The following is a 46006-nucleotide window of genomic DNA, read 5'->3' as shown; positions in this document are numbered from 1 at the left end:
GGGGGGGGGGGGCCGCCCCCGGGGGGGGGGGGGGGGGGGGCCGGCCCGCCGCACACGGACATACGGCCCCGGAGGAGCGTGGTGGGCGCAGGAGGGACCGCAGTGCGCGGCGGGCCGCGCCCCACCCCCACGCCCCACTCCCGACGTCGTGGTGGCTGCGGGCAGCGCTGTGCCGACGTAGCTGCGGGCAGTCGTGCCCCCCTAGTGCTCAACGCCTGGGAGGTACCCCCAGGCGGCACGGGTGGGCGCTGGGGCACCCCCTCCGGGGGAGGCACCCCGCACGCGCGGTGAGCGCTCCCGCCTGACGGCCACCCCCACCGGGGTTCAGTGCTGGAGGGACTCGGCCGGCTCGGGTACGTGGCTCGCGACCACGCGGCCCGGCCGCGCCGGGACCGCGCGCCGGTGGTCCACCGCGTACGCGACCGCCGCCACCCCCAGGCCGAGCACCGCCAGCGCGGCCCCCGCCAGCGCCGGCGACGTCGTTCCGAAGCCCGCGGCCAAGGACAGCCCGCCGATCCACGCACCGCCCGCGTTGGCCAGGTTGAAGGCCGCCTGGTTGGCGGAGGAGGCCAGCGAGGGGGCCGCCGACGCCTTCTCCATGACCATCAGCTGCAGCGGCGAGCCGGTGACGAAGGCGGCCATGCCGAGGACGGTCACCGCCAGGGCCGCGCTCCACTCGGACCGCATCAGCAGCGGGAAGAGCACGAGCACCGCCGCCAGTGAGGACAGGCCGCCGAACAGGGTGCGGCGCAGCGAGTGGTCGGCCAGGCGGCCGCCGAGCAGGTTGCCGGCCGTGGCGCCCACGCCGAACAGGGCCAGGAGGAGGGTCACGCTGGACTCGGCGTACCCGGCGGAGTCCGTGAGCATCGGGGTGACGTAGCTGTAGGCGGCGAAGAGGGCGCCGAAGCCCGCCACCGTCGTCAGCAGGGCCAGCCAGACCGGGAGCGGGCGCAGCGCGGCCAGTTCGCCGCGCAGCCCGGTGGCCGGGGCGTGGCCGGCCGAGGGGGTGTGGCGGCGGGGGAGGAGGAGGGCCAGCGAGGCGATGGCCGCGACGCCGATGGCGCTGACCGCCAGGAAGGTCGCCCGCCATCCCAGGTGCTGGCCCATGAGCGTGGCCACCGGGACGCCGGCGACGTTGGCGACGGTCAGGCCGAGGAACATCAGGGACACCGAGCGTGCCTTGCGCTCCGGCGGCACCATGCCCGTGGCGACCACCGCGCCGACGCCGAAGAAGGCGCCGTGCGGGAGGCCGCTCAGGAAGCGGGCGGCCAGGAGGGAGTCGTAGCCGGGGGCGAGCGCGGACAGCGCGTTGCCGGCGACGAACAGGGCCATCAGGCCGATCAGGACCTGCCGGCGGGACAGCCGTGCGGTGAGCGCGGCCAGCAGCGGGGCGCCGATGACGACGCCCAGCGCGTACGCCGAGACCAGGTGTCCGGCGGTGGGGATCGAGATGTGCAGGTCGTCCGCCACGTCGGGCAGGAGGCCCATCATCACGAACTCGGTCGTGCCGATTCCGAACGCGCCGATGGCCAGGGCGAGCAACGCCAGGGGCATGAAGGGCCTTTCGAGGGTGGGTTCCGTACAGCGTGGGACATATTATGTTCAGCTGCGGAACAAATCCTCTCCGGCCCAGTGTTCCGGCAGGTCAAGAACCGGCTGTCGATGTGGCGACCTTCACACGTGCCGCGATCGGGAGGTGGTCGCTGTCCGTGCGCGGGAGGGACCAGGAGCTCACCGGCTCCACGCCCCTGACCATGATCTGGTCGATCCGCGCCATCGGGAACGACGCCGGCCAGCTGAAGCCGAAGCCGTCGCCCGCCGCGCCCTGGGTGGAGCGCATCTGGGAGGTGACGGCGTTGAGCGAGCGGTCGTTCATGGTGCCGTTGAGGTCGCCGAGCAGGATCACCTTCGGCTGCCGCTCGGCGGCGATCGCCTGGCCGAGCGCGTCCGCGCTCTGGTCGCGCTGGGCGGCGGTGAACCCGGCGTTCATCTTCACCCGCACCGAGGGCATGTGGGCGACGTACACCGCGACCGGCCCCTCGGGCGTGGCCACCGTGGCGCGCATGGCCCGCGTCCAGCCCAGCCTGATGTCCACCGGCCGCACCCCGCTGAGCGGGTACTTGCTCCACAGCCCCACCGTGCCCTGCACCGCGTGGTACTTGTACGTCGAGGCCAGCGCGCTCTCGTACACCGGGACCGCCGACGCCTTCAGCTCCTCCAGGGCGAGCACGTCCGCACCGGCGGAGGCCACCTCGCGGGCGGTGCCGGACGGGTCGGGGTTGTCGGCGTTGACGTTGTGCGTGGCCACCGTCAGGTCGCCGCCGCTGCCGGTCTTGGTGGTGAGCAGGCCGCCGAACAGGTTGAGCCAGACGATCGCGGGCAGCACCACCGCGATCAGCGCCGTCGCCGACCTGCGCACCAGGGCCAGGACGAACAGCACGGGGATCAGCAGCCCGAACCACGGCAGGAACGTCTCGGTGAGGCTGCCGAGGTTGCCGATGCGGTTGGGGATGCGCGAGTGCACCGCCATCACCAGGGCGAGCACCACCGCGACGGCCGCGAGCACGATGCCCCGGCGCCAGATCCGCCGGTCGCCGCGCCAGCCGCCGAAGACGCGGTTCGCCAGGCGCCGAAGCCGGTCCCACCGGGGCTCGGGCCCCGAGCCGCCGCTGTCCGTCTCCGTCATGTACGCCTGCTGCGCCATACCGTCGCCTCACTGCCTGCCGTGCACACCGTTCCCCCCGTGGGTTACGACCCTAGGGGATGAACGGCTCCGTTCCGCCGTCCTGTGACGGCCGTACGGGCTCGAGGACGAACAAGTCGGCGGCCGGAGTTCCGGTTACGGCGCCGGAAGCGGGCTCTGTGACGAAACGCGCACATTAGGGACGGGAACTGACGGGTCGTAGCCCTTCCAGCACCGTGTCCACGATCTGCTCCGACAGACCCTCCGGCAGGTCGGCGTCCGGGCGCATCACGCTGCGCACCAGCATGGGGCCGACGAAGATGTCGTTGAGCAGGTCGACGTCGATGTCCGCGCGCAGCTCGCCGTCGGCCTGCCCGCGGCGCAGGATCTCGCGCTGGAGCCTGCGGCGCGGCTCGACGACGGTGGCGTGGTAGGCGCACCAGATCTTCGGGCTGCTCTTCATCTGGGCGTAGACGTTGTGCAGGATCGCCGACGAGCGGCTCACCAGGCCGCGCCGGCGCAGCTGCTCCAGGAGGGCCACGAGGTCGTCGCGCATGGAGGTGCCGGGCAGTTCGGGGTCGGCGGGCTCGGCGGCGCGCACGACGTCGACGAAGAGCTCCTCCTTGCCGCTCCAGCGGCGGTAGATGGTGGCCTTGCCGACGCCGGCGGTGCGGGCGATGCGCTCGATGGAGAGCTCGGCGAGCGGAACGCCGTCCTCCAGGAGCTTCATCACGCCCTCGACGATGGCGCGTTCCACCGCCTCGCTGCGGGGGCGCCCGCGCGCGGGGGCCTCGGGGGCGGGGGCGGCCTGGCTGTGGGCAAGGCTCACTTGAGACGTCCTTTCGTCGTACCGGGAGATTGTCCTACCCGGTGGCCGCCGGCGCGTGCGCACCTTTGGCCCTCGGCCCCCGTTGACTGTCCGCCGCCCCCGTCGGCCCTGCGGCACTAGTCCACCGCGGCCACCAGCTCCGGCTCCTCCTTGTCCTTCTGCAGCGTCGCCGCCTTGCCCGGCAGGAAGACGGCCACCACGACCGCGCCGATCAGCGCGACCACGGTCCCGCACAGCGCGGTGACGTGCATGGCGTGCAGGAAGGCGTCGTTGGCCGGGTCCACCAGGGCCTGGCCGCGCGGGCCGAGCTTCGCGGCGACACCGAGGGTGGCCTCGATGGACTCGCCGGCCGTCTCCCGCAGGCCGGGCGGGAGCAGCCCGAGCTTGCCCTCGATGCCGTCACGGTACGCCGTCGACAGCACCGAGCCGAGCACGGCGATGCCGAGCGCGCCGCCCACCTGGCGGAAGGTGTTGCTCAGCGCGGACGCCGAGCCGGCCTTCTCCCGGGGCAGGGCCTGCATGATGACCACGCTGGTCGGCGTCATGATGTGCGCCATGCCGGTGCCCATGAGGAAGAAGACGACCTCCAGCAGCCAGATCGGCGTGTCCGCCTCGAAGCCGGCGAAGGCGGCCAGCGTCGCCGCGATGACGATCAGGCCGGCCGTGGTGGTGGCCTTGTTGCCGAAGCGGTCGACGACCAGCCGGGCGCGCGGCGCGAAGATCATCTGTGCGGCGGCCAGCGGCAGCATCAGCAGGCCGGACTCCAGCGGCGAGTAGCCGCGCACGCTCTGCGTGTAGAAGACACCGAAGAACGTGACGCCCATCAGCGCGAAGAACACCAGCGCGATGGCGCTCATGGCGGCCGAGAAGACCTTGTTCTTGAAGTAGGTGACGTCCAGGGACGGGTGGTCGCTGCGCTTCTCGAAGACGATGAAGGCGGCGAGGACGACGAGACCGGCGACGATGGTGGACAGCACCTTGGCGTCGGTGAAGTCGGCCAGCTCGCCGCCCTTGATGATGCCGTAGACGAGCAGGACCAGGCCGACGACGGACAGGACCACGCCGATGGGGTCGAGGCGGCCCGGGCTGGGGTCGCGGGAGTCGGGCACCAGCCACACCATGAGGGCGAGCGCGATGATCACGATCGGCACGTTGATGAGGAAGACCGAGCCCCACCAGAAGTGGTCGAGCAGCGCGCCGCCGGTGATCGGGCCGATGGCGATGGCGAGGCCGACGCCGCCGGCCCAGATGCCGATGGCCTTGGGCTGCTCCTCGCGTTCGAAGACGTTCATCAGCACCGCGAGAGTGGCGGGCATCACGAAGGCGGCACCCAGGGCCATCAGGGCGCGGAAGGCGATGAGCTGGCCCGGGGAGCCGGACTCGGCGGCCAGGGCCGAACCGATGCCGAACACCAGCAGTCCGCCGAGCAGGACCTTCTTGCGGCCGAGGCGGTCGCCGATCAGGCCGGCGGTGAACAGCAGGCCCGCGAAGACCAGGGTGTAGGCGTTGATGGCCCACTCGATCTCGCTCTGGGTGGCGCCCAGGCCGGTCGGAGCCGGGGTCGCGATCGTCTTGATGGCGACGTTGAGGATCGAGTTGTCGAGCACCACGATCAGCAGGCTGAGCATCAGAACGCCGAGGATCGCCCAGCGGCGGCGGTGCACCGCTTCCGGTATCCGGGAGGCGGGAACGGCAGGAGTAGTCATGGCGTCGAGCCTAGGGCACTTCCGATACGAGACCGTCTCGTATCGGAAAATACTTTACTCAGATCTTACGACCGACGCCCTTGCGAGGGACCTGGACGACCCGTTCCGAGATCTTGCGCACACGCGGGCCCTCTGGCCCGGCACGGCACGAGGTGCCACCATGGAGGAGAGTCCGGGGACGCCGTCAGGGCGCCTCGAGATGACCGAAGGAGCCGTTGCCATGACGCAGCTTTCGGCTGCCCAGACTGTTCAGAACAGCCCCTCCGACGGCAGCAAGGCGCTGTACGGGGGCAAGGGCACCCGCCGCATCACCGTCCGCGACATCGCCGTCGCCAAGGAACGCGGCGAGAAGTGGCCCATGCTCACCGCCTACGACGCGATGACCGCCTCCGTCTTCGACGAGGCCGGCATCCCGGTGATGCTGGTCGGCGACTCGGCGGGCAACTGCCACCTCGGGTACGACACGACCGTGCCCGTCACCCTCGACGAGATGACCATGCTCTCCGCCGCGGTGGTCCGCGGCACCAGGCGGGCCCTGATCGTCGGCGACCTCCCCTTCGGTTCCTACCAGGAGGGCCCGGTGCAGGCGCTGCGCTCGGCCACCCGGCTGGTGAAGGAGGCGGGCGTCGGCGCCGTCAAGCTGGAGGGCGGCGAGCGCTCGCACGAGCAGATCCGGCTGCTGGTCGAGTCCGGCATCCCGGTCATGGCCCACATCGGCCTGACCCCCCAGTCCGTCAACGCCATGGGCTACCGCGTCCAGGGCCGCGGCGAGGAGGCCGCCCAGCAGCTGCTGCGCGACGCCAAGTCCGTGCAGGACGCGGGCGCCTTCGCCGTCGTGCTGGAGCTGGTCCCGGCGGAGCTGGCGGCCGAGGTGACGCGGGTGCTGCACATCCCGACGGTCGGCATCGGCGCCGGACCGGAGACCGACGCACAGGTCCTGGTGTGGACCGACATGCTCGGGCTGACCGGCGGCCGCGTGCCGAAGTTCGTCAAGAAGTACGCCGACCTGCGCGAGGTCATGGGCAACGCGGCCAGGGCCTTCGCCGAGGACGTCGTCGGCGGGGCGTTCCCGCTGGAGGAGCACTCCGTCCACTAGACCACGGCGTCCACCGGACCACGCCGTCCACTGGACCACCGCGGTAACACCAGGAGGAGCCCTGGCCGATCTTCCCCCGTCGGCCGGGGCTCCTCCCTGCTTGCCGCTACGCCTTCTCGCGCCAGCCGTTCGTGATCGGCAGGCGCCGGTCCTTGCCGAAGCCCTTGGCGGAGATCTTGGTGCCCGGCGGGTACTGGCGGCGCTTGTACTCGGCCGTGTCGACCATGCGCAGCGTCTTCGCGACCAGCTCGCCGTCGTAGCCGGCCGCGACGATCTCGTCGGCGCCCTTGTCGTGGTCGACGTAGAGGTCGAGGATCGCGTCCAGCACCGGGTAGTCCGGCAGCGAGTCCGTGTCCACCTGACCCGGGCGCAGCTCCGCGCTCGGCGGCTTGGTGATCGAGTTCTCCGGGATCGGCGGCGTCTCGCCCCGTTCGGCCGCCACCTGGTTGCGCCACTGCGACAGCCGGAAGACCGACGTCTTGTACAGGTCCTTGATCGGGCCGTACGCGCCCACCGAGTCGCCGTACAGCGTGGAGTAGCCCACCGCCAGCTCCGACTTGTTGCCGGGGGCGAGGACGATGTGGCCCTCCTGGTTGGAGACCGCCATCAGCAGCGTGCCGCGCAGCCGGGACTGGAGGTTCTCCTCCGCCAGGCCCGTCAGGCCCAGGGAGTCCATGTACGCCCCGAACATCGGCGCGATCGGAACGGTGCGGAAGTTCAGCCCGGTGCGCCGCGCCAGCTCCGCCGCGTCGTCCTTGGAGTGCTCCGAGGAGTACTTCGACGGCATCGAGATGCCGTACACGTTCTCCGCGCCCACCGCGTCGCAGGCGATCGCGGCGACGAGGGCGGAGTCGATGCCGCCGGACAGACCGATCAGCACGGACCGGAAGCCGTTCTTGCGCACGTACGCCCGCAGGCCCACGACCAGCGCCGTGTACACCTCCTCGTCGTCGTCGAGCCGGTCGGCGTAGCCGCCGGTGTGCTCCGGCTCATACGGCGCCAGCGGCTCCTCGGACAGCACGACCCGGTCGACGCGCAGCCCGTCGTCCACCACGTCCTCGGGCGCGTCCGGCGCCGCGGCCGGCAGGTCCAGGTCGAGGACCACACAGTTCTCGGTGAACTGCGGCGCCCGCGCGATCACCTCTCCGTCCGGGGCGACGACGATCGAGTCGCCGTCGAACACCAGCTCGTCCTGGCCGCCGGTCATGGCGAGGTAGGCGGTGGTGCAGCCGGCCTCCTGGGCCCGCTTGCGGACCAGTTCGAGGCGGGTGTCGTCCTTCTCGCGCTCGTAGGGGGAGGCGTTGACGGACAGCAGCAGCCCCGCGCGCGCGGTGCGCGCGGCCGGGACGCGGCCGCCCTCCTGCCACAGGTCCTCGCAGATCGCGAGCGCGACGTCGACGCCGTGCAGGCGCAGCACCGGCATGGTGTCGCCGGGCACGAAGTAGCGGAACTCGTCGAAGACCCCGTAGTTCGGCAGGTGGTGCTTGGCGAAGTTCAGCACCACCTCGCCGCGGTGCAGCACCGCCGCCGCGTTCTGCGGCGCGCCGGCCGGCATGCCGTACTTCGGCTGGGCGGTCTCGCAGCGGTCCAGGTAGCCGACGAGCACCGGCAGCTCCCCTAGACCCTCCTCGGCGAGCCGGGTGGCCAGGGCGTGCAGCGCGGCGCGGGACGCCTCCACGAAGGACGACCTGAGCGCCAGGTCCTCGACGGGATACCCGGTCAGCGCCATCTCCGGGAACGCCACGAGATGCGCTCCCCGCTCGGCGGAGTGCCGGGTCCAGCGGACGATCGCCTCGCTGTTTCCGGCGAGGTCACCGACGCGCGAGTCGATCTGGTTCAGGGCGAGGCGAAGTCGAGGCACGCGCCCAGTGTAATCGTCAGAGCGACACGATGGGGTGGCACGGAGTGTGGGCCGCCCCACGCGGTGTGTCCCTCACGCGGTGCGGGCCGCCGCACGCCCTCGCGGGCGGCATGATGCCCCTATGGAACCCAGGGGACCGGAACCCAGGCGACGGTCATGACCTTCATCGGGATCGGCGGTGTGGTCCACCATGTGGTCGTCGACGGCAGCGGGCCGCCGTGCGTCCTCAGCCCCGGGCTCGGGATGTGCTGGTTCGACTGGGATCCCGTGGTGCCGCTGCTCGCCGCGGACCGCACCGTCGTCCGCTTCGACCGCCCCGGGCTCGGCCTGAGCGGGCACACGCGCCGCTGGCCGACGCTCGCCGGGGAGGCGCGGCGCATCGCGGCCGTCCTCGACGCGCTCCGCCTCGAAGGGCCCGTCACGCTGGTGGGGCACTCGCTCGCCGGCTTCCACGCGGAGGCCTTCGCCCGGCTGTTCCCCGGGCGGTCCGCGGGGCTCGTGCTGGTCGACTCCAGCGTGGAGGAGCACCCCCGCCCGCGCCGGGCGCGCGCGGTCCGCGACACCGCCACGCGCGCGTACGCCACGCTCGTGAGCGCCGCCGGACTGCCCCGTGTGGCCGGCCCGCCGCTGCGCCGGGCGGCCGTCCGGGCGGGCCGGGTGGGCGGGCAGGACCCCGCACCGTACGACGCGGTCCGGCGCGCCTACTCCACCGGCCGCTGGCTGCACGCGGCGCTCGCCGAGAACGCCACCTACACCGACCAGGCCGTCGCACTCGCCGCGCTGCGCCGGCGCCGCCCCCTGCCGCCCGGCCTGCCCGTCACCGTGCTCGCCGCGGACGACCCGCGGCGTCCGGCACACCGGCGGGCGCTCTGGCTGGCGAGACAGCGCGCCCTCGCCACCCTCCTGAACGGCACCCTGCGCATCAGCTCCCCCTCCGGCCACCTCCTCATGCTCGACCACCCGCGGGACGTGGCCGAAGCCGTCCTGCACACGCATGCGTGCCCGTCCCTCGCGGAGGAGGAACGGGCGCGCGGGCGCTGAAGGCGTGGCCGTGGCCGTGGCCCTTGGGCGTGGTGCGGGTGGTCCGGGTCGTGGTCGTGTCCGGGGCCGCCGGGGCGTGGTGGGTGCCGTCCCCGTGCACGCAGGCGAGCCCGCCCCTCGCGGAGGAGGAACGGGCGCGCTTGTGGCCGGGTGTCAGTGGCGGCGGTAGGAGTTGACGTAGCCGTTGGCGGGGGAACCCACGCCGGTGACGTCGTCGTAGCCCTTGACGGCCTTGAGCGAGCTGTCCTTGCCGAGGCTGCGGACGGAGACGCTCAGACCACCGGTGGCGTCGTAGCCGTTGACGTAGTCGACGCGCGCGACGGCCAGTTCCTTGCCGGTCGGCTGGTCCACCACGTCGTGGTACAGCTTCGAGCCGTACTTCGAGTAGATGGTCGGGTTGGCGAAGCCGATCGCCTTGCCGCCGCGGGCCTCCTGGGCGAGGGCCTGCACGGCCGCGATGACCGGCGCGGCCAGCGAGGTGCCGCCGATGCGGTACTCGCTGTACTGCTCCGACCCGTCCGGGAAGGTCTGCGTCTGGCCGACGAGGAACCCGGTGTTGGGGTCGGCGATCGCCGCGATGTCCGGGACGACGCGGTTGCCCTCGGCGTTGTTGGCCGTGGCCAGCGCCTTCGGGACGACGCCCTTCTGGTAGTACGGCTGCGGCACGGTCCGGCTGGTGCCGCCGCCCGCACCGGAGGTGTACGCGCCCGGGAAGTTCGTCCAGCTCTTGCCGTCCGCGGACAGCAGGGCCTTCTCGGTGCCCCAGCCGGTCTCCCACTGGTACGTGTTGTCCTTGCCGACCGCGAGCGAGGTGCCCCCGACCGCGGTCACCCACGCCGAGTTGGCCGGGGTGTCGACCTGCTTCGTGCCGGTGTTGGCGACCTCGTCGCCGTTGTCACCGGAGGAGAAGTAGAAGCCGATGCCCTCCACCGCGCCGAACTGGAACACCTGGTCGTAGGCGGCGGCCAGGTCCGGCGTCTGGTTGGCCTCGATGTCGCCCCAGGAGTTGGAGACGATGTCGGCCAGGTGGTTGTCGACGATCTTGCTGAGCGAGTCCAGCAGGTCGTCGTCGTAGCAGGAGGCGGCGCCCACGTACGTGACGCTGGCGTTGGGCGCGACCGCGTGCACGGCCTCGACGTCGAGGGTCTCCTCGCCGTACCAGCCCGCGGCCCCGCACTCCTTGGTCTTGGTGTACTTCTTCGGCAGCACCTGGGTCAGCTGGCCCGTCTTCCAGGCCACGTCACCGTGCTTCTTCGCGTAGCTCGCCGCGTCGAAGGCGATGGTCGGCGAGGCGTACGCGTCGGTGATCGCGACCCGGACGCCCTTGCCGGTGTAGGTGCCGGCGCCGTAGGCGGCCCGCAGCTGCTTGCCCGTGTAGCCCTGGACCGCGTACGGGACCTGCTGGCCGTAGGCGGAGGGCAGGGTGCTCGCGGTGTTCGAGCCGTAGTACGAGGAGAACGGCCCGGCGTTCTTGAACACCGCGTCCGGCGGCGGCAGCTGGTCCTTGTGGTTCGCCTTGTGCGGGGCGTTGTCCAGGCCGGTGACGGTCAGGACGGCGCCCTTCAGGCCCTCCGGAACCGACGCCGTCCGGGCCGGCGCACGGTAGGTCTTCGAGCCCTTGGCGAAGTTGTGCAGCTGGGTGCCGAACGCCTTCTCGGCGGCGGCGACGTCACCGGAGACCGCGATGTAGTGCGGGGTGACGGAGGTGACCTTCAGGCCCGCCGACTTCACCCACGACTTCACGGCGGCCACCTGGGCCTTGGTCGCGCCGAAGCGCGCCTGCGTCTGCTTGGCGCTCAGGTACTTGCCGTACATGGGCGAGGACGGGTCGGCGACCGCCTTGGCGTACGCGGCGAGGCCGGAGGCGTCCCGGCCGGCCAGGTACACCCGGGCGTTCACCTGGGCGCTGTTCGCGGTGGCGCCCTTGTCCGCCTTGGCCGTCGCCCACGCGGGCCTGGTGCCCGCGAGCGCGCCTCGGCCCGAGTGGTCCGCGGCGTGCGCCGCGGGTATGCCGAGCGCGAGCGCACCGGCGAGCATCGGCAGAGTCGCCGCCATGCTCACTCCGGCGCGCACGGTAGCGCGGTTGGATCTCATAGAACCCCCTGCGATGCGGATCGCATCTAACGCAATGAGTGGTTGGTCCTCGTGCGATCCGCGCGGGGGCCGCGGCGGTTCGGCCCACGCCCGTGAATGGATCACACGATCGAGGGCCACTCTTCCTGATGAACCGTGCATGCCAGGGGAATGGGCAAGCCAAGAGAAAGCCAAGGAACCGTCAGGTGCGGGGAGTTACGGCCGAATTGTGAGCTTTGCTCCCCGGATTCCGGTGGGCGGGTGTCGCGTTCCGGTGGATCCGGGAGCCCCGGTGCGCCCGCGTCAGGAACCGGGCGCGGCGCCGCGCTTCTCGAGCATGTCGGCCATGAGCCGGATCTCGGAGCGCTGCGCGTCCACCATGCCCTGCGCCAGCCTCTTCTCCACGCCCACCGTGCAGCGGGCGACACAGCCCTCGGCCATGTGGACGCCGCCCTTGTGATGGGCCGTCATCAACTGGAGGTAGAAGACCTCGGCCTGCCTTCCGCTCAGTTCGCCCAGCTTCTTCAGCTGCGTGTTGGTCGCCATGCCCGGCATCAGCGCGCCGTCCTTGCCGGCGGCCATGTCCCCCATGCCCATCCAGGTCATCGGCGGTTCCGCCGACACCTTCGGCAGCCCCCACAGGTCGAGCCAGCCCAGCAGCATGCCCCGCTGGTTGGCCTGCGTCTGGGCGATGTCGTAGGCGAGACGGCGCACTTCGGGGTCGGTCGTACGGTCGCGCACGATGAACGACATCTCGACGGCCTGCTGGTGGTGGACCGCCATGTCCCGGGCGAAACCGGCGTCCGCGGAGTCGGCGGAGGGGGTGGCCGGCCGGTTCGTGCCGGAGCCCGCGCTGTCCTCGGCGACCGCGTAGGTGATCGCCCCGGCCGCGACCAGCGCGGTGGCGGCGGCGCCCGCGATCCAGCCGACGTACTTGCTCACTTCATCGCCCCGCTGGTGCACGAGGCACCCGGCTCGGGCGTCTGCGAGCCCTGCACATAGGTCGCGAAGAACTTGTCCACGGCCGGGTCCGAGGCGCTGCGCACGGTGAGCTGGTGGCCCCATGCCGAGAGCATCAGCGGAGCCTGCTGGTTCTCGTACGGACTCATCAGCGTGTACGGCGTCTTCTTCACCTTGGCCGCGAGCGCCGCCACGTCCGACTCGGCCGCCTTGCCGGTGTACGTCACCCAGACCGCGCCGTGCTCCAGCGAGTGCACGGCGTTCTCGTCCTTGACGGGCTCGGTGTAGACGTCGCCGTTGCAGTTCAGCCAGACCGGGTTGTGGTCGCCGCCCACGGGCGGGTGCATCGGGTACGAGACGGGCGTGTTGACGTGGTTGCGGGACAGCTCGCCCGTCCAGGTCCGCACCCCGTCCTTGCCCGTCACGAAGTGGCCCGCACCGTCCTTGCCGATCTTGCCGCCCGCCTTGCCGTCCTGGGCCGCCTTGGCCTCGGCGGCCGCGTCGGTCGACTTGTCGTCGCCGGAGCGGGACTGCACGAAGACCACGCCGCCGACGACGAGGCCCGCGACGGCCACCACGCTCGCCGCGATCGCCAGGATCCGCGTCCGGCGCGCCCGGGCCTGCTCGGCGCGGCGCAACTCCTGCACATGTGCCTTGCGCCCGTCGGCGCTGGTCTTGCCGGTGCTGGCGGAGCCCATGGGCGTAAGTCCTTCGGGTCGGGGGACGGCCAGGTGTGGTGAACGTGCTGATGGTAGTGGGGCCGGTGGGGCCAGGGGAGACAGCGAAAAAGTTGAAGCGTAGATTCCGATTACCCTACGCTGGCCGTATGCGGCTGCTGCGCTCCACCGACATGGCGCTGCGCGTTCTGATGCGGCTCGCCGTCGCCGGCGAGTCGACCCCCACGACCCGGGAGGTCGCTGCGGACATGAACGTGCCGTACACGCATGCCGCGAAGGTCGTCGCCGAACTCCAGCACCGCGGGCTGCTCGAGACCCGCCGCGGCCGGGGCGGCGGACTCAGCCTCACCGAGGCCGGCCGCGACGCCTCGGTCGGCGCGATCGTGCGGGACCTGGAGGGCGAGGGCGACGTCGCCGACTGCGAGGGCACCGCGCCCTGCCCGCTGAACTCCGACTGCCGCCTGCGCGGCGCCCTGCGCCGGGCCCAGGAGGCGTTCTACGCCGCGCTCGACCCGCTCACGGTCGCCGACATGGTCGCGGATCCCACGGGCCCGCTGCTGCTGGGGCTGCCGAGCACCCGGCGGACCTCCTGAGCGCTCCGGCGCCCCGGCCGGGAACAGGGAACACGCAAGGAAACGCGCAGGGAAACGCGCCAGGGAACCCGCAGGGGCCGGCCGGGACGGTGCACCGCCCCGGCCGGCCCCTGAGCCTTCCGCTTTCGCTTTCGGTCAGGCCGCGGCCTGGACCAGCCACAGGTCGGGGCCGAAGACCTCGTAGTGGATGTCGGCCGGGGCCACGCCCTTGGCGATGAGCTGCTCGCGCACCGCCCGCATGAACGGCAGCGGACCGCACAGGTACGCCTGCGTGCCGGGCGCCACCTCGACGTCGGCGAGGTCCACCAGGCCGGGCCGGCCGTAGCCCGCCGCGTCCTCGTCGTACTGCTCGTAGAAGAAGGCCGTCTCCGCCTGGGGCAGCTTGGCCGCGTACGCCGCGTGGTCGGTGCGCAGCGCGTGCGAGGCGGGGGAGCGGTCGGCGTGCACCACGGTCACCGGGGCGCTGTGGCCGGCCAGGGCGAGCTGCTCCAGCATGGCGATCATCGGAGTGACGCCGATGCCCGCGGAGGCGAGCAGCAGCGGCGCGTCGGTGTCCTCCAGGACGAGGTCGCCGTACGGGGCGGACAGCTGCAGGACGTCGCCCTCGCGCACGTGGGCGTGCAGGTGGTTGGAGACCTCGCCGTCGGGGGCCGTGGCGTCGCCGGCGACCCGCTTGACCGCGAACTGCCGCTCCGCCGAGCCGGGGGCCGCGGTCAGGCTGTACTGGCGTATCTGCCGGGCGCCGTCGGCGAGCGTGACGCCGACCGAGACGTACTGGCCGGCGCGGTAGCCGGGGACCGGGCCGTCGTCGACCGGGCGCAGCTTGAAGGTGGCCACGTCGGCGGTCTCCTCGACCCGCTCGACGACCTTCCACTCGCGCCAGCCGGTCTGCTCGCTCTGCGTGTACAGCCGCTTCTCGATCGCGATCAGGGCGTTGGCCATCAGCCAGTAGACCTCGGTCCAGGCGGCGGCGACCTCCTCGGTGACCGCGTCGCCGAGGACCTCGGCGATGGCGCCGAACAGGTGCTCGTGGACGATCGGGTACTGCTCCGGGACGATGCCCAGCGAGGCGTGCTTGTGGGCGATGCGGTGGAGCATCACGTCCGGACGCCGGTCGGGGTTGTTCACCAGGTACGTGGCGAAGGCGGCGATGGAGCCGGCCAGGGCCTGCTTCTGGGCGCCGGAGGCCTGGTTGCCGCGGTTGAACAGGTCGCGCAGGAGCTCGGGGTGGGCCTCGAACAGCTTGGCGTAGAAGCGCTCGGTGATCTCGCCGATGGCCGCGCCGACGGCGGGGAGGGTGGCGCGGACGGTGGCTGCGGACTGTTCGGACAGCATCGTGGAACTCCTCGAAGGCTCGATCGCTCGTCTGATCGAAACGCTAAGGAAACTTGCATTTCAGATGCAAATTAAACGGGCGTGGTTTCGCTCACGTTTCCTCCACGTCTCGCTCAGCCGGGCCGGGCCTCGGCCGTTACGGAAGCGCTGCTCAGGGGGCAAGATGGGCGCAGGGCAGTACACCCGCCGTGCACCCGCCGTACGCGAGACGTTCGAACCGGCGACAGCCGGACGATCAAGCCGCGCAACGCGTGTGAAACGGTGATGTGGTGTGATGCCCTGGGTGCCCGACCGCCTCCCGTGACGACGTACGGACACAGGCGGCCTGACCAGCAAGGATGGGGAAGCGGAAGATGGACAAGCAGCAGGAGTTCGTGCTCCGGACGTTGGAGGAGCGCGACATCCGGTTCGTACGCCTGTGGTTCACGGACGTGCTGGGCTTCCTGAAGTCCGTGGCCGTGGCACCCGCCGAGCTGGAGCAGGCCTTCGACGAGGGCATCGGCTTCGACGGCTCCGCCATCGAGGGCTTCGCCCGGGTCTACGAGTCCGACATGATCGCCAAGCCCGACCCGTCCACGTTCCAGATCCTGCCCTGGCGCGCAGAGGCCCCCGGCACCGCCCGCATGTTCTGCGACATCCTGATGCCGGACGGCTCCCCGTCCTTCGCGGACCCCCGCTACGTCCTCAAGCGCGCCCTGGCGCGCACCTCCGACCTGGGCTTCACCTTCTACACACACCCGGAGATCGAGTTCTTCCTGCTGAAGGACCGCCCGGTCGACGGCACCCGTCCCACGCCCGCCGACAACTCCGGCTACTTCGACCACACCCCGCAGAACATCGGCATGGACTTCCGCCGCCAGGCGATCACGATGCTGGAGTCGATGGGCATCTCGGTGGAGTTCTCCCACCACGAGGGCGCGCCGGGGCAGCAGGAGATCGACCTGCGCTACGCCGACGCCCTGTCCACGGCGGACAACATCATGACGTTCCGCCTGGTCATGAAGCAGGTGGCGCTGGAGCAGGGCCTCCAGGCGACCTTCATGCCGAAGCCGTTCTCGGAGTTTCCCGGCTCCGGCATGCACTCGCACCTGTCCCTCTTCGAGGGCGACCGCAACGCGTTCTACGAGTCCGGCGCCGAGTACCAGCTCTCCAAGGTCGGCCGCTCCTTCATCGCGGGCCTGCTGCGGCACGCCGCCGAGATCTCCGCGGTCACCAACCAGTGGGTCAACTCCTACAAGCGCATCTGGGGCGGCTCCGAGCGCACCGCGGGCGCCGGCGGCGAGGCCCCCAGCTACATCTGCTGGGGCCACAACAACCGCTCGGCCCTGGTCCGCGTCCCGATGTACAAGCCCGGCAAGACGGGCTCGGCCCGGGTCGAGGTCCGCTCGCTCGACTCCGGCGCCAACCCCTACCTGGCCTACGCCGTCCTGCTCGCCGCCGGCCTGAAGGGCATCGAGGAGGGCTACGAGCTCCCGCCCGGCGCCGAGGACGACGTCTGGGCCCTGTCCAACGCCGAGCGCCGCGCGATGGGCATCGAACCCCTCCCGCAGAACCTCGGCGAGGCCCTGTACCTCATGGAGAACAGCGACCTGGTCGCCGAGACCCTCGGCGAACACGTCTTCGACTTCTTCCTGCGCAACAAGAAGCAGGAGTGGGAGGAGTACCGCTCCGAGGTCACGGCGTACGAGCTGCGGAAGCATCTGCCGGTGCTGTAGGGGCAGGTCAGGGCGGGTTTCCCGCTGGTACGGCGGGTGGGGCCGACGGTCGCGGACCGTCAGCCCCGGCGCGTGCGGCGGCACAGGTCCTGGCGTGTGGCTCCCCTTGGCGGCGGGCACGGTCCCCTGCCATGATCAAGCGTGTTCAACGTTTCGAAGGTCACGAGGTGGACGGAAATCCTCCACGACCTGATGGGCCTGGCGGCGGGCGGAATGCTGTTGGCGCTGGGACTCAAGGCCCACCGCGAGGGAGGATCCGTCGGCTGGGCCGTTGCGGGAGCGGCGTCGCTGATCCTGAGTAGCCTCTGGGTGGCCCGGCGCCGGCTCGCTCGGCGCAGGAAGGCGACTCCACTGCCGTGACGTCGAGCGGTGCCAGGGTGACTGCGTCGTCGAGCAGCCTCTCGCCAGGCCGCGGCCCGGACTCAGCCGCCCACAAAGGCGACGAACTCGACCCACGCACCGGAGGCGACGGCGAGGCGGGGGCCCTGGGAGCTCTTGGAGTCGCGGATGTGGATGGTGGTGGGGGTTATGGCGACCTCCACGCAGTCGTTGCCGTCACCGCTGCTGCTGTAGCTGCTCTTGAACCATGCGAAGGCCGAGGTGTTCCGGTCGAGTGAGGAGCGGATCATGACTCTGACTCTCCAAGCAATCGCTCGATGAAGGCCCGCGACTCCCGGGGCGTGAGGGCCTGGGCCCGGATCATGCCATAGCGCAGCTCCAGGATCCTGAGCTGCTTCGGATCGGTCACAGGTCGTCCGTTGAACGCCCCGTCGGAGCGTCCCACGGCGCTTCCGTCGGGGAACTTCAGCACCTCGATCAACCCGCCGGTGCCGACGTGGTCCTCGCAGCCGGTCGGCATCACCAGGATCGACACATTGCGCAACGCCCCGGGCTTCAGCAGGCGTTCGAGCTGTTGACGCCACACCATTGTGCCCCCGACCGGCCGCCGCAGCGTCGCCTCCTCCCGAACGAAGCTGAGCGTCGGCGCCGGTGACCGCTCGAAGATCGCGCGCCGCGCCATCCGCGCGGCCGCCATGCGCTCGGTCTCGTCCTCGGTGTGGGCGGGCAGCCAGACATCGAACAGGGCGCGCATGTGCGGCTCGGTCTGGAGCAAGCCATGGATGTTATGGGTGCTGTAGAGCCCGATCTCGACAGCGCTGGCCTCCATCCGCGCCAGATCCCGCACCCTCTTCGGATACCGGACCTTCTTCACGTCCTCCTTCGTCGCGGAGACGAGACCGCCCGCGCCCAGCACCTGATCCGCCGTGTCCAGATAGTCGAGCCGCGGGATCCGCTTGCCACTCTCGATCTTGTAGACCATGTCCTCGCCGTACCCGACCGCCTTCCCGAACTCGGCGGCCCGCATTCCCGCCGCCTCGCGCCGCAGTTTCAACTGCCGTCCCACCGTGGCGACCACGGCGATGCCCCACTCGTCGTCCGGGTCCACCTCCCACCCGGGCTCGTCCGTATCCTCCGCCTTGCTGCCGAGCCGGACCGCCTCACCGTCCACCGGCATCCGCACCCTCCCGTCACACACGTCGTATCGCGACACATCGCACCGTAGAAGGGATCGTGGTGCTTCGTGACCGGTACGGGCAAGGTCCACTCGTAGGGGTGGGGCGGGGCCGGCTCAGTCGACGAACGCCGGGGACAGCGCCGCCTCGCTGATGCGGTGGGGTGTTCCGGTGCCGTCGGACGGGATCTCGTAGAGGTCGGCGCCGTAGTCGCCCGGCAGGGCGTAGACGAGGGTGCGGGCGTTTCGCCACACCACCTGGTCGTCCACGCTCCTGGCCTCGGCCAGCGGGGTCTCGTGCATGGTGCGCAGGTCAAGGACGTACAGGCGCCACGGGGCGTCCTTGGGGAGGCCCTGGACCCGCTTCTTGAAGGCGATGCGGGTGCCGTCGGGGGAGAGGGACGGGCACTCGACGTTCGGCAGGAGCGTGGTGAGCGTGTTCGTGCGCAGGTCGCCCCGGACCAGGTAGGTCTGACCCTTCGTGGCCAGGGTCGCGTAGAAGGTGCGGTCGTCCGCCGCGAACGTCACGCCCCAGAAGTTGACGTCCGCCGCCCGGTACGGGCGGCCGTCCTTGACGATCCGGAACTTCTCCAGGGTGGGGATGAGGCGGCCCGTCCGTACGTCCGCTATCGCCGCCCGGGTGGAGAAGTCGGTGCCGGCGTACGAGTCGCCGCCCACGAACGCCGTCCACGCCGCGAAGTGGCCGCTCGGGGACACGCGGGCCCGGGAGGGGATGCCGGGGACGGTGTAGTGAGCCCTCGTCCTCAGATGCGCGTCCAGGATCAGGGCGCGGTAGGTGTCCGACACCGGGCCGTGCACCGCCTGCAGGCACACCCCGGTGCCCGAGGCGGCGTAGAAGCGCAGGCACTTGACGCCCGAGGCGGTGCGCGGGCCGGAGGGGTCGGAGGCCGGGACGGTCGCCAGCTCGTCGCGGTGCGGACCCCAGGCCATGTTGCGGAACACCATCCGCCCGTGCTCGGTCAGTGTGACCGTGCCCGGGGCGACCCGTGGGCCGCCGGCCTGGGTGTGGTCGCGGCGGTCCGCCCGGGCCGAGGCGTGCAGCACGGACGCCAGGCCGGCCGCCGCCAGCACGGCGACGGCCGAGACCAGGATCAGGACGCGGGTACGGACGGTCATGCGGTCACGGGGCCTTTCGGACGCAGGGTGAAGGAGAACGCGGCACACACGGCCAGCACCACGGCCGCCCCGGCCAGCGCCGAGCGGTCGCCCCACACCGTCCAGGCCGCGCCGAACAGCAGCGAGCAGGCGAACCGGGCCGCCGCCTGCCCGGTCTGCACCAGGGCCAGCCCGGACGAGCGCAGGGCCTCCGGAACCCCCTCCGAGGCCGCCGCCATCAGCACCCCGTCGGTGGCCGCGTAGAAGGTGCCGTGCAGGGCGAGGACGAGATACGGCAGGGCCGTGCCGTGCCACGAGGTGAGCAGGAGCGCGTAGGCGAGCAGCAGCGCCCCGTGTCCGCCCAGGAAGACCGTCCACCTGCCCACCCGGTCCGCGAGCCGGCCCAGTGGCATCGCCAGCAGCAGAAAGGCGCCCGCCGTGCCGAGCGGGAGCAGCGCGAACCAGCGGTCCGGGACGCCGAGCCGGTGCTGGAGCAGCAGGTAGACGAACGAATCGCTCACCGTGGCGAGCCCCAGCAGCAGCGCGCACACGCTGATCCGGCGCAGCGCACGGCCGCGCAGCAGCCCCACCGCACTGCGCAGCGTGGGCCGCTGGGCCGGGACTTCCGGCGCCGCGCCACCGAGCCCGTCCGGTACCACGGCACTGCGCTCACCCGGTGCCGCGCCGTCGTGACCGCCCGGCACCGCGCCGCCGCGACCGCCCTGGACCGCGCCGCCGCGACCGCCCGGTACGAACAGCACCAGGACCAGCACGCCCAGCGCGGCCACGCAGAAGCTGACGGTGAACACCGCGTCGTAGCCGTCCACGGTGGCCCGCAGGATCCCGAACGCCACCAGCGGGCCGAGCAGAGCGCCCGCCGTGTCCATCGCCCGGTGCACACCGAAGGCCCGGCCCCGCGACTCGGCCGTGCTCGACAGTGAGATGAGGGCGTCCCGCGGGGCCGTCCGCAGCCCCTTCCCCGTCCGGTCGACGGCGAGGATCAGCCCGATCGGGGTCAGCGTGTGCGCCACCAGCAGCAACGGCTTGCACACCGCCGACAGCGCGTACCCGAACCCGGCGACCCACTTGTGCCGCCCGCCGCCCCGGTCGGCGAGATGCCCGCCGGCCAGCCGTACGAGCGCCGAGAAGCCGTTGTAGACGCCGTCCAGCAGCCCGAAGCCCAGCGGCGACAGGCCCAGCCCGCTGACCAGGTACAACGGCAGCACGGCCGTGACCATCTCGGACGACACGTCCGTGATCAGACTGACCGCCCCGAGGGCGAGGACGGCAGGAGCGACCGCGGTACGGCGCCGCCCGGCCGCAGGCCGGACGGCACCGTCAGCGGACGTCCGCGCGCGACTGTCCGCTACGTACACGTCAGGACGCCCAGATGCCCGTGATGTCGTGCGCGGAGGCCGCGTTGCCCGCGTGCGTGGTCAGACCCTGCGTGTCCTCCAGGGTGCGCAGCAGGTCGTAGTGGTTGTACGTGGTCGAGCTGCTCGATCCGGGGGTCACCGGCTGGCCGTACAGGACGGTCGGGATGCGGTTGCCGCTGAGCCTGTTGTCCTCGTCGAAGGTGACGACGAGCAGGCTGTTGTGGGTCTTCGCCCAGGTCGCGTACGCGCCCAGGTTGTTCTTCAGCCAGGTGTCACCGGTCGAGACCGAGCAGTCGTGCATGTCGCTGCACAGGTTGGGGATCACGAAGGACAGCTGCGGCAGCGTCGAGTAGTCCGCCGGGAACTGCGCGAAGGTCTTCGCGGACGACGTCGGTACGTTGCTGAAGCCGAACCACGGGTTGTGCTTGCGGGCGTAGTTGCCGCTGCTGCACGTGGTCGAGCCCTCGCTGGGCAGCGACTCGTTGTAGCTGGCCCAGGTGCGGCCCGCGGCCAGCTGTTCGGAGGCGAGGTTGGGGGCCGAGGAGAAGCCGGGGGTGTAGCAGCTGTCGTCGGTGATGCCCTGGGTGGAGCCGGAGAAGAGGGCGAAGTAGTTCGGCTGGCTCGGGTGGGTGATGGCGTAGGACTGGGTGAGGTTGGCGCCGCCGGACTTCAGCGAATTGATGTACGGGGCGCTGGAGGAGCCGATCACCTGGCTGTAGGCGTGGTTCTCGAAGACCACGACGACCACGTGGTCCGGGGTCGGCACCCCGGTCGCGGCCTGCGCGGGCGAGGAGCCGCCCAGGCCGGACCACAGACCGACGGCGGCGGCCGCCAGGGCGACGGTGGACGCCAGGGCGGCACGGCCGCGGCGGAACACGGAACTGCCGGACACATCAACCTCCGGTGGAAGAGCGGGGTCGGCGGTGCGTCCAGAGCGTGCACACGCCAAGATGCGCCGGCCCCACGCCGCCCGGCCCGGCGGATGAAGACCGGGTGAACTGCTGCTGCGGGGCGTGCTGTGCTGTGAGGCGGACGGGACGGCGGGGCGGGCTGCTGCCGGGTGCGTTGCTGCCGCGAGGCGGGCTGTCGCCCGGCATCCGCTGGAGCGGATCCGGCGTCTGGCGGAGTGTCCCGGTGTCCGGGGGAGCGGGTCCGGTGCCCGGCCGGCCGCTTCCGGTCCGCACGGGGTCCTTCCCGCGCGAGCCGCCTCGGCGCACGCCGTTCCGGTGCGGGGCGTGCGGCGAAAAGTCGTGGCCGTCGCCGCAGCCGGTGCCGCTCGCTGCGGTTAGGCTCTGGCCAGGACGTCCTTGGTCCGAGGACTTGATCCGATGGGAGGCCGGGATGACGGCGCCGGGGCGCAGGAGCAGTACCTTCACGCGGCTGCTGCGGCACGGCTTCACCGAGGCCTCCGCCGCCGAGCGGCTGCTGGACGGCCCCGAGCTCGCGCCGATAAGGAACGACCCGGTCCTGCTGGAGGCGCTGGGCGCGACCGCCGACCCGGACCTGGCGCTGCGCGGGCTGGTACGGATGCTGGAGGCGCAGCCCTCCCCGACCGGCCGGCGGGAACTGCTCGACACGCTGATAGCGGCCAAACCGCTGCGCGACCGGCTGCTCGGCGTGCTCGGCGCGTCCGCCGCGCTCGGCGACCACCTCGCCCGGCACTCCGGTGACTGGCACGCTCTCGTCACCTACGAGCCGCGGGACCTGCATCCCGGCCTGGAGGAGTTCGAGCGGGGACTGGCCGAGGCCGGGGACCCCGTCTCACTGCGCGTCGCCTACCGCCGCTGCCTGCTGTCCATCGCCGCCCGCGACGTGTGCGGCACCACCGGCGTCGCCGAGACCGCCGCCGAACTCGCCGACCTCGCCACCGCCACCCTGCGCGCCGCGCTCCGCATCGCCTGCGCCGCCGCGCCGGAGGACGCCGCGCTGTGCCGGCTCGCCGTGATCGCGATGGGCAAGTGCGGCGGGCACGAGCTGAACTACGTCTCCGACGTCGACGTCATCTTCGTGGGCGAGGCCGTCGAGGGCGGGGACGAGCAGGCGGCCCTGCGAGCGGCCACCCGGCTCGCCTCGCACATGATGCGGATCTGCTCCGAGACCACGGTGGAGGGCTCCATCTGGCCCGTCGACGCCAACCTGCGGCCCGAGGGCAGGAACGGTCCGCTGGTGCGCACGCTGAGCAGCCATGTCGCCTACTACCAGCGATGGGCCAAGACCTGGGAGTTCCAGGCGCTGCTCAAGGCCCGGCCGGTCGCCGGGGACGCCGAGCTCGGCGCGCGGTACGTCGCCGCCCTCGAGCCGCTGGTCTGGCAGGCCGCCGAGCGGGAGAACTTCGTCGCCGACGTGCAGAAGATGCGCCGCCGGGTCGTCGCGAACATCCCCGTCGCCGAGATCGAGCGCGAGCTCAAACTCGGTCCGGGCGGCCTGCGGGACGTCGAGTTCGCCGTTCAGCTGCTGCAACTGGTGCACGGGCGCACGGACGCCTCGCTGCGCAGCGGGACCACGCTGGACGCGCTGCTCGCCCTCGCCGCGGGCGGTTACGTCGGCCGCGCGGACGCCGTGCAGCTCGGCGAGGCCTACCGCTTCCTGCGCCTGCTGGAACACCGCATCCAGCTCTTCCGGCTGCGCCGCACCCACCTGCTGCCCGAGGACGAGGCCGACCTGCGGCGCCTCGGGCGGTCCATGGGGCTGCGCGCCGACCCCGTCGCCGAGCTCACCCGCGAGTGGAAGCGGCACACCGGCGTCGTACGGCGGCTGCACGAGAAGCTCTTCTACCGGCCGCTGCTCGACGCCGTCGCCCAACTCGCGCCGGGCGAGGCACGGTTGAGTCCCGAGGCGGCCCGGGAGCGGCTGGTGGCGCTCGGATACGCCGATCCGGCGGCGGCGCTGCGGCACCTGGAGGCGCTGGCGTCGGGTGTCACGCGGAAGGCGGCCATCCAGCGCACCCTGCTGCCCGTGCTGCTGGGCTGGTTCGCGGACTCCGCCGATCCGGACGCGGGGCTGCTGAACTTCCGCAAGGTCTCCGACGCGCTCGGCAAGACCCCCTGGTACCTGCGGCTGCTGCGGGACGAGGGGGCCGCGGCGGAGAACCTCGCCCGGGTGCTGTCGGCCGGGCGGCTCGCCCCCGACCTGCTGATGCGCGCGCCGGAGGCGGTGGCGCTGCTCGGCGACGGGGGCGGTGACGGCGGCGGTCTGGAACCGCGCGGGCGGGCCCAGCTGGAGCAGGAGATCCTGGCGGCCGTCGGCCGCGCCGAGAGCGCCGAGCAGGGGGTCACGGCGGCGCGCGGGGTGCGGCGGCGGGAGCTGTTCCGTACGGCCGCCGCCGACATCGTCGGTTCCTACGGCACCGAGGCCCAGCCCGCCGAGGCCGACCAGGGAGCGCTCGTGGACCTCGTCGGCGGCGCCGTGTCGGACCTGACGGCGGCGACGCTGGCGGGCACCTTGCGCGCGGTGGTGCGCGGGGGGTGGGGGGACACGCTGCCCACCCGGTTCACGATCATCGGCATGGGGCGGTTCGGGGGGCACGAGCCGGGCTACGGGTCGGACGCGGACGTGCTGTTCGTGCACGAACCCCGGGAGGGGGTGGACGAGCGGGAGGCCGCGCAGGCGGCGAACCGGGTGGTGGCCGAGATGCGGCGGCTGCTGCAGATCCCGAGCGCGGACCCGCCGCTGCTGGTCGACGCGGATCTGCGGCCCGAGGGGAAGTCCGGGCCGCTGGTGCGCACGCTGACCTCGTACGAGGCGTACTACCGGCGGTGGTCGCTGGTGTGGGAGTCGCAGGCGCTGCTGCGGGCGGAGCCGGTGGCGGGGGACGAGGATCTCGGGCGGCGGTTCATGGAGTTGATCGATCCGCTGCGGTACCCGCGGGGCGGGCTCGGGGAGGACGCGGTCCGGGAGATCCGGCGGCTGAAGGCCCGGATGGAGGCCGAGCGGCTGCCGCGCGGGACCGATCCCAAGCTGCACACCAAGCTGGGGCCGGGTGGGCTGTCGGACGTGGAGTGGACGGTGCAGCTGCTCCAGATGCGGCACGGGGCCGAGGTGGCGGGGCTGCGGACGACCCGGACGCGGGAGGCGCTGGCGGCGGCGCGGGGGGCCGGGCTGGTGTCGGAGGAGGACGCGGCGACGCTGGACGAGGCTTGGGTGCTGGCCACGCGGGTGCGGAACGCGGTGATGCTGGTGCGGGGGCGGGCAGGGGACACGTTTCCCTCCGAGCCGCGGGAGCTGGCCGCGGTGGGGCGGTATCTCGGGTACGGGCCGGGGCATGTGGGCGACATGCTCGACGCGTACCGGCGGACGGCGCGGCTGGCTCGGGGGGTTGTGGAGGAGCTGTTCTACGGGACGTAGGGGCGCGGGGTGGCGCTTACGGGTTGGGCCGGGCGCTTACGGGGTGTGGTGCGCGGTCCGCTTACGGGGTGTGGGTGGCGCGCCTACGGGGTGTGGGTGGGTCGGGAGCGTGGGGGTGGGGCCGGCCCGCCGCACACGGACATACGGCCCGGAGGAGCGTGGTGGGCGGAGGAGGGACCGCGGTACGCGGCGGGCCGCGCCCCACCCCACGCCCCACTCCCGCCGTCGCGCGGCTGCGGGTTGTACCTGGCTGCGGGCAGCGCCGTGCCGACGTAGCTCCCCACGCAGGTGCACCGCCAAGCCGCCTACGCTCTCGCCGGCTGCCAAGCCCTCCGCGGCAGGGCGTGGGGCAGCGCCCCGTACCAGGTTCGGGCCGCCGTGAAGCCGACGGCGAGGCACAGCACGCCACCCACCGCGTCGAGCCAGAAGTGGTTGGCGGTCGCGACGATGACGAGGAGGGTGGCCGCGGGGTACAGGACCGCGAGGACACGTACCCAGGGGACGGCGGTCAGCGCGAAGAGCGTCAGCCCGCACCACAGGGACCAGCCGATGTGCATCGAGGGCATCGCGGCGTACTGGTTGGACATGTGCTTGAGGTCGCCGGAGGCCATGGAGCCCCACGTGTGGTGGACCTGCACGGTGTCGATGAAGCGGCCGCCGGTCATCAGGCGCGGTGGCGCCAGGGGGAAGAGGTAGTAGCCGAGGAGGGCGACTCCCGTGGTGGCGAAGAGGGCCAGGCGTGCCGCCGAGTAGCGGCCCGGGTGGCTGCGGTAGAGCCAGACCAGCACGCCCACGGTGACCACGAAGTGCAGCGTCGCGTAGTAGTAGTTCATTCCGATGATCAGCCAAGTCACCGAGTCGGCGGCATGGTTGATCGTCTGCTCGGCGGCGATGCCCAGCTGGTGCTCCACGCGCCAGACCCAGTCCGCGTTGCCCAGCGCCTTCGCCCGCTGTTCCGGAACCGCGTTGCGGATGAGCGAGTACGTCCAGTAACTGACCGCGATCAGCAGGATCTCGAACCACAGCCGGGGGTGGCGGGGGGTGCGCAGACGCCGGGTGAGGGTGGGCGGGGTGCCGTCCGTGGCGGGGTGGGGAAGGGCCTGGAGTTCCGGGCCTTCCGGTCGCGTCGCCGTCGTGTCACCCATGGGCACAGAGTCTGCCAGAAAAGACTTCTTGCGCAGATCATCCCCCGGTCGGGTCCGGATCGCATGTCCTAGGCGCGGTTGCGGTCCCCGGGGGCCGATGCCGTGGAGCCGCGTACCACCAGTTCCGGCATGAACACGAACTCGCTGTGCGGCGCCGGTGTCCCGCCGATCTCCTCCAGCAGGGTGCGCACGGCCGCCTGGCCCATCGCCGGCACCGGCTTGCGGATCGTCGTCAGCGGCGGGTCGGTGAAGGCGATCAGGGGCGAGTCGTCGAAGCCGACGACGGAGACGTCCCGGGGGACCTCGAGACCGCGCTGCCGGGCCACCCGTATCGCGCCCAGTGCCATCATGTCGCTGGCGCAGACGATCGCCGTGCAGTCGCGCTCGATCAGCGCCGTCGCGGCGGCCTGGCCGCCCTCCAGGGTGTAGAGCGAGTGCTGGACCAACTGGGACTCGATGACGTCCGCAGACAGGTCCAGTTGCTCCTGCATGGCCCGCACGAAGCCTTCGATCTTGCGCTGCACCGGCACGAACCGCTTCGGTCCCAGCGCCAGCCCGATGCGGGTGTGGCCCAGCGACACCAGATGCGTCACCGCCAGCGTCATCGCCGCGCGGTCGTCGGGGGAGATGAACGGGGCCTGCACCTTCGGCGAGAACCCGTCCACCAGCACGAACGGCACGCCCTGCGCCCGCAGCCGCTCGTAGCGCGTCATGTCGGCGGTGGTGTCCGCGTGCAGCCCCGAGACATAGATGATCCCCGCGACCCCGCGGTCCACGAGCATCTCGGTCAGCTCGTCCTCGGTGGACCCGCCCGGGGTCTGCGTGGCGAGCACGGGTGTGTAGCCCTGGCGGGTCAGTGCCTGCCCGATGACCTGCGCCAGAGCCGGGAAGATGGGGTTCTCCAGCTCCGGGGTGATCAGGCCCACCAGGCCCTCGCTGCGCTGCCGTAGGCGGACGGGGCGCTCGTAGCCGAGGACGTCGAGCGCGGCCAGCACGGACTGGCGGGTGGTGGCGGCGACGCCCGGCTTCCCGTTGAGGACGCGGCTGACGGTCGCTTCGCTCACCCCCGCCTGAGCAGCGATGTCGGCAAGCCGTGTGGTCACAGGATTGGACTGTACCGGTCGCATGTCAGACTGCCCACCAGGTGGTGGAATCAGCGGGCAGCAGCGTGGTCCCGGCGCGCGGCTCGACATCGGTGCTGGCGAGGAGCAGGGTGCCTGGTGTGGCGAGGGGGACCGGCGAGGCGGTGAGGTTGACCGTGCAGACGAAGGACCCCTCGCCGGTGTCGCGGCGGAAGGCCAGCACGCCCTCGGGAGTGTCCAGCCAGGTGATCTGGCGGCCGGCGCCGAGCGCGGGGTGCTCGCGGCGCACCGCCAGCGCGCTGCGGTAGAACTCCAGCGTGGAGGTGGGGTCGCCGTCCTGCGCCTCGACGGTCAGATGCCGCCAGTCGGCGGGCTGCGGCAGCCAGCTGGGGCCGCCCGCGACCGGACCGAAGCCGAACGGCGGCTCCTGGCCCGACCAGGGGAGCGGCACCCGGCAGCCGTCCCGCGTGCCGTCCTGGCCCGAGCTGCGGAAGAACGCCGGGTCCTGGCGGACCTCGTCGGGCAGGTCGACGACCTCGGGCAGGCCGAGCTCCTCGCCCTGGTAGAGGTACGCCGAGCCGGGCAGCGCCAGCATCAGCAGCGTCGCCGCCCTGGCCCGGCGCAGACCACGCGCCTCGTCCCCTTCCGCGAGGCGCGTGGAGTGCCGGACCACGTCGTGGTTGGAGAGCACCCAGGTCGCGGGCGCGTGCACGGCGTTCATGGCGCTGAGCGAGCGGTCGATGACGTCGCGCAGGTCGGCCGCGTTCCAGCCGGTGGTCAGATAGGAGAAGTTGAAGGCCTGGTGCAGCTCGTCGGGCCGGATGTACAGGGCGCTGCGCTCCACCGTCGGCGTCCACGCCTCGGCGACGGCGATCCGCCCGCCCGTCGCCCGCCACCGCCCTTCTGAGGAAGGCCCTTCGGGCCCCAGTTCACTTCCCTGGTACTCGTCGAGGATGCGCCGCCAGCCGCGGTAGATCTCGTGCACGCCGTCCTGGTCGAAGTAGGGGACGGCCTCGGTGCCCAGCAGCTTGACCTGCTCCTCGCGGCCGATGTCCGGCAGGCCGGGCGCCTTGACCAGGCCGTGCGCCACGTCGATGCGGAAGCCGTCGATGCCGAGGTCCAGCCAGAACCGCAGGATCGAGCGGAACTCGTCGTGCACGGCGGGGTGGTCCCAGTTGAAGTCGGGCTGCTCCGGAGCGAACAGGTGCAGGTACCACTCGCCGTCCGCGGTCCGGGTCCAGGCCGGGCCGCCGAAGATCGACTCCCAGTCGTTGGGCGGCAGTTCCCCGTTCGCGCCCTTGCCCGGCCGGAAGTGGAAGCGTTCCCGCAGCGGCGAACCGGGCCCCTCGCGCAATGCCTGCTTGAACCACTCGTGCTGGTCGGAGCAGTGGTTGGGCACCACGTCGACGATGACCCGCAGACCCAGGGTGTGTGCCTCGCGGACCAGGTCGTCGGCGTCCGTGAGGGTGCCGAACATCGGGTCGACGGCCCGGTAGTCGGCGACGTCGTAGCCGGCGTCCGCCTGTGGGGAGGCGTAGAACGGCGAGAGCCAGACGGCGTCGACTCCCAGCTTCTTCAGGTACGGCAGCCGGGCGCGGATGCCCGGCAGGTCGCCCATTCCGTCGCCGTTGCCGTCGGCGAAGCTACGCGGATACACCTGGTAGATGACCGCGTCGCGCCACCACTCCCGGCGCCCGGAGGCGGCGGAGGAGGCGTCGGTGGGGACTGCGTCGGTGACGTGCTGGGTCATGGATTCCCTTAAGGATGCGGGGGGAACGACGGAAGCGCTTGCTAACGAGTGGTGGCCGGGCGGGGCTTCCGCCCGGCGGGGCCGGCGGTCAGGACTTGGTGCCACCGGCGGTCAGACCGGAGACCAGGCTGCGCTGCACGAGCATGAAGACGATGGCCGCCGGGATGGTGATGATGATCGCCGTGGCCGAGGTCCACGCCCAGTCGGGCCGCTGGTCCTGTGCGAAGGTGCGGATGCCGACCGCGAGCGTGTAGTGGTCGGACTGCATGAACTGCGTGGCGTAGGCGACCTCTCCCCAGGCGGTGAGGAAGCTGTAGAACGCGGTCACGGCGAGGCCCGGCTTGGCCAGCGGCACGATCAGCCGCCAGAAGGTGCCGAACGGGGTGAGGCCGTCCACCCGGCCCGCCTCGTCGATCTCCTTGGGGATGGTGTCGAAGTAGCCCTTCATCATCCAGGCGCAGAACGGCACCGCCGTGGTCGCGTACGCCAGGATCAGGCCCAGGTAGTTGTCCAGCAGGTTCAGCTCGGACATCAGCAGGTACAGCGGCACGATCAGCACGATGCTGGGGAACATCTGGGTGACCAGGAAGGTCCACATCAGCTGCCTGCTGCCGGGGAACCTCATCCGGGACACCGCGTAGCCGGCGGTCGCCGCGAGGAACACCCCGAGCACGGTGGTGCCGCCCGCCACGATGACGGTGTTCAGGAACCACTTGGGCAGGTCCGAATGGGCCAGCACATCGCTGTAGTTGTGGAAGCTGAGGTCCTTCAGCACGTCGCTGGGCTGCTGCCAGGCGTTCTTCGGGCCCAGGGAGATGAAGAAGATCCACACCACGGGGAAGGCCGCGATCACGGTCGCGAGGATCAGTGTGCCGTGCAGGGCGAGGGAGGCGCCGAGGCCGCGCTCCTCCCGGCCGCGCGTCCTGCGGGCGTGCGGGGCGGAGGCGGGCCGCGTGGCGGAGCGGGCGTGCGCGGCGCTCTCGTGCGTTGCTGCGGTCATGACGAGGCTCCTTACGCCTGCTCGGACTTCAGGGTGCTGCGGCGGTAGAACGTCGAGAAGGCCATCAGGAGGGCGAGGATGATGATTCCGTAGGTCGCCGCTCCCGCGTAGTCCGAGACGCCGGTGAAGGCCTTGCGGAAGGCGAAGGTGACGAGGATGTCGGTGTCACCGGTCGTGTTGTTGCCCAGCAGCAGATAGATGACGTTGAACATGTTGAACGTCCAGATGCAGCCCAGCAGGATCACGGTGTTGGTCACCGGGCGCAGGCCGGGCAGGGTGACGTTGACGAAGCGCTGCCAGGGAGAGGCGCCGTCCATCTCGGCCGCCTCGTACAGCTCCTTCGGGATCGACTGCAGGCCACCGAGGACGGCGACCATGTTGAAGGGGATGCCGATCCAGACGTTCACCATGATGACGGCGATCTTCTGGGCGAGCGGCGTGCCGAGCCAGTTCTGCTCGGGCAGCCCGACGGCGGTGATGATGTCGTTGAAGACGCCGTATTGGGAGTTGAGCATCAGCCGCCAGGCGAAGACGCCGATGAACGACGGGACGGCCCAGGGCAGGATCAGCATCGCGCGGTAGAAGCTCCGCAGCCGCATCTTGCGGTTGAGGAGCACCGCGAGCCCGAGGCCGAGACCGACCTGGAGGGCGACGCAGGAGACGGTCCAGACGACCGTCCAGATCAGGCGCGGATAGAAGTCGCTGTCCGCGCCCGACAGGATGTGCCAGTAGTTGTCGAGGCCGACGAAGCGATAGGTCGCCGGGCGGTGGAAGGCACCGATCGTGGTGGCGACGTTCGACTCGTTGGCGTCGGTCAGCGACTGGTAGAAGCCGTATCCCAGCGGATAGAGGACCAGTACGGCGATCACGACGGCGACCGGCGTCACCATGGCCCAGGCGTACCAGTACTTGTCCCAGGACCGCCTGAGCGCCGAAACGCGTGCGGGGCGCGGGGACTGGTCGCCTCGCGCTGTCTGGTGGTTCTGTCCGGTGCTCGCTGCGGTCGTCATCCTCATCGGCTCTTTCGCGGCAGAAGTCTGGTGGCTCCCGCAGCCCCGGGGAGCCCCGTTCGGGGGCGGCAGCGGGGAAAGGTGTCCCCGGGGCTGCGTGTCCTTCGGTTACCGTCCGGCTGCTGACAGGCCCGGTCAGCCGATGGAGTAGCCGGGCAGCAGCTGCTGGAACTGCTTGGCGGTGGCGTCCAGCCCGGCCTTGACCGACTCGTCGCCCTGGAGGATCTTCACGTAGTTCTGGGCGAGCGGCGTGAAGAGGGAACCGACCTGCGGGAGCGCGACGCGCGGACGGGCGGTCTGCTCGAGGATCGGCTTGAAGCCGGCGATCTTGGCGTTCGACGTGACCTCGGAGGTGTACGCCGACTTACGGGTCGGCAGGGTGCCGGTCTTCTCCGCGATGGTGACCTGGCTCGCGGTGGACGTCATGAACTGCGTGAACAGGTAGCCGGCGTCCAGGTTCTTGGAACCCTGGTAGACCGCGAGGTTGTGACCGCCGGTCGGGGCCTGGGCCTGGCCGCCGGCCCCGGCCGGGACGGGCGCGTAGCCGAGGTTGTCCTCCTTGCCCTTGAACGCCGAGCCGGTCAGGTCGTCGCTGACCGACCACGGGCCCTGGATCAGCATGGCGACCTTGCCGTTCTTGAAGGCCGTCTGCATGTTCTGGTAGGCGTTCGCGAAGTCGACCTTCATCGAGGCCTCGTCGTAGATCTTCTTCGCGGTGGTCAGGGCGGTGACGGCCTTGTCGTCGCTGATGGTGATCTTCTTGGCCGAGGTGTCGGCCATGTCGGCGCCGTTGCTGTAGAGCAGCGGGAGCAGGAAGTACGCGTCAGGGTTGACGTAGGTGCCGTAGGTTCCGGTCTTCTGCTTGATGGTCTTGCTGTCGGCGATGAACTCGTCCCAGGTGGCCGGCGCCTTGCTGATGCCGGCCTTCTTGAACAGGTCCTTGTTGTACAGCAGGCCCAGGGTGTCGGTGACCGACGGGACACCGTAGGTCTTGCCGTTGTACTTGGCGGTGTTCATCGGACCGGAGTTGAAGTCCGAGGCGTTCTGCAGCGCGGGCGTGCCGTCGAGGGGCGCGATGTAGCCCAGCGAGGCGTACTCCGCCATCAGGCCCACGTCGGTGCGCACGACGTCCGGGGCGCCCTTGCCGCTCTTGGCGGCCGACTTGAACTTCTGCTCGACGTCGGTGAACGGAACGCTCTGGTAGTTCACCTTGATCTTCGGGTACTTGGCCTCGAACTGCTTGATCAGGGCCTTGTACGTCGGGGCTTCGGTCGCCGCGTCCGAGGTGTCCCAGTACGTGATCGTGCCGGAGACGTCCTTCGGGTCCTTCGGCTTGCTGGACGCGTTGTCGTCCGAGCTGCCGCAGGCGGTGGCGGAGAGGGCGATCACGGTGACCGCGGCGGCGATCGATATGCCACGTCGCATATGAGCTCCTAGATGAGGGTTGCCCGGATCATCCCTTGGGAGGACCGCGGGTGCCGTCTGTCCCAATCGACGGCCGCCGGGCGCGGGAGGAAAGTAGCAAGCCTGCAAGTCCTTGCGAAAGGAGTTGCAAGAAGATTTCTGCAAGGTCCCGCAAGCGTGACGTTTCCGTTACCAGCAGGTTCCGTTTCCCTTCGGCGGCGGCGGCGGCGGTCGGCGGACTGTTCGGCGGAGTGCGCGCCGGTGGGCGGGGTGCGCGCCGGTGGGCGGGGTGCGCGCCGGCGGGAGGGGTGGAGCGGCCGGTTCAAGTTCTCGATGCCGACCGATGTGCCATCTCATGGCATCGGTTCCTCGCGGTCAGGCTCGGCGGGCGTAGGACGCGAGGCGATCGGCGAGCGCGCTGACGAGGCCGCGGAGTTCATCGGGGCGCTCGATGACGAAGGGCCGGTCGAGTGAGGCGAGCACCGGAGGCAGCCAGTCGAGCCGCTCCGCCCGCAGCTCGACGCGCAGCCAGCGCTCGGTCGCCCGGTCCTGGCCTGCCCCGGGCTCGAGCTCCTCCAGGCTCGCGACGCCGGCCGGCAGGCGGGCGCGGATCTGCTCGACTGTGCCGTGGATCCGCAAGGTCACCTCATGCCGGTACTCGGCCGTGGCGAACCCTGACAACACGCGCTGTGCCGGATCGGGACCCGCGGGCGCTTCGAATGAGCCGGGCAGGGTCCGCGCGTCCGCGATGCGATCGAGGCGGAAGGTGCGGTCCTCGCCGATCCCGGCGTCCTTGCCCGTGACGTACCACCGGCCCGCATGGGCGACGATCCCGTACGCGTGCAGTGTGCGTTCGCTGCGCCGTCCGTCGCGGTCGGTGTAGCGGATCGAGACCGGTCGGTGGTGGCGTACCGCATCGGCGACGGTGAGCAGGACCCCGGCGTCCGGGGTGTCGAACTCGCCGGGCTGGTCCGTGAAGGCGAGAGCTTCCAGGAGTGTGTCGAGCCGACGGGCGATGTGCTTGGGCAGCACCCGCCGGATCTTCGCCGATGCCGTCTCGCTCGCCGTGTGCTCCGCCGTCGTCAGCCCTGCTCGGCGGCCGGCGACCAGGCCGAGCAGCACGGCCAGCGCCTCGTCGTCGCTGAGCATGAGCGGAGGCAGGCGGTACCCGGGGGCGAGCCGGTAGCCGCCGTAACGGCCGCGCACCGATTCCACGGGCACGTCCAGGTCGATCAGCTGGTCCACGTACCGGCGCACGGTGCGTCCTTCGACGCCGAGCCGGTCGGCGAGTTCGGCCACGGTCCGGGTGCCGCCCGACTGCAGCAGCTCCAGGAGTGTCAGCACGCGGCCGGTGGGTCGGGGCATGTCCGCAGCCTAACCCGAATACAGGACCGATTCTGTCCACTATTTCTCCTAGCCTGCGACGTGCACGCCTCCAGCACAGCCAAGGAGATTCCCATGGACTTCGTCTCGATCCGCATCATCACCAGCGACGTAGCGCGCCTCGTCGACTTCTACGAGCGAGCCACAGGGGCGCGGGCGACGTGGGCCACCGAGGACTTCGCCGAACTCAGGACCGCGGGCGCGACCCTCGCGATCGGCAGCACCCGCACCGTCCCGCTGTTCGCCCCGGGCTCCGCCCGCCCGGCGGACAACCACAGCGTGATCACCGAGTTCCTCGTCGACGACGTGGACGGCGTTTACGACAACCTGACCGGCTTCGTCACCGACTTCGTCACCAAGCCCACCACGATGCCCTGGGGCAACCGGTCGCTGCTGTTCCGTGACCCGGACGGCAACCTCGTCAACTTCTTCACCCCCGTCACCCCGGCGGCCATCGAGAAGTTCGCACGCTGACGCCACGCACAGCCGCTCACCGGGAGCCCTGAGATCCCAGGGCTCCCGGTGAACGCGGCCACGCCAACCGAGGAGAAGCGGCGCTCACGCCCGACCCAGGTGAACGCGTCGTTTGGAAACAGTTTCAGCATCTTGCTGAAACGTCACGGCAGGGGATACGGTCCCGCACACGTTCAACGTGGTTGAGCGGAGCAACAGTTGCGTGGAAGTCGATCACGCCGGACCCCGCGCCGCACCCGCCGCCACACGTACCGCCCCCCACCCGCACGACGAAGTGCAGGAGTACACATGGCCAGGAGAACTCTGGCCGCCACCGCCGCCCTCGCGGCCGGCCTGGCGGCCTCGCTGACCGTTCCCACCGGGACCGCCGAGGCCTCCCCGCCCGGCACCAAGGACGTCACCGCCGTCCTCTTCGAGTGGAACTACGCCTCCGTCGCCAAGGAGTGCACCGACACCCTCGGCCCGGCCGGCTACGGCTACGTCCAGGTCTCCCCGCCCGCCGAGCACATACAGGGCTCGCAGTGGTGGACGTCGTACCAGCCGGTCAGCTACAGGATCGCGGGCCGCCTCGGCGACCGCGCGTCGTTCCGGAACATGGTCACCACCTGTCACGCGGCCGGAGTGAAGGTCGTCGTCGACACCGTCATCAACCACATGTCCGCGGGCAGCGGCACCGGCACCGGCGGCTCGTCGTACACGAAGTACGACTACCCCGGGCTGTACTCGGTCTACGACTTCGACGACTGCACCGCCCAGGTCAGCAACTACCAGGACCGCTGGAACGTCCAGCACTGCGAACTGGTGGGCCTCGCCGACCTCGACACCGGCGAGGAGTACGTCCGCAAGACCATCGCCGGCTACATGAACGACCTGCTCTCGCTCGGTGTCGACGGCTTCCGCATCGACGCGGCCAAGCACATCGACGCGGCCGACCTGGCGAACATCAAGTCCCGCCTGACCAACCCGAACGCCTACTGGAAGCAGGAGGTCATCTACGGCGCCGGCGAGGCCGTCCAGCCCACCGAGTACACCGGCAACGGCGACGTCCAGGAGTTCCGCTACGCCTACGACCTCAAGCGGGTCTTCAACAACGAGAACCTCGCCTACCTGAAGAACTACGGTGAGGGCTGGGGCTACATGAGCAGCTCGGTGGCCGGCGTCTTCGTCGACAACCACGACACCGAGCGCAACGGTGCCACCCTCAACTACAAGGACGGCGCCGACTACACCCTGGCCAACGTCTTCATGCTCGCCTGGCCCTACGGCGCCCCGGACATCAACTCCGGTTACGAGTGGTCCGACCCGGACGCGGGCCCGCCGGGCGGAGGCCAGGTCAACGCCTGCTGGCAGGACGGCTGGAAGTGCCAGCACAAGTGGCCCGAGATCATGTCCATGGTCGCCTTCCGCAACGCCACCCGCGGCCAGGCGGTCACCGACTGGTGGGACGACGGCGCCGACGCGATCGCCTTCGGCCGCGGCAGCAAGGGTTATGTCGCCATCAACCACGAGTCGTACACCCTGACCCGCACCTACCAGACGTCCCTCCCAGCGGGCACGTACTGCAACGTGCAGAACAAGACCGCGGTGACGGTGAACTCCAGCGGGCAGTTCACCGCCACCCTCGGCGCGAACACGGCGCTGGCGGTCTACGCCGGCAAGTCGAGCTGCTGAACCCGTCCCGCGGCCGGGCCCACCGCGTCCTGCTCGCCGGCCGCCCGGCCTGAGGCGGGTGCCGGCCTCCCCGGCGACCCCGGGCGGGCAGAGGCGCTCCACGACGCCGTGGGCCCCAGGGCCGACCGGAGCAACCGCGCATGCGCGGTCCCGGCTCGCTCCGGATGACGGCATCGCGCTCCTGCGGCGGGGTCTTCGGGTCCTGCACCGCCCGCAGAGTGGCGGTCAGTTGCTCGACGCTCGGGACCAACTCCCGGGGAACCTGGTCCTTCTGCCGGTCCAGGTCCGCCGCCACCTTGTCGGCCTCCTCCTTCTGCTGCGTCGCGGCATCGGACGCCGAGGTGCCGCTCCCGCTCGGACCGGGCGACTCCTCGGTCTGTGACGTGTCGCCGGGGTTCGGCGTCCCGGTCGGTTGCGAAGGCGTGCCCGACGGGTGGGCCGGCGGCGTCGAGGGCGTGGTGACCGGAGTGGACGGGCCGGGTTGCGTCGTGGCCGGTGGAGCACTGGGCGTCGGGGCCGGAGGCTCGGGCGAGGGGGGCGCCGAGCTCATGGGCGCGGCCGCTCCGGCCTTGCCGTGGACGCCGGGTGCGGGCCTCGCGCTCACCGGACCGGTGGGCAGGGCGAGTGCCGCACTTAACGCGGACACGCTGGTGAGGCGGAGGAGACGTCGCCGGGTGGTGCCGGCCATCATCGATCCGAGCGGGCTCTGGGTCGCACTGCTTCGGCCACTCCCTGCTGTCCACGCTCACTCCTGGAACGGCGTGCCGCAACCCGGACCGCCCGCAGGGACGGCTGCCGCTTCCCGCATCCCCTTCCCGCGCCCTTCCCGAGCGCGGTGAAAGTTCTTGCTGGGGCTTTCACGCCTCTTGCTGTAAGGCTTTCGCCAGCGATACGGTCACGCGGCGCGCCTGGCACCGCGGCCGTGCCGCGGCGCGGGGGTCGGACCCAGAAGAGCCGTAATCGCAAGGAGTTACCGCCTGTGATACCGAGATGGCCGGCGCCGCGTACGCGCCGTACCCCGCGAGTGAGAAGGGCAGCGGCCGTCACCGCCGCCGCCCTCGCCGCCGCTCTGATCCAGCCACTGGCGGCCGGGGCCGCCACCCCGCCGGCACCCCCCTCGGACGCGGCGCTCGCCGGCCGGCCCGCCCGGCACGACGACACCCGCGAGCAGTTCTACTTCGTCATGCCGGACCGTTTCGCCAACGGGGACAGGTCCAACGACAAGGGCGGACTGACCGGTTCCCGGCTCGCCACCGGCTACGACCCCACCGACAAGGGCTTCTACCAGGGCGGCGACCTCAAGGGCCTCACCGACCGGCTCGACTACATCAAGGGCCTGGGCACCACCGCCATCTGGCTGGCCCCCATCTTCAAGAACCAGCCCGTGCAGGGTACCGGCAAGGACGCCTCCGCCGGCTACCACGGCTACTGGATCACCGACTTCACCCAGGTCGATCCGCACTTCGGCACCAACAAGGACCTGGCCGGCCTCATCTCCAAGGCGCACGCCAAGGGCATGAAGGTCTTCTTCGACGTCATCACCAACCACACGGCCGACGTCGTGGACCACGAGGGCACCTCCCACGGGTACCTCTCCAAGGGCGCCTTCCCGTATCTGACCAAGGACGGCCGGCCCTTCGACGACGCCGACTACGCGGCCGGCGGCCGGAAGTTCCCCGCCGTCGACGGCTCCTCCTTCCCGTACACCCCGACCGTCCCCGCCGCCAAGAAGAACCTCAAGGTCCCGTCGTGGCTCAACGACCCGACGATGTACCACAACCGCGGCGACTCCACCTACGCCGGCGAGAACGCCACCTACGGCGACTTCTCCGGCCTCGACGACCTGTGGACCGAGCGCCCCGAGGTCGTCAGCGGCATGGAGAAGATCTACGAGCGCTGGGTGCGGGACTTCGGTGTCGACGGCTTCCGCATCGACACCGTCAAGCACGTGAACATGGAGTTCTGGACGCAGTGGGCGACCGCGCTCGACAAGTACGCCGCCCGGCAAGGCCGTAGGAACTTCTTCATGTTCGGCGAGGTCTACTCCGCCGACACCTCCGTCACCGCCCCCTACGTCACCCAGGGACGCCTCGACGCCACCCTCGACTTCCCCTTCCAGGACGCGGCCCGCGCCTACGCCTCCCAGGGCGGCAGCGCGAAGAAGCTCGCGAGCGTCTTCGGCGACGACTACAAGTACTCGACCGACAAGGCCAACGCCTACGAGCAGGTCACCTTCCTCGGCAACCACGACATGGGCCGCATCGGGTACTTCCTGAAGCAGGACGACCCGAAGGCGAGCGACGCCGAGATCCTCAGGAAGGACGAGCTCGCCAACGAGCTGATGTTCCTCAGCCGTGGCAACCCCGTCGTCTACTACGGCGACGAGCAGGGCTTCACCGGCTCCGGCGGCGACAAGGACGCCCGCCAGACCATGTTCGCCTCCAAGGTCGCCGACTACCTCGACGACGACGAGATCGGCACCGACCGCACCCACGCGAGCGACTCCTACGACACCGGCGCGCCGCTGTACCGGCAGATCGCCGGGCTGGCGAAGCTGCGCAAGGACAACCCGGCCCTCACCGACGGCGTCCAGACCGAGCGGTACGCGGCCGACGGCGCCGGCGTCTACGCCTTCACCCGCACGGACGCGAAGAGCGGCGCCGAGTACGTCGTCGCCCTCAACAACGCCGACGACGACCGGAGCGCCACCTTCGCCACCGGCTCCGCCGACATGGCCTACCGGGGGATCTACGGCACCCGGGCCACCGTGACCTCCGACGCCGGCCGCAAGGTCACCGTCACCGTCCCGGCCGGGTCCGCCGTCGTCCTCAAGGCCGCCGGCCGGCTCCAGGCCCCCGTCACCAAGCCGGCGATCACCCTCACCGCCCCTGCCGCCGGCGCCACCGGCACCGTCGACCTGAGCGCCGACGTCACCGGCGGGCAGCTGAACCGGGTGGTCTTCGCCGCCCAGGTGGGCGACGGCCCCTGGAAGGTCCTCGGCTCCGCCGACCACGCCCCCTACAAGGTCACCCAGGCCCTCGGCAAGACGGTGCCGGCCGGCACCGCCCTGCGCTACAAGGCGGTCGTCGTCGACTCGGCCGGCCGCACGGCGAGTACCACCGCGGCCTCCACCACCGGCACCCCGCCGGCCCCCGAGGTCCCCACCGCCTCCTCCCGCGACTACGCGATCGTCCACTACAAGCGCGCCGACGGCGACTACGCGGACTGGGGCCTGTACGCCTGGGGCGACCTCGCAGACGGCGAGGCCACCAGCTGGCCCGCCAGCCACCCCTTCACCGGCCGCGACGCCTACGGCGCCTTCGCCTACGTCAGGCTCAAGCCGGGCGCCTCGAACGTCGGCTTCCTGGTGATCGACAAGGACGGGAACAAGGACGTCTCCGCCGACCGGTCCATCGACGTCACGAAGACGGGCGAGGTCTGGGTCGAACAGGGCAAGGAGGCCGTGCAGACCACACGGCCCGCCGACTACCCCGCGCAGGACACCACCAAGGCCGTCCTCCACTACCACCGCGCCGACGGGAACTACGACGGCTGGGGCCTGCACGTGTGGACCGGCGCCGCGAACCCCACCGACTGGTCGAAACCCCTCCAGCCGGTCAAGACTGACTCCTATGGTGCGGTCTTCGAGGTACCGCTCACCGACGGTGCCACCAGCCTCAGCTACATCCTGCACAAGGGCGACGAGAAGGACCTGCCCACCGACCAGTCCCTGGACCTCACGGCGGCGAACGGCCACGAGGTGTGGCTGGTGAGCGGGCAGGACAAGCCGCTGCTGCCGCAGCCCACGGGCAGCGCCGGCGCTCTGGACCTGTCCACGTCCAAGGCGGTCTGGATCGACCGGGACACCGTCGCGTGGAACGGCGCCGACGGCGCCGCCTCCACCCAGCTGCTGTACTCCGCCGACGGCTCGATCACCGTCAAGGACGGGGCCCTGACCAGTGACGACGAGCGCTGGCTGCGGCTGGAGAAGACCACGCTCACGGACGCGCAGAAGGCGAAGTTCCCGCATCTGAAGGACTACACCGCCTGGTCCGTCGACCCGCGCGACCGCGACCGGGTGCGGCAGGCCCTGCGCGGCCAGGTCGTCGCCTCCCAGCGGGCCGGAAACAGCGCCGTGCTCGCGGCGACGGGCGTCCAGCTCGCCGGCGTGCTCGACGACCTCTACGCGAGCAGTGCCACCAAGGCGCGGCTCGGACCCGTCTTCCACCACGGCCGCCCCACCCTGAGCGTGTGGGCGCCGACCGCGCAGAGCGTGGCCCTGGAGCTGGACGGCCGCAGCGTCGCCATGCACCGCGACGACACCACCGGCGTCTGGTCCGTCACCGGCCCGGCGTCCTGGAAGGGCAAGCCCTACCGGTACGTCGTGAAGGTGTGGGCGCCGAGCGTCCGCCAGGTCGTCACCAACAAGGTCACCGACCCCTACTCGGTCGCCCTCACCGCGAACAGCGAGCGCAGTCTCGTCGCCGACCTCGACGACCACGCGCTGGCCCCGAGCGGCTGGTCGCACCTGGCCAAGCCGAAGGCCGTGCCGCTGCGCGACGCCCAGATCCAGGAGCTGCACATCCGCGACTTCTCGGTCGCCGACACGACCGTCCCGGCCGAGGACCAGGGCACCTACCTGGCCTTCACCGACAAGGACAGCGACGGCTCCGGGCACCTGCGGGAGCTGGCGAAGGCGGGCACGTCCTACGTCCACCTGCTGCCGGCCTTCGACATCGCCACCATCCCGGAGAAGAAGGCCGACCAGGCGGTCCCGGACTGCGACCTGGCCTCCTACCCGGCCGACTCCGAGCAGCAGCAGGCGTGCGTGGCGAAGACCGCCGCGAAGGACGCCTACAACTGGGGCTACGACCCGTACCACTACACGGTCCCCGAGGGCTCCTACGCCACCGACCCGGACGGCACGGCCCGCACGGTGCAGTTCCGCGAGATGGTGCAGGCGCTCAACCAGGACGGGCTGAGGGTCGTCATGGACGTCGTCTACAACCACACGGCGGCCAGCGGCCAGGCGGACACCTCCGTCCTCGACAAGATCGTGCCCGGCTACTACCAGCGGCTTCTCGCCGACGGCTCGGTGGCCGACAGCACCTGCTGCTCCAACACCGCGCCGGAGAACGCGATGATGGGCAAGCTGGTCGTGGACTCGGTCGTGACCTGGGCCAAGGAGTACAAGGTCGACGGGTTCCGCTTCGACCTCATGGGCCACCACCCCAAGGCCAACATCCTGGCGGTCAGAAAGGCCCTCGACGCGCTGACCCTGGAGAAGGACGGCGTGGACGGCAAGAAGATCATCCTGTACGGGGAGGGCTGGAACTTCGGCGAGGTCGCGAACGACGCACGGTTCGTGCAGGCCACGCAGCAGAACATGGCCGGCACCGGCATCGCGACGTTCTCCGACCGGGCCCGTGACGCGGTGCGCGGCGGCGGCCCCTTCGACTCGGACCCGGGCATCCAGGGCTTCGCGTCCGGGCTGTACACCGACCCGAACACCTCCACCGCCAACGGCACCAGGGACGAGCAGAAGGCCCGGCTGCTGCACTACCAGGACCTGATCAAGGTGGGCCTGACCGGCAACCTCGCCAAGTACCACTTCACGGACACCGACGGCAAGGAGGCCACCGGCGCGGAGATCGACTACAACGGCTCGCCCGCCGGCTACGCGGACGCGCCGGGCGACGCCCTCGCCTACGTCGACGCGCACGACAACGAGTCCCTGTTCGACGCGCTGACCTACAAGCTGCCCGCCGCGACGAGCGCCGCCGACCGGGCCCGGATGCAGGTCCTGGCCATGGCGACGGCGACGCTCTCGCAGGGCCCGGCGCTCTCCCAGGCCGGCACCGACCTGCTGCGCTCGAAGTCGCTGGACCGCAACTCCTTCGACAGCGGCGACTGGTTCAACGCGATCCACTGGAACTGCGCGGACGGCAACGGCTTCGGGCGCGGGCTGCCCATGGCCGCCGACAACAAGGACAAGTGGCCGTACGCCAAGCCGCTGCTGACCTCGGTGAAGGTGGCCTGCCCCCAGATCGAGGGCGCCTCGGCCGCCTACCAGGACCTGTTGAAGATCCGTACGGCGGAGCAGGCGTTCTCGCTGGGCACGACGGCGCAGGTGCAGTCGCAGCTGTCCTTCCCGCTCTCGGGGAAGGACGAGACCCCGGGCGTGATCACCATGAGCCTCGGTGACCTGGTCGTGGTGTTCAACGCGACCCCTGAGCGGCAGCAGCAGCGCGTCGCCACGCTCGCCGGGGAGCACTACCGGTTGCACCCGGTGCAGGCCTCGGGCGCGGACCCGGTGGTGAAGACGTCCGCCTACGCGGCCGGTTCCGGCACGTTCACCGTTCCGGCGCGGACCGTGGCGGTGTTCACCCGGTCGGCGACATAGGGTCGGGTCATCGGCGTAGAACAGGAGTGCCCATGCCGCAGATCATCGTCGACTACTCGCACCCGGTGGAAGACTCCTTCGACCTGAAGGGCTTCGCCCGGGCGGTGCACGAGACGACCGTCGAGATCGCCGCCGCGAAGCCGGAGGCGTGCAAGACACTGTTCCGCTACAGCGACTACTGCGCGGTCGGATACGACGACCCCGAGGCGGACGGGCACGCCATCGTGCACGTGACCATCGGGCTCCTCGCCGGACGCAGCGACGAGACGAAGGCGAGGCTGACGGAGGCCGTGCTCGAGTTGATCCGGAAGCACATCAAGCCGGAGGACGGGGTCGTCCTGCACGCCTCCGCCGAGACCCGTGAGCTGGACCCGTCCTACCGGAGGTTCAACGGTTAGGAGGCAAGGCTGAGCAGCCGGCCGACCAGGTCCCCGAAGGGGCCGTCGGCCGGCTCTTCCTTGAGGACCGGACCGATCAGGGCGGCCATCTCCTCGTCGTAGGCGGCGCTGACCGATGCCAGCGCGGCGAAGTCGTGCACGAGCTGGAGTTCCAGCTCGGCGCGCGGGACGCGCCGGCCGTCCAGCCAGATCAGCGCCGTCGACTCGACCAGCGAGATCCACGAGCGGACCACCAGTTCCAGTCGCGGGGGCGCCTCGGTGACGCGCAGGTGCGCGAGGATCTGGTCGTACGCGGCCTGTCGCACGGAGTCGATCAGCGCGTTGGTCGCACAGACGTGGTCTCTTGAGCGGACTTGGTCCGCGGGGACCGCCGGGCCCCCGCGCATCAGCGCCGAGAAGCCGGGCCCGTGCTCGTCCACGAAGTCGAAGAACCGGCGCATCACGCGCAGCAGCCGCGCCCCCAGCGGACCCTCGTGCGGTTCCGCGAACTTGGCCGCCAGATCATCCGACGCCCGCTTCAACGCCGCCTCGTACAGGCTGAGTTTGCCGGGAAAGTAGTGGTAGACCAGCGGGCGCGATATGCCCGCCGCCGACGCGATCTCGTCGATGGAGACGTCGTCGGGCGAGCGGTGGCTGAACAGTTCGAGGGCGACGCCGATCAACTGCTGCCGCCGCTCCTCGACTCCCATTCTGCGGCGAACCCCGGTGCTCATGCGAACACCTTACCGATCGAATCCGGCCGCGAACGGGCCCGACCGGTCGCCTGGTTCGCACGCGTCCGTCGCAGAGCCCGGTGCGTGCGGGTGTTTCAGCGCAGCACACCGAGCGTGCGGCCGTCGGCCAACGTGCCCTTCAGGTCCGCCCGCACGCCTTGCCCGGCGCGTACGGCGAGCAGGTTGCCCCGGGCGGCGGCGCGGACCCCGCCCGACGCGCTGATCGACGCGGTGGCCCCGTCACCCGCCGCGAGCAGGTACCAGGAGCCCGCCGGTGACTTCCACAGCACACCGGCCAGCACATGCGGGTCGCGGGCGCCGCACGCGGGCACGTCCTCGGCCTTCGCCACGACCGCGCCGTACTTCCCGCCCGGCGCACGGAACTGGGCCAGCACCCGGGGATCCGCGCCGCGCCAGGTCTCGGCCCGCGTGCACACCCACGCCGCCGGACCGCTCGCGTCGGGCAGCGGCTGCTCGGCGTACCGCCAGGCGTTCACCGACCGCACGCCCTGCCCGCGCACCGCGCCCAGCGAGCACGCGAACGGCGCCCAGGCCTTCAGCTCCGCCGCACTCGACGCCTCGCGCGGGGCGGCCGGAGGGCCCGTGGTGAGGTGGGCGGGGACCAGTTCGCCCAGGTCGCTCAGGACGTGCGCGCCGCCGTCACCGGCCAGCTGGAGCACGTTCCACCGGGTGCAGGCACCCCTCCGCTGGACCGGACTGGCCAGCGGGCCGGTGACGCCGTTTGTCAGACCCAGGTCCACCGGACCGGCCGTCGACCGCATCAGGTCCCGCCGGGTCGCCTTCGTCACCCAAGGCGCCGTCAGATAGCGGACGTTGCCGTCGGGCCGGTCCAGGACCACGGCGGACGCCTCCGCGCCGGTGGCGCCGTCGACACGGGCGAAGTCCAGGGCGGCCCCGGCCGTGGACTGCTTCGGCTCGGCGTAGCGGGCGATGCGCAGCCCGTCGTAGAGGACCACCACGTGCGCGTTGTCGACGTCGCCGGCGTAGAGCAGCTGCGGCGGCCCGGCGGGGCCTCCCGAGGCGGTGCCCGGGGTGGCCGAGACATGGACGGACCCGCCCGGCCGGGCCCACACGGCTAGTGCCCGGCGCAGCAGCGCCGTGTCACCGGTCAGGTCGCCGCGCGCGGGCCACACGGAGAAGTCCAGGCGGGCCGCGGTCCGCCAGGCGGTGGGCGCCGCTCTGGTCAGCTTGGCCGGGTCGAGGGCGGCCTCGGCTGAGGGGTTTTGCGCGTAGGCGGGCGCGGCGGCGCCCTCCGGGCCCCAGCCGCCGCCGGGCAGCGCGACCAGCGCGCCGCACACGGCCAGCGCCGCCGCGGCGGCGAGCGCGGCCTTGGTGTGCTGCCTGCGCCGCACCAGGTCGGTGGGCCGGGCCTGGAGGGAGCAGGGGTCGAACTCGGGGGAGCCCAGCAGCGCGTACTGCTCGGGCACCCGGTCGGCCTGGCGCAGCGCGGCGCCCGGGTCGGCCACGCCCGCGGCCGAGAGCACCTGGCCCACGGCGGCGTCCGGCAGCCGCTCCAGGCCGCGCAGCACGTAGGCGGCGCGGGCCGGGCCGGACAGCGCCGCGAGCCTGAGGTCCAGGGCCAGTTCGTCGGCGCCGCCCGAACGCGGGAACAGCCTCAGCCCCCACACCTGGGGGAGCAGCGGCGGCAGCTGGCCGCGCCGGGGCCACCGACCGCGCCTGCGCGGACGGTCCGCGTCGAGTGCCGTCCGCACCACCGCCACCCGCAGGAAGGCATAGCCCGGATCGGTGCCGCGGCCGGCCGGCTGGGTGGGGATCGCGGACGCGGAGGCCCGGCCCCGGGGCAGCGCGCGCTGGGTGAGCGAGTGCGCGGACAGGACGCGGCGGTTGCGGCCGAGGCCGGGCGGCAGCACCAGATAGGCGAGCCGGACGAGCCGCGGGTAGTGCTCGACGAGCGCGGCCTCGGCCCGCTCGACGTCGACGACCGGCTCGGAGGAGGACGAGGGGCGCGGGGCGACATCCTGTGACTGCACGTTCAGCAGAACGAGCGAATCGTTGAATGGTCACCGCCAGACGGGCGACTCAGCGCTCCGGACTCACCAGCAGACGGGCGTAGTTCGCCATGGAACGCTGGTAACGCGGCAGGTGGGGGGCGAGGGCGCCCAGGACGAGCGACAGGCCCTCGCGGTCACGGCCGAGACTGGACAGGCACAGGGCCAGGCAGGCCCGCACCGCGTCGTCCAACTCGTCCGAGGGGGCGTCCAGTTCGGGCGTGAGCAGCTTGACCCCCTCCTCCGGCTGCCCGGTGTTCCGCAGGGAGCTGGCCAGCTGGATCTTCGTCCGGCGGCCCCGGTAGCCGTCGAGGCCGCGGGCCAGCGCCTCCCGGTACAGCGGCACGGCCCGGTCCGAGTGCCCGGTGGAGTCCCAGGCGCACGCCTGCTCGAACGGGCCGAGGGGGCTGTCCGCCGGCAGTTCGGCCACGAGCGCGTCGATCACCGCCCGGAACGCGGGCGCCTCGCTCTCGGAGTAGTCGTCGAAACGGGCCCACGCGGCGGCCACGCGCTCTTCCCAGTCCTGGTTCACCGGCCCACCCTCGCACACACGCGCCCCCGCGGCCACGGGATTTGAGTGCCGTGCGCGGCACAGCCGTATCGAAGGGCGGGGCCCGCGCCGGGG

33 protein-coding genes are annotated in these 46006 nt (G+C 71.4%); 9 read left to right on the top strand and 24 right to left on the bottom strand.

Annotated features, from left to right (window positions below):
* Positions 1–324: 324 nt before the first annotated feature.
* From R2S09_RS10225 to R2S09_RS10210, 4 genes are all read right to left on the bottom strand, one after another.
* Entirely contained in the window at positions 325–1554 is a 1230-nt protein-coding gene (locus tag R2S09_RS10225; RefSeq protein WP_316740491.1) for an MFS transporter, read from the bottom strand.
* 91 nt (positions 1555–1645) lie between these two features.
* Entirely contained in the window at positions 1646–2704 is a 1059-nt protein-coding gene (locus tag R2S09_RS10220; RefSeq protein WP_316740490.1) for an endonuclease/exonuclease/phosphatase family protein, read from the bottom strand.
* A gap of 175 nt (positions 2705–2879) precedes the next feature.
* Entirely contained in the window at positions 2880–3512 is a 633-nt protein-coding gene (locus R2S09_RS10215; RefSeq protein WP_316740489.1) for a TetR/AcrR family transcriptional regulator, read from the bottom strand.
* A 116-nt stretch (positions 3513–3628) separates the two neighbouring features.
* Complete coding sequence (locus R2S09_RS10210; RefSeq protein WP_316740488.1) at positions 3629–5218, bottom strand: MFS transporter; 1590 nt, start codon at positions 5216–5218, stop codon at positions 3629–3631.
* A 220-nt stretch (positions 5219–5438) separates the two neighbouring features.
* Here R2S09_RS10210 and panB point away from each other — a divergent pair, with 220 nt between their 5' ends.
* Positions 5439–6314 (top strand): 3-methyl-2-oxobutanoate hydroxymethyltransferase, encoded by an 876-nt coding sequence (gene panB / locus R2S09_RS10205; RefSeq protein WP_316740487.1) that lies wholly within the window; start codon positions 5439–5441, stop codon positions 6312–6314.
* 106 nt (positions 6315–6420) lie between these two features.
* Here panB and R2S09_RS10200 read toward each other — a convergent pair whose 3' ends face one another.
* On the bottom strand, positions 6421–8175 hold the full coding sequence (locus tag R2S09_RS10200) for an NAD+ synthase (protein WP_306189259.1): 1755 nt from the start codon (positions 8173–8175) through the stop codon (positions 6421–6423).
* Positions 8176–8331: 156 nt separating this feature from the next.
* Between R2S09_RS10200 and R2S09_RS10195 the strand changes: the two genes are divergently transcribed.
* Positions 8332–9216 carry an alpha/beta hydrolase gene (locus R2S09_RS10195; protein ID WP_316740486.1) on the top strand — a complete coding sequence of 295 codons (885 nt, stop codon included), beginning with the start codon at positions 8332–8334 and terminating at the stop codon, positions 9214–9216.
* A gap of 153 nt (positions 9217–9369) precedes the next feature.
* Here the strand turns inward: R2S09_RS10195 and R2S09_RS10190 are convergent, their stop codons facing one another.
* The 3 genes from R2S09_RS10190 to R2S09_RS10180 form a co-directional block, all read right to left on the bottom strand.
* Positions 9370–11310, bottom strand: coding sequence for a protease pro-enzyme activation domain-containing protein (locus R2S09_RS10190; RefSeq protein WP_306189257.1), 1941 nt, complete (start codon positions 11308–11310; stop codon positions 9370–9372).
* Between the two features lie 282 nt (positions 11311–11592).
* A complete protein-coding gene (locus R2S09_RS10185) occupies positions 11593–12231 on the bottom strand; it encodes a DUF305 domain-containing protein (RefSeq protein WP_316740484.1) in 639 nt (212 codons plus the stop codon).
* Positions 12228–12947, bottom strand: a complete 720-nt coding sequence (locus R2S09_RS10180) for a DUF3105 domain-containing protein (RefSeq protein ID WP_316740483.1) — start codon at positions 12945–12947, stop codon at positions 12228–12230. The genes R2S09_RS10185 and R2S09_RS10180 overlap by 4 nt, the downstream gene beginning before the upstream one ends.
* 128 nt (positions 12948–13075) lie before the next feature.
* Here R2S09_RS10180 and R2S09_RS10175 point away from each other — a divergent pair, with 128 nt between their 5' ends.
* Positions 13076–13519 carry an Rrf2 family transcriptional regulator gene (locus R2S09_RS10175; RefSeq protein ID WP_306189254.1) on the top strand — a complete coding sequence of 148 codons (444 nt, stop codon included), beginning with the start codon at positions 13076–13078 and terminating at the stop codon, positions 13517–13519.
* Positions 13520–13654: 135 nt separating this feature from the next.
* On the opposite strand, the gene R2S09_RS10170 is transcribed toward R2S09_RS10175, so the two are convergent.
* Positions 13655–14854 (bottom strand): globin domain-containing protein, encoded by a 1200-nt coding sequence (locus R2S09_RS10170; protein WP_316740482.1) that lies wholly within the window; start codon positions 14852–14854, stop codon positions 13655–13657.
* A 353-nt stretch (positions 14855–15207) separates the two neighbouring features.
* On the opposite strand from R2S09_RS10170, the gene R2S09_RS10165 reads away from it, so the two are divergent.
* Entirely contained in the window at positions 15208–16569 is a 1362-nt protein-coding gene (locus tag R2S09_RS10165) for a glutamine synthetase family protein (RefSeq protein WP_306189252.1), read from the top strand.
* Positions 16570–16991: 422 nt separating this feature from the next.
* Here R2S09_RS10165 and R2S09_RS10160 read toward each other — a convergent pair whose 3' ends face one another.
* The 5 genes from R2S09_RS10160 to R2S09_RS10140 all read right to left on the bottom strand — a co-directional run bounded on the left by R2S09_RS10160 (position 16992) and on the right by R2S09_RS10140 (position 21466).
* A complete protein-coding gene (locus R2S09_RS10160; RefSeq protein ID WP_306189251.1) occupies positions 16992–17198 on the bottom strand; it encodes a DUF397 domain-containing protein in 207 nt (68 codons plus the stop codon).
* The gene (locus R2S09_RS10155; protein ID WP_316740481.1) at positions 17195–18085 is read right to left on the bottom strand and encodes a helix-turn-helix transcriptional regulator; all 891 of its coding nucleotides are present in this window, start codon (positions 18083–18085) and stop codon (positions 17195–17197) included. Before R2S09_RS10155 ends, R2S09_RS10160 begins: the two co-directional genes overlap by 4 nt.
* A gap of 114 nt (positions 18086–18199) precedes the next feature.
* Positions 18200–19219: a TolB-like translocation protein gene (locus R2S09_RS10150; RefSeq protein ID WP_316740480.1), complete on the bottom strand. Its 1020-nt coding sequence runs from the start codon at positions 19217–19219 to the stop codon at positions 18200–18202.
* The gene (locus tag R2S09_RS10145; RefSeq protein WP_316740479.1) at positions 19216–20574 is read right to left on the bottom strand and encodes an MFS transporter; all 1359 of its coding nucleotides are present in this window, start codon (positions 20572–20574) and stop codon (positions 19216–19218) included. The genes R2S09_RS10150 and R2S09_RS10145 overlap by 4 nt, the downstream gene beginning before the upstream one ends.
* A 1-nt stretch (position 20575) precedes the next feature.
* The gene (locus R2S09_RS10140; RefSeq protein WP_316740478.1) at positions 20576–21466 is read right to left on the bottom strand and encodes an alkaline phosphatase family protein; all 891 of its coding nucleotides are present in this window, start codon (positions 21464–21466) and stop codon (positions 20576–20578) included.
* 449 nt (positions 21467–21915) lie between these two features.
* Here R2S09_RS10140 and R2S09_RS10135 point away from each other — a divergent pair, with 449 nt between their 5' ends.
* A complete protein-coding gene (locus R2S09_RS10135; protein WP_316740477.1) occupies positions 21916–24918 on the top strand; it encodes a bifunctional [glutamine synthetase] adenylyltransferase/[glutamine synthetase]-adenylyl-L-tyrosine phosphorylase in 3003 nt (1000 codons plus the stop codon).
* Positions 24919–25223: 305 nt separating this feature from the next.
* Here the strand turns inward: R2S09_RS10135 and R2S09_RS10130 are convergent, their stop codons facing one another.
* The 7 genes from R2S09_RS10130 to R2S09_RS10100 all read right to left on the bottom strand — a co-directional run bounded on the left by R2S09_RS10130 (position 25224) and on the right by R2S09_RS10100 (position 33674).
* Positions 25224–26063, bottom strand: coding sequence for a phosphatase PAP2 family protein (locus R2S09_RS10130; RefSeq protein WP_306189245.1), 840 nt, complete (start codon positions 26061–26063; stop codon positions 25224–25226).
* Positions 26064–26131: 68 nt separating this feature from the next.
* Positions 26132–27166: a LacI family DNA-binding transcriptional regulator gene (locus R2S09_RS10125; RefSeq protein WP_306189244.1), complete on the bottom strand. Its 1035-nt coding sequence runs from the start codon at positions 27164–27166 to the stop codon at positions 26132–26134.
* A 25-nt stretch (positions 27167–27191) separates the two neighbouring features.
* Entirely contained in the window at positions 27192–28895 is a 1704-nt protein-coding gene (locus R2S09_RS10120) for a glycoside hydrolase family 13 protein (protein WP_306189243.1), read from the bottom strand.
* Between the two features lie 88 nt (positions 28896–28983).
* On the bottom strand, positions 28984–29895 hold the full coding sequence (locus R2S09_RS10115; protein WP_316740476.1) for an ABC transporter permease subunit: 912 nt from the start codon (positions 29893–29895) through the stop codon (positions 28984–28986).
* An 11-nt stretch (positions 29896–29906) separates the two neighbouring features.
* Positions 29907–30905 (bottom strand): carbohydrate ABC transporter permease, encoded by a 999-nt coding sequence (locus tag R2S09_RS10110; protein WP_306189241.1) that lies wholly within the window; start codon positions 30903–30905, stop codon positions 29907–29909.
* Positions 30906–31040: 135 nt separating this feature from the next.
* Positions 31041–32330: an extracellular solute-binding protein gene (locus R2S09_RS10105; RefSeq protein WP_316740475.1), complete on the bottom strand. Its 1290-nt coding sequence runs from the start codon at positions 32328–32330 to the stop codon at positions 31041–31043.
* A 354-nt stretch (positions 32331–32684) separates the two neighbouring features.
* On the bottom strand, positions 32685–33674 hold the full coding sequence (locus R2S09_RS10100) for a YafY family protein (protein ID WP_316740474.1): 990 nt from the start codon (positions 33672–33674) through the stop codon (positions 32685–32687).
* 93 nt (positions 33675–33767) lie between these two features.
* On the opposite strand from R2S09_RS10100, the gene R2S09_RS10095 reads away from it, so the two are divergent.
* The 4 genes from R2S09_RS10095 (at position 33768) to R2S09_RS10080 (ending at position 42638) form a co-directional block, all read left to right on the top strand.
* Entirely contained in the window at positions 33768–34166 is a 399-nt protein-coding gene (locus tag R2S09_RS10095) for a VOC family protein (RefSeq protein ID WP_306189238.1), read from the top strand.
* A gap of 288 nt (positions 34167–34454) precedes the next feature.
* Positions 34455–35837, top strand: a complete 1383-nt coding sequence (locus R2S09_RS10090) for an alpha-amylase family protein (protein WP_316740473.1) — start codon at positions 34455–34457, stop codon at positions 35835–35837.
* A 979-nt stretch (positions 35838–36816) separates the two neighbouring features.
* Entirely contained in the window at positions 36817–42240 is a 5424-nt protein-coding gene (gene pulA, locus R2S09_RS10085; RefSeq protein ID WP_316740472.1) for a pullulanase-type alpha-1,6-glucosidase, read from the top strand.
* Positions 42241–42272: 32 nt separating this feature from the next.
* Positions 42273–42638 (top strand): 5-carboxymethyl-2-hydroxymuconate Delta-isomerase, encoded by a 366-nt coding sequence (locus R2S09_RS10080; RefSeq protein WP_306189235.1) that lies wholly within the window; start codon positions 42273–42275, stop codon positions 42636–42638.
* Here R2S09_RS10080 and R2S09_RS10075 read toward each other — a convergent pair.
* The 3 genes from R2S09_RS10075 to R2S09_RS10065 form a co-directional block, all read right to left on the bottom strand.
* Positions 42635–43351, bottom strand: a complete 717-nt coding sequence (locus tag R2S09_RS10075; RefSeq protein ID WP_316740471.1) for a TetR/AcrR family transcriptional regulator — start codon at positions 43349–43351, stop codon at positions 42635–42637. The two genes, R2S09_RS10080 and R2S09_RS10075, sit on opposite strands and share 4 nt — an antisense overlap.
* Positions 43352–43446: 95 nt before the next feature.
* Positions 43447–45363 carry a hypothetical protein gene (locus R2S09_RS10070; protein ID WP_316740470.1) on the bottom strand — a complete coding sequence of 639 codons (1917 nt, stop codon included), beginning with the start codon at positions 45361–45363 and terminating at the stop codon, positions 43447–43449.
* A 49-nt stretch (positions 45364–45412) separates the two neighbouring features.
* The gene (locus R2S09_RS10065) at positions 45413–45931 is read right to left on the bottom strand and encodes a tetratricopeptide repeat protein (RefSeq protein ID WP_306189232.1); all 519 of its coding nucleotides are present in this window, start codon (positions 45929–45931) and stop codon (positions 45413–45415) included.
* Positions 45932–46006: the final 75 nt, after the last annotated feature.

Origin of the sequence: Streptomyces sp. MK7 (assembly GCF_032658145.1) — a bacterium.
GTDB classification, from domain to species: Bacteria; Actinomycetota; Actinomycetes; order Streptomycetales; family Streptomycetaceae; genus Streptomyces; species Streptomyces spiralis.
The sequence above is the reverse complement of the archived record's forward strand: the minus strand, read 5'-3'. Positions and strand labels throughout refer to the sequence as shown.

Excerpts from the sequence above, each read along its gene's own strand:
- R2S09_RS10095 (WP_306189238.1), top strand. The coding sequence starts at position 33,768 with ATGGACTTCGTCTCGATCCGCATCATCACCAGCGACGTAGCGCGCCTC.
- R2S09_RS10120 (WP_306189243.1), bottom strand. The coding sequence starts at position 28,895 with ATGACCCAGCACGTCACCGACGCAGTCCCCACCGACGCCTCCTCCGCC.
- R2S09_RS10160 (WP_306189251.1), bottom strand. The coding sequence starts at position 17,198 with ATGATCCGCTCCTCACTCGACCGGAACACCTCGGCCTTCGCATGGTTC.
- R2S09_RS10180 (WP_316740483.1), bottom strand. The coding sequence starts at position 12,947 with ATGGGCTCCGCCAGCACCGGCAAGACCAGCGCCGACGGGCGCAAGGCA.
- R2S09_RS10175 (WP_306189254.1), top strand. The coding sequence starts at position 13,076 with ATGCGGCTGCTGCGCTCCACCGACATGGCGCTGCGCGTTCTGATGCGG.
- R2S09_RS10225 (WP_316740491.1), bottom strand. The coding sequence starts at position 1,554 with ATGCCCCTGGCGTTGCTCGCCCTGGCCATCGGCGCGTTCGGAATCGGC.
- R2S09_RS10190 (WP_306189257.1), bottom strand. The coding sequence starts at position 11,310 with ATGAGATCCAACCGCGCTACCGTGCGCGCCGGAGTGAGCATGGCGGCG.
- R2S09_RS10155 (WP_316740481.1), bottom strand. The coding sequence starts at position 18,085 with ATGCCGGTGGACGGTGAGGCGGTCCGGCTCGGCAGCAAGGCGGAGGAT.
- R2S09_RS10115 (WP_316740476.1), bottom strand. The coding sequence starts at position 29,895 with ATGACCGCAGCAACGCACGAGAGCGCCGCGCACGCCCGCTCCGCCACG.
- R2S09_RS10195 (WP_316740486.1), top strand. The coding sequence starts at position 8,332 with ATGACCTTCATCGGGATCGGCGGTGTGGTCCACCATGTGGTCGTCGAC.
- R2S09_RS10130 (WP_306189245.1), bottom strand. The coding sequence starts at position 26,063 with ATGGGTGACACGACGGCGACGCGACCGGAAGGCCCGGAACTCCAGGCC.
- R2S09_RS10210 (WP_316740488.1), bottom strand. The coding sequence starts at position 5,218 with ATGACTACTCCTGCCGTTCCCGCCTCCCGGATACCGGAAGCGGTGCAC.
- R2S09_RS10110 (WP_306189241.1), bottom strand. The coding sequence starts at position 30,905 with ATGACGACCGCAGCGAGCACCGGACAGAACCACCAGACAGCGCGAGGC.
- R2S09_RS10135 (WP_316740477.1), top strand. The coding sequence starts at position 21,916 with ATGACGGCGCCGGGGCGCAGGAGCAGTACCTTCACGCGGCTGCTGCGG.
- panB (WP_316740487.1), top strand. The coding sequence starts at position 5,439 with ATGACGCAGCTTTCGGCTGCCCAGACTGTTCAGAACAGCCCCTCCGAC.
- R2S09_RS10165 (WP_306189252.1), top strand. The coding sequence starts at position 15,208 with ATGGACAAGCAGCAGGAGTTCGTGCTCCGGACGTTGGAGGAGCGCGAC.
- R2S09_RS10075 (WP_316740471.1), bottom strand. The coding sequence starts at position 43,351 with ATGAGCACCGGGGTTCGCCGCAGAATGGGAGTCGAGGAGCGGCGGCAG.
- R2S09_RS10100 (WP_316740474.1), bottom strand. The coding sequence starts at position 33,674 with ATGCCCCGACCCACCGGCCGCGTGCTGACACTCCTGGAGCTGCTGCAG.
- R2S09_RS10080 (WP_306189235.1), top strand. The coding sequence starts at position 42,273 with ATGCCGCAGATCATCGTCGACTACTCGCACCCGGTGGAAGACTCCTTC.
- R2S09_RS10170 (WP_316740482.1), bottom strand. The coding sequence starts at position 14,854 with ATGCTGTCCGAACAGTCCGCAGCCACCGTCCGCGCCACCCTCCCCGCC.
- R2S09_RS10220 (WP_316740490.1), bottom strand. The coding sequence starts at position 2,704 with ATGGCGCAGCAGGCGTACATGACGGAGACGGACAGCGGCGGCTCGGGG.
- R2S09_RS10150 (WP_316740480.1), bottom strand. The coding sequence starts at position 19,219 with ATGACCGTCCGTACCCGCGTCCTGATCCTGGTCTCGGCCGTCGCCGTG.
- R2S09_RS10090 (WP_316740473.1), top strand. The coding sequence starts at position 34,455 with ATGGCCAGGAGAACTCTGGCCGCCACCGCCGCCCTCGCGGCCGGCCTG.
- R2S09_RS10105 (WP_316740475.1), bottom strand. The coding sequence starts at position 32,330 with ATGCGACGTGGCATATCGATCGCCGCCGCGGTCACCGTGATCGCCCTC.